Consider the following 57267-nt stretch of genomic DNA (forward strand, 5'->3'; position numbering starts at 1 on the left):
TCGCGCCCCTTTCGCGACACAAGGCCGCTCCCACAAAAAAGCAGACCGCAACTGGGTTGAAATCTCCGCAAAAAAAAACCGCCACTGTTGTCAGCGGCGGTTTTGAGTATCGCAATGCCCTTAGAACGGCATCTTGAAGCCCGGCGGCAGCTGCATGCCGGCGGTCATGCCGCCCATCTTTTCCTGGCTGCTCTGCTCGACCTTGCGCACTGCGTCGTTCAGCGCAGCGGCAATGAGGTCCTCCAGTACTTCCTTGTCGTCTTCATCAGTCGACATCAGGCTCTGGTCGATGCTGACGCGCTTGACGTCGTGACGACCGGTCATCACCACGCTCACCAGACCGCCACCGGACTGACCGGTGACTTCGGCGTTGGCCAGTTCTTCCTGCATCTTCTGCATTTTTTCCTGCATCTGCTGGGCCTGCTTCATCAGGCCGGCCATGCCACCTTTCATCATGGGGTATACCTCGATTGGGTCATGTGATGCGGCCCGGCACCGGGCCGGCCGCATGGTTATCCATTACTGGCCCTGACTAGCCAGGGCTTCTACAGGCTCAATAGTATCCTGCCGCACCTTGGCGCCGAACAACTTGATCATCTGCTGGATCAACGGATCCTGCTCGATCGACGCGACGGCGTCCTGCTGGCGCTCGGCTCGCTTGCGTGCCGCCGCCTGAGCCGGGGTTTCCTGCTCTGGCAGGATCAGCTCGATGCGCAGGTTCAGCGTGCGCCCCAGGTGCTGGTTGAGCGCTTCGTTCAGGCGCCGCTGCTGGGTGGCGTTGAACAGCGCCCCCTGGCCAGGGTCCAGGTGCAGCAACCAGTCGTCGCCATCGGCGGCAATCAGCGTACAGTTTGCCGCGATGTTGCCTGTCATCCCGGACACAGGCAACTGTGGGAATAATTCCAGCCATTGCAAGGCCAGGCCGGTGGCCGGTTTGGCTGCCGGCAACGGTTCGGCAGCCGGTTTGGACACGTCTTCCTGAACATGTTCGGCCAATTCGTCCAGGTAGCTGAAACCTGCCGGATCGCTTTCGCCACCGTAATAGTCTTCGTCAAGCGGCGGCTCATCGTCGCGCTCCATCCCCACGGCGGCGTAGGCAGACGGGTCGAAAGGCGGCTCGTCGTGTGCCGGGGCGGCCTGTGTGGGCGCCACCGGGGCAACAGGCTCGGGCGCAGGTGCCGGTTCAGGCGCAGGTTCAGCCGCTAACGGCGCGGGTGCAACGGCAGGCTCTTCCCACGGCAGGTCGACCACTTCGGCGACCGGCTCAGGTACGGAGATGGCCTCGGCTTCGGCCTTCAGCTCAACATCTGCCTCGGCCTCCGGCTCATGATCAGCCGTCGCGGGTGCTGGCACCTCCAGCTGCGGGGCTTGCGCAACAGGCTCCGCCGGCACAGCCGCGACAGGCGGTGAAAGCGCGACCGGCGCCGCAGCTGCCACCTGCCCTGCAGGATCAGCTGTGGCCTGGCTGATCCCCGTTGGCTTTAGCACCGGCTTCGGTGCGTCGTCCGTGTCTGCCGGGCGGAACGCCAGCATACGCAGCAGCACCATCTCGAAGCCACCGCGCGGGTCCGGCGCAAGGGGCAGATCACGGCGGCCAATCAGGCCCATCTGATAATAGAACTGCACATCCTCGGCCGGCAGCGCCGAAGCCAGCGCCAATACCCGCTCGCGATCACCCTGGCCGTTGTCTACCGCTTCGGGCAGCGCCTGGGCAATGGCTACACGGTGCAGCACATTGAGCATTTCGGCCAGAACGCCCGACCAGTCCGGCCCTTGCTCGGCCAGATTACGCACGGCCTCCAGCAAAGCCCTGGCATCGCCTTCGAGCAGTGCCTGCAAGACCCCATACACCTGGCCATGGTCGAGGCTACCCAACATGGCACGTACATCGGCGGCCAGTACCTTGCCTTCACCGAAGGCGATGGCCTGGTCGGTCAGGCTCATGGCATCACGCATGGAGCCGTCGGCCGCCCGCCCCAGCAGCCACAGGGCATCTTCCTCGAACGGCACGTTCTCGGCGGCAAGTACGTGGCTGAGGTGCTCCACCACCCGCTCCGGGCTCATGTTCTTCAACGAGAACTGCAGGCAGCGCGACAGGATGGTGGCCGGCAGCTTCTGCGGGTCGGTGGTGGCGAGGATGAACTTGACGTAGGGCGGCGGCTCTTCCAGCGTCTTGAGCAAGGCGTTGAATGAGTGGGTCGAGAGCATGTGCACTTCGTCGATCAGGTAGACCTTGAAGCGCCCACGGCTAGGGGCGTACTGCACGTTATCGAGCAGTTCGCGAGTGTCCTCTACCTTGGTACGGCTGGCGGCGTCGATCTCGATCAGGTCGACGAAACGGCCTTCGTCGATTTCCCGGCACACCGAACAGGTGCCACAGGGCGTGGAGGTGATGCCGGTTTCACAGTTCAGGCACTTGGCGATAATACGGGCGATGGTCGTCTTGCCCACCCCGCGGGTACCGGTGAACAGGTAGGCATGGTGCAGGCGCTGGTTGTCCAAGGCATTGATCAAGGCCTTGAGCACATGGGTCTGGCCGACCATTTCGCGGAACGAGCGCGGACGCCATTTTCGTGCAAGAACCTGATAACTCATCGAAAAACCATCGTAGCCTGATCGAGCGGAAGATCGCTAATGCTAGCGGAGCGGGGGCAAAATTGCACCCTGCGCAACTCGTCTAAGCTTGGAATGGCGCATTGTCCAGGGAGGATTGCCTTTGCGAAGACTGCTGGCCCTGTTACTGCTGTGGTCTACAAACAGCCTGGCTGACCAGCCGGTGCTGCGCTTCTCCGTAGCCGAGAGCTGGAGCATGCCCCTGGTACGCATCGAAGGCGATCAGCCAGTGGAGGGATTGCTTTACGACCTGATGCAAGCCGTTGCCAGGCAAGTGGGCGCTCGCCCCGAGTTCCACGTCATGGCCCGCCTGCGCCTGGAGGAGGCCATGAGCAGCGGCGATATTGATGTGCGTTGCTACGTCAGTACCCAGTGGCTCAACGACCGTCCAAGGGATTTTGTGTGGAGTATCCCGCTGATTCATCAGCGCGACGTACTGGTTGGCCGCCCCGGCGACAGCACCCCGATGCCCCCGGAGCAACTGCCACGCCAGGCGATCGGCACGGTGCTGGGCTACACCTATTCAACCCTGCAACCACTGCTGGACAACGGCCAGCTGCACCGTGAGGACAGCCGCAACCAGTTGCTGGTGCTGCAAAAGCTGCAGGCCGGCCGGTACCGCCATGCGGTGAGCAACCAGTTGTCGTTGCAGTGGTTCAACCAAGGGTTGCCAGCGGAGCAGCAATTGCAAGCGCTGGCGGTGCTGGACGAACAGGATTTGGGGTGCATGGTGCGCAACGATCCGGCGATACCGACACAAGGGCTGTTGCGGGCGTTGGTAAGGATGAAGCAGTCGGGGGAGATAGAGCGGATTTTGCAGCGGTATGAAGCGACGGGCGAGCCGGACAGTATGTCGTGGCCCGCCCCGAAATACCCAGCAAAATGCCGGCACACAGCCAGCGCAACTAATGACCCTGCTCATTTCGCGACCGCTTGCGCAACTGTCTTGCTCAATTTCTAAAAGCTGGCGCGATCCCTGTGGGAGCGGGCTTGCCCGCGAACACGGGCGAAGCCCGTGCCATCCACCGCGCTATATTCTTCGCGGGCACACCCGCTCCCACAGCGTTGTGCGGCACACTCACAATCTCTATCACAAACTCAACGTCACCGGCCTTTACGTTCAAACGCCACGCTGACAGCATCCGCCTGCCCCCAGGTAATCTGCATGGCCCGCAACCCATGCTCCAATAACTGCCTGGTTTCTTCGTCCTGAATACGCTCAAGCGCCCGCCGGCTATCGCTGTAGGCGAACATCAGGTAGTGGGAAACATTCATCAACGCGAACTCCATCGGGACGATGCCTTCGCTGATCGCGCGGGAAAGGGATTTGCCTTGGGGAAGATCGAAGACGTGGGGCGGATCGGGGACCAGTTTTTTCATGAGTTCACCATACCGGGCTGATAGCACCCTTTCGCTTCCACACTTAGGGTGACAGTTGTACGCGGGGTGGAAGACCAGGGGTATGGCAAACCCGGCAGGCCCGAAGGCCTCCCACGCACAACCGTCATATCGACAGCCGCCAAACCACCCAGGCTTCCACACCCGATCGCTGAACTGACCGCGACCGAAAAAGCCTAGTGGGCGAGGTTGACCGGGACAATCAGACGGGAGTCGACGGAGATCGTAGGATAATTCGCTATACCTACCTGACATGTAGGAGCTTTCTTCGATTGATATCAGATCCGTCTAAAATTACTCCGACGTGACATACATGACGATCTTGATCGCAATTGGACTACAACACTCACTGGAAGACGGCGGTTTCGCGACCGAACCAAACCGCACACAATCAAGCCCGCCCCCCGGCACCTTCGCCGCAACAGAATAGACAGCCCGATGCATCAGGATGATCGTGAACATCTCGAACTTGAGAAGTTACAAAATGAAGGCCGAAAGTTAAGGGCCGAGGCACAGAAATTTGTAGCGGAAGCGCGTAAGCTCCGGCAGGAGGCGTTCTGGTACCCAATCGCAACGGGTTCAGCAGTTGTCACGACCATAGTTGGCGTAATGGCACTGGCCAGCAAGCTCTGAGCTTCGATTAATCCAGCCACAAGGAGTAACAAATGCACCGCGCCGCCCAGGATCACACCAGAACAGCACTGAATGAAGCAGAAGCGTTCGCCGAAGAAATGCGCAACCTTCGAGCGTCTTCGCCATGGACGGGTGTGCTCCTTTTTTACATCGGCGCAATCTCTACAGGGGTACTGCTGTTAGCAGGCATGCTGATTTTGCGCTCGCTCTGACCCAACTCCCTGCCGTCACACTAAAGCAAGTAAACCCGCACTCAAGAACAACCCCACACCAAACACAAAATGCGTGGCCAGGCTCTTCAGGCAGTTACGCGCAGGCGTCGGCGTCCTGGACGAAAAGAACCCTGCCCCCATCGCTGGCTGCATGAAGCACAGCGGCGCCACGGCTGTACCCACACCCACAACTACTGCAGGTAAAAGAGTAGGCGACCGCAACCAGCCCTCCCCTACGATCACAACCAGCAGCATCGCGAAAAGCACGCCGGTGGCGTAGTGAATCACCCATCCCCACGCCAACTCATTTTGCACCGGTTCCGCTTTGGCAATCGCCTGATGAGAAACACGCCCGCCTAGCAGGTGCCCCGCCCAACGTCCGACCATGGCGAAATTCAGCGTTGCGATACCTAACCGCCTCAGCAGCAACCCCCACAGGTCCATCACTACAGTGGCACCAATGCCAATCGGCAATGCAGCTAGAAACATCGCAGTAAACGTCATTTGAACAAGCCCTCGAAGGTTGACGGTCATTACCATGCCGCGCAGCATAGAAGTTGAAGTCAACTTCAAGTCAAGGGCCCGAAATGGACATTGCCGACGTCGCCAAACGCACTGGCGTACCTGCATCGACACTGCGTTACTACGAGAAGAAAGGCTTGCTCAAGTCCTTGGCCGGGCGCGGCCAGCGTCGACAGTTTGCAGCCGATGTGGCAGACCGGTTGGCGCTGATCGCCCTGGGGCAGGCTGCGGGGTTTTCGCTGGATGAAGTGGGGGCGATGCTGGTGGACCTGCAGGTCGACCGGCAGATGCTGATGGCCAAGGCGGACGAGCTGGATGCGCGGATCAAGCGGTTGCAGGCGATGAGCAAGGGGTTGCGGCATGCCGCGCAATGCCCTGAGAAAGATCATCTGGCATGCCCGAAATTCCAGCAGCTGATGAAGCTGTCGGCGGCGGGAGCATTGGGCGAAAAGCAGGCAAGAACGAAGGCGTTCGTTACAGATTGAGGTTTTCCGACCCCAGAAATGGAGGCGGCCCCACCAGCCACACCCCGGCACTCGATGTTCCCGCTATGGCTGCTCCCTTCCGGGCCTGACCAGGTTAACGGGTAATCAATGCGGAGGGACCGATGGGGCCACCACTACATGTCTCGCTGAGCAGCGAGTGGCGCCATTGTACCGGTCTTGGGCGCAGATACAACCTCTAGGTTGGAAAAAATCATCATTTCTCAATGACTTGTCCTGTCCGAGGTGTTCGCACACACCTTTACGGCTCCGACAGACCGGCTACCGGGATTGAAAGCAAATCGGTGGTGATCTTACGACTGCCTGACATTCAAACCACGGACCTGGTGAATCAAGGCATGTTCCGTAACTCCACGATTGTAGAATCCCCATTTTGGCGTATTGCCTGTGGTATCCAGGGTACGGCACTTGAAGATGTACCCAGGGTCTGGCGCCTCATCCTGATCAATGGCGAAGGCCTGTGGGTAGCCATTAAAATTCAAAAGCAAATAACCTAGCTCCCGATCCGTTGAAAGCTGGACGGCCAGTTGAATGCGCTGCCAAACATCAGCCTGGACAGGAGTCGACCATATGAACAACCACTTTTTCTCGACATTGGTCGGATCATCACCTGGTGTGGCATGGATAAGTTCCAGCCGACCATTATTCACCCTCAGGAGAAAAGGGTAGTTCTGATGACCACCGCTGAAAGATTTCCATTGAAAAATGACGAAAGGCCTGCCTGCTACGTTATCCACGGAGGAGAACTTGCTCGACCACGAAAAAGTGTAACGCTCCCCATCAAAAAAATTATGCCTGGCCCCATTGCTCACCACTCCATTGGCCTCACAACGATAGTCATCTGGGTCTGATGGTGTAGACGGCTTGTCGAATCGCCATACCAGCCCCTCGCCAAGGTCGACGGCGCTCAGACTTCCGGACATAGTTTCAAATGAATAGAACTTATCATCTGGAGACTGCCCAACCCTCTCAGGCCCAGCACACCAGGCAAACAATTGACTTGTGTTGGCATTCATATAAGCACACCCACCTAGCATTGAAAAAACAGCGCCTTGGATCAAAGCACAAGTGGACGTTAGCACTGCGCTGAAGCACCTCACAACTAGCAGAATTACCAGGACCGACACGACAGCTAGATTCCATATAGCCCAGCCCTGGCGCGAATCGCCACTAGCCCCCTACGTACAATCCAAACTCAGAAAACAACGCTTCAGGTAATTTTGGCGAAAGCGGATACCAGGACAGATACCCATAGATTTGCAAGGGCCGCGCAAACAGATAATACGCATCCACACTCTCTAATTACGTAAACGCAGCAATTCAAGAGCGGTTAAACCATGCCTTTTCAAATATCCGAGGCAGACAGCAGTAAGTATTTGACTGACAGGCAGGTGAACTGTGCCACGGTCAGGCCGCCAAGGGGCCACGGCAATGTAGGTGGTGACGCTGAAATTCAGGGGCCGCTTTGCAGCCCTTGTCGACACGAGGGACGCGCGCAGGGCTCTAGACAGTGATGCCCTGCCCGGCCAGGAATGTGACAAAGGCATCTTCGTCCAGCACCTTCACACCCAACTCGGCCGCCTTGGCCAGCTTCGAGCCTGCCCCAGGCCCAGCCACCACGCAATGGGTCTTGCCAGACACCGAGCCGGCAACCTTGGCCCCAAGGCTTTCCAGCTTGTCCTTGGCAATGTCGCGGCTCATGCGCTCCAGCGTACCGGTCAGCACCCAGGTCTGGCCGGCCAGCGGCAAGCCTTCGGCCACCTTCTTCTCGCTGCTCCAGTGCATGCCGAACGCCAGCAGCTGGGCTTCGATGTCCCGGGCCAGTTTCTGGTTCGCTTCATCCTTGAAGAACTCACGCACTGCGTCGGCCTGCTTGGCCGCCAGGGCCTGGCGCAGGTCAATGCCGTCGGCGGCGATGATCTTGTCCAGGCTGTCGAGCCTGGCCACCAACTTCTCGGCACCGGTCGGGCCGACGGAGGCAATGTCGAGCTTGGCGATCATCCCGGCCAAGGTGGTGCTGGCGGCAAATTCGGCAGCCAGCTCACCTTCGTCCTGCAACTGCATACCGCTGTCGAGCAGCTGCTGGATAACCTTCTGGTTGTGCTCGTCTTCAAAGAAATTGTGGATCTCGTAGGCCACTTCGAGACCGATGTCCGGCAAATAGGTCAGCACCTGCGGCAATGCCTGCTGCACGCGCGCCAGGCTGCCCAGCGAGCGGGCCAGCACCTTGGCGGTCTCCTCGCCGACATCCGGGATGCCCAGCGCGTAGATGAAGCGCGCCAGGCTCGGGCGCTTGCTGGCTTCAATGGCATCCAGCAGCTTCTGGGTAGACACCTCGGCGAAGCCTTCCAGGCCGACGACCTGCTCGAACTGCAGCTTGTACAAATCAGCCGGCGAGCCGATCAGGCCTTCATCCACCAACTGCTCGACGCTCTTCTCACCCAGACCGTCGATGTCCATGGCACGGCGCGACACATAATGAATGATCGCCTGCTTGAGCTGGGCGCCACAGGCCAGGCGGCCGACACAGCGGTACACCGCACCTTCGCTGGTGGTTTCCTTGCCCTTGCTGCGCTTTACCAGCCGGGTACGCTCGACCTGCGAGCCACAGACCGGGCATGCGCTTGGCACCTCTACCGGGCGGGCGCCTTGCGGACGACGCTCCAGCACCACCTGCATCACCTGCGGGATCACGTCGCCGGCCCTGCGAATGATCACCGTGTCGCCGATACGCAGGCCCAGGCGGGCGATTTCGTCCATGTTGTGCAGGGTGGCGTTGGACACCGTCACACCGGCCACCTTGACCGGCTTCAGCCGCGCCACAGGCGTTACTGCACCCGTACGGCCAACCTGGAACTCGACATCCAGCACCTCGGTCAGCTCTTCCATGGCCGGGAACTTGTGGGCAATCGCCCAGCGCGGCTCACGGGCGCGGAAGCCCAGCTCGCGCTGGGCGGCCAGGCTGTTGACCTTGAACACTACCCCGTCGATCTCATACGGCAGGCTGTTACGCCGCTCGCCAATCTCGCGATAGTAGGCCAGGCACTCTTCGATGCCCGCCGCATGTTTGAGCTCGCGGCTGATCGGCAGGCCCCAGGCCTTGAGTTGTTCGAGGATGCCGATGTGGCTGTCGCCGATACTCTCGGACACCTGGCCAACGCCATAGCAGCAGAACTCCAGCGGGCGGCTGGCGGTAATTTTCGAATCCAGCTGGCGCAGGCTGCCAGCGGCAGCGTTGCGCGGGTTGGCGAAGGTCTTGCCACCGGCCTCGGCCTGGGCGGCATTGAGCCGGTCGAAGCCGGCCTTGCTCATGTACACCTCGCCGCGCACCTCCAGCACTGCCGGCCAGCCCTTACCCTGCAACTTGAGCGGGATGTTGCGCACGGTGCGTACGTTGGCGCTGATGTCTTCGCCAGTGGTGCCGTCGCCACGGGTGGCGCCCTGCACCAGCTGGCCGTCGCGGTACAGCAGGCTCACGGCCAGGCCATCGAGCTTGGGTTCGCAGCTGTAGTCGACCGCGCCCGGCTGATCGAGGCCTTCTACCACGCGACGGCCGAACTCACGCAGGTCGGCTTCTTCGAAGGCGTTGCCCAGGCTGAGCATGGGCACTTCGTGGCGTACCTGGCTGAACGCCGCCAAGGCAGCTCCACCCACACGCTGGGTGGGCGAGTCGGGGGTTACCAGGTGCGGGTGTTCAGCTTCCAGCGCCTTGAGCTCGTTGAACAGGCGGTCGTATTCGGCATCAGGCACGCTGGGCTCGTCGAGCACGTAGTAGCGATAATTGTGCTGATCGAGCTCGGCACGCAGTTCGAGGATACGGGTTTCGGCGGTCATGGGATTTGTCTTCTCTTGCAAAGCAAAAGAGCAGCTTGGGGTGGTGCGTGGGGTTCCAGGTGTCTGTTGACTGTGCCAGCCTCTTCGCGGGTAAACCCGCTCCCACAAGGGCGTCACATGCCCTAGGGCGGTGATGTACCTGTAGGAGCGGGTTTACCCGCGAAGAGGCCGGCACAGGCAACGACGATACCCGAACCGGCCAGCACGCCCTCAGGCTGCTCTTTCGTCTGGATCTGTCAGCGCTTCTGGGTTAGCGCACGGCGCTCGAACTCGACGATACGCTGGCGGTAGTGCTCGATGGTCTGGGCGGTCAGCACGCTGCGCTGGTCGTCCTTGAGCTCACCGTTCAGTTCGTGGGCCAGCTTGCGTGCCGCGGCAACCATCACGTCGAAAGCCTGCTTCGGATGACGTGGGCCCGGCAAGCCGAGGAAGAAGCTCACAGCGCGAGTGCTGAAGTGATCGATGTCGTCCAGGTCGAACACGCCAGGCTTGACTGCGTTGGCCATCGAGAACAGCACCTCGCCGTGACCAGCCATGCTCTCGTGGCGGTGGAAGATGTCCATTTCGCCGAAGCGCAAGCCGCTTTCCAGGATGTTCTGCAGCAGCGCCGGGCCCTTGAAGCCACCCTCGTCGCGCGAGATCACGCTGATGACCAGCACCTCTTCGGCAGGCGGCAACTCCTTGACGCTGTTGCTGGCAGGCGCTGCGCCGCTGCTACGGTTGTTGTCGGCGGCAAAGTCGTCATCGCTGTCGGCAAACAGGTCGGGCTCGCGCGGCTCGGCGCTCAGGTTCAGGTCACCCTGGTGCACATCGGCAGCCGCACTGGCACGCTTGCCGCGCTTGCTGGCCTTGACCGGCTTGGGCTCACGCTCGCGATCACGCGCAGACGCGCTGAGCGACGGCAGGTCGCTTTCGTCCAGCTCAGGCTCCTTGTGGGTATCGAGCACTCGCGACGGGCCGAGCACTTCGGCACTGCCACCCTCTTCGTCCGGCAGGTTGGAATAACTGCGATCCAGACGGAATTTCAACTTGCCTTTCCCGCCGCGCATGCGGCGCCAGCCGTCGAAAAGAATCCCGGCGATAACAATGATGCCGATGAGGATCAGCCACTCGCGCAGACCGATTTCCATGTAATCCCGTGCCTCTATAAAAATATGCTTGAAAACAAAGGGTTCAAAGCCCTTTAACACGTGGCGCCAACTCTATGTTCTGACAGGCGTTTTACCCACGCAAAAAACGAGTGACATTAAGCTAGCACGACCAAAGACAACTTTACACCGTCTGTCGCACACGGCGGGGCATTTCGCTGCAGAATGTGCCCCTATCGTCGTGCATCAAGCGTCGACCATGGCCATGGCCGCCTCCACATCAACCGCAACAAGGCGTGAACAACCTGGTTCATGCATGGTCACCCCCATCAATTGGTCCGCCATCTCCATGGCAATCTTGTTATGGGTGATGTAGATGAACTGCACGCTTTCACTCATTTCCTTGACCAGACGCGCGTAGCGCCCGACGTTGGCATCGTCCAGCGGCGCATCGACCTCGTCGAGCATGCAGAACGGTGCGGGGTTCAACTTGAAGATGGCAAACACCAGCGCCAAGGCGGTCAGTGCCTTCTCGCCGCCGGACAGCAAATGGATGGTGCTGTTCTTCTTGCCCGGTGGGCGCGCCATGATCGTCACCCCTGTATCGAGTAAATCTTCGCCCGTCAGTTCCAGATAAGCGCTGCCACCCCCGAAAACTTTTGGGAAAAGTGCCTGTAATCCGGCATTTATCTGATCAAAGGTATCCTTGAAGCGGTTGCGGGTTTCCTTGTCGATCTTGCGGATGACGTTTTCGAGGGTCTCCAGCGCTTCGACCAGGTCGGCGTCCTGGGCGTCCAGGTAACGTTTCCGCTCGGACTGCTGCTCGTATTCTTCGATGGCCGCCAGGTTGATCGCCCCCAGGCGCTGGATGCGCGCTTCAAGCTGTTCCAGCTCCTGCTCGGTGCCCTGCTCGCTGGCCTCGGCTTCCAGGGTGGCGAGCACGCCTTGCAGGTCATAGCCGTCGGCCAGCAACTGTTCCTGCAAGGTCTTGCGCCGCACATCCAGGCCTTGGCACTCCAGGCGCAGCTGCTCCAGTTGACCACGCAGCAGCTGGGCCTGCTGCTCGGCCTGGGTGCGGCGTTTTTCGGCATCGCGCAGTTCGCGGTCAGCTTCGTCCATGTGCAGGCGAGCCAGGCGCATTTCCTCGTCGACGCTCATGCGCCGCTCCAGCAGCTCCTCCAGCTTCAGACGCAGTTCTTCCTGCGGGGCTTCACCCTCCTCCAGGTTCAGGCTCAGTTGTTCCTGGCGTTCGGTCAGGCGCGCAGCTTGCTGCTCCAGACGCTCCAGCGCCTGGCGGGTAGAGTCGTGCTGGGCACGCAGCGACCCCAGGCGCACCGCCAGCTGGTGAGCGTGGTCCTTGTGCTGGCGGGCCTCCTGACGCACCCGGTCAAGGCTTTCGCGCAAGGTATCGCGGCGGGCCATCAACTGTTCGCGCTGCTCGGTGTCCTGGGCCATGAGCTCCAAAGCCTCTTGCAGCAGCAGGCGCGCTTCGCCCAGTTGCTCGTGTTCCAGAGCGCGCTGTTCTTCCAGCTCGCTCAGCTCTTCCTGCAGGCGGCGGCGGCGCAGCTCGACCTGCTCGGCGCGCGCGCGGCTGGCCGAAAGACTGGCCTTCAGTTCGCCGTGCAGGCGGTTTTCATCCTGGGTGCGGCGGCGCAACTGTTCGCGCTGCTCCTCCAGGTCCAGTTGCTGCTCGCGCAGGGCCTGCAACTGTTGATCGAGTTGCTCCAGCGCCGCTTCCTGTTCCAGTTGTTCCTGGCCCAGGCGTTCGATTTCCTGGCCGCGCGCCAGCACGCCGCCTTCGGCCTCGCCACCCCGGCGTACCCGCAGGAAGTGCCGGCCGACCCAGTAGCCATCGCGACTGACCAGGCTCTGCCCTTCGCCGAGCGATCCGCGCTGCTCCAGTGCCTGAGCCAGGTCTTCCACAGGCCTGACCTGGCCCAGCCAGGGCGCCAGGTCGATACGGCCCTCGACCTTCTCCAGCAAGCTGCCGGGCAACGTCGCCCCCGCGCCGACGGCCAGCAACAAGCGCAGCTCACCCTGTTCCAGGCCGGCAAAATCGAGGTCGTTGAAATCGTCCACCAGCACAGCCTGCAGATCGGCGCCAAGCACCGTCTCTACCGCCAGCTCCCAACCCGGCTCCACCCGCAAGCCTTCGGCCAGCCGCGGCTGTTGCTCCAGCCCTTGGCCGTGCAGCCATTGCGCAGCACCTGCGCCCGGCTCCAGGGCGGCCTGCTGCAAGGCTTCAAGCGAGGCCAGGCGCCCACCCAGGCGCTGCAGGTCGCCCTGTGCCTGCTGTTGCGCCTGGGTGGCCTGCTGCAGTTGCTCGCGCGCGCTTTCCAGGCGCTCGATCACCTGCTCTTCGCAGAGCTGCAGTTCTTCCAGCAGCATTTCGCTGCTGGCCAGTTGCTCGGCCAGTTCGAGCATGGCGGCATCCTGCGGGTCGCTGCCCAGTTGCTCGCGCTCCTCGACCAACTTGCGCTGGCGCTCGGCCTGGCGCTCAAGGCTGGTTTCCAGCTGCTGCAGGCGCGCCTGCTGCACTTCGGCCTGGCGGCGCGGTTCGGCGGAGCGGCTGTTGAAGCTGTCCCACTGTTCCTGCCAGCCGTGCATGCCCAGCTCGGCCTCTTCAAGCGCGGCAGCGGCTTCCTCGGCAGCAGCCAGGGTCATTTCCTGCTCGGGTTCGAGCATGGCCAGCTCTTCGCCCAAAGTCGCCAGCAGGGTGCGGTCGTGCCCCAGGTGCGATTCGGTTTCCAGGCGTGTGCGCTCGGCTTCCTTGAAGTCGTCCTGCAACTGCCGCAGGCGCTGCTGGCCGTGCTGAATGCTCTGCTCGACCCGGGCGATGTCACCGGCCACCGAGTAGAAACGGCCCTGCACCTGGTTGAAGCGTTCGGACAGTTCGTGATGACCGTCGCGCAGGCGTTCGATACTGGCATCGGCATTGCGCTGCTCGGCCACCAGTGCCTCGTGAGAAACGCCCTGATCACCGATCACCGATTCGCGCTGGCGTACTTGTTCGTCCAGGTCTCGCCAGCGCAAGGCAGACAGGCGCGCTTTCATCTGCCGCTCCTGAGCCTTGTACTCACGGTACTTTTCGGCTGCCTGGGCCTGGCGATGCAGACGCTCCAGCTGGCGCTCGAGCTCTTCGCGCAGGTCGGTCAGGCGCGCCAGGTTTTCCTGGGTGCGGCGGATGCGGTTCTCGGTTTCGCGGCGGCGCTCCTTGTATTTGGAAATGCCAGCCGCTTCCTCGATGAAATTGCGCAGCTCCTCGGGCTTGGCCTCGATCAGCTTGGAGATCATGCCCTGCTCGATGATCGAGTAGCTGCGCGGCCCCAGACCCGTCCCAAGGAAAATATCCGTGATGTCACGCCGGCGGCACTTGGTGCCGTTGAGGTAATAGCTGTTCTGCCCGTCGCGGGTAACCTTGCGGCGGATCGAAATCTCGGCGTAGGCGGCATACTCGCCGACCAGGGTGGTTTCGCTGTTGTCGAACACCAGCTCGATACTGGCCTGGCTGACCGGCTTGCGGCCACTGGAGCCGTTGAAGATGACGTCGGTCATCGACTCGCCGCGCAGGTTCTTCGCCGAACTCTCGCCCATCACCCAACGCACCGCGTCGATGATATTGGACTTGCCGCAGCCGTTTGGGCCGACCACGGCCGCCATGTTGCTGGGGAAGTTGACCGTGGTCGGGTCGACGAACGACTTGAACCCGGCCAGGCGAATGCACTTCAGGCGCATCGGTCAGCCTCTGGCCAGTGCCGCCAGCACCAGTTCGCAGCTGCGCTGGCCATAGGCGGTGAGCACCTCGCGAATGCGCGGCAGGTCACGCGAGACCACGGCTTCGAGCAAGCGGGCGAACAGGTCGAGATAGTCGATCATGTTGGCCTGGCGCTGGTCCAGCGACAGGTAATAGGCACGGCTCATGGCCGGCTGCAGGTTTTCCACGGTTTCCTGCAGGAACGGGTTGTCGGCGAACGGATAGGCCGCACGCATGACCGCAAAACTGTCGGCGACGAAGGTCTTGATGTCGAGCTGGTCATGGGCACGCTGCAGCCGCTGCTGGATTTCCAGAAACGGGCGCAGGTCGGCTTCGGTGCGCCATTTTTGCGCAACCGCATTGCCCAGCAGGATGTAAAACTCGCCCATCAGTGAGCACAGGCTGCGAACGCTGCGTTCGTCCAGCTGGGTCACATGGGCGCCCCGGCGCGGCAGGATCGCCACCAGATGGCGGCGCTCGAGGATCAGCAGTGCTTCGCGCACCGAGCCGCGGCTGACGTTGAGCGCCTGGGTAACTTTCTGCTCCTGGATACGTTCGCCTGGCGCCAGCTCGCCGCGGATGATGCGTTCGGCCAGGTAATCGGCAATCTGCTCGGAGAGGCTGTCCGGGGCCTTGAACGTCATGGTTTTCCTTCAAAATCATTGAACTGGGCACAAGGGGCGAATTGTAGCGTACTTGGGCGGTAATCGCGCAGAGGGGCCAGGTGGTTTATTTGACCTGTCAGACAGCCGCGCGCCCGGCGCGATCTATGCTTGTAATAGAGGCAGTGTGTGCGGCTGGGCATGGACATGTGCATTTTCTTGACCCTTGAGTCAGAAAAATATTGACCTGCTAGACAGGTCTTGCTTAGAGTCCGCCCAACAACAATAAAACCATTGCGAGGCCTTCCCCGTGATCCAGTTTCTCGTCAACCAGGAGCTGCGTAGTGAGCACGCCCTGGACCCTAACATGACGGTGCTGCAGTACCTGCGCGAGCACCTGGGCAAAACCGGCACCAAGGAGGGCTGCGCCAGTGGAGACTGCGGCGCTTGCACCGTGGTGGTCGGCGAACTGATCCAGGACGACCAGGGTAACGACAGCCTGCGCTACCGCAGCCTCAATTCGTGCCTGACCTTTGTGTCGTCGCTGCACGGCAAGCAACTGATCAGCGTCGAGGGGCTCAAACAACAGGGTCAACTGCACAGCGTTCAGCAAGCGATGGCGGACTGCCACGGATCGCAATGCGGCTTCTGCACGCCCGGCTTCGTCATGTCACTGTTTGCCCTGCAAAAGAACAGCAGCGGCCCCGACCTGCATCAGGCCCAGGAAGCCCTGGCTGGCAACCTGTGCCGCTGCACCGGTTACCGACCGATCCTCGACGCCGCCGAGCAGAGCTGCCGCCAGCCCTGCCGCGACCAGTTCGATACCCAGCAGGCGCAAACCATCAGCCGCCTCAAGGCCATTGCCCCGACCCAGACCGGCGAGCTGAACAGCGGCGACAAGCGCTGCCTGGTGCCGCTGACCGTGGCGGATCTGGCCGACCTGTACAGCTCGCACCCCGAAGCGCGACTGCTGGCCGGTGGTACCGACCTGGCGCTGGAAGTTACCCAGTTCCACAAGACCTTGCCGGTGATGATCTACGTTGGCCATGTGGCAGAACTCAAGCGCATCGAGAAAACCGCCAGCCACCTGGAGATCGGCGCCGCCACGCCACTGACTGACTGCTACGCCGCGCTGAACGAGGAGTACCCTGACTTCGGGGCACTGCTGCACCGCTTCGCCTCGCTGCAGATCCGCAACCAGGGCACCCTCGGCGGCAACATCGGGAACGCCTCGCCAATCGGCGACTCGCCACCCCTGCTGATCGCCCTGGACGCGCAGGTGGTGCTGCGCCAGGGTGAACGCCAACGGGTGATGCCGCTGGAAGACTACTTCATCGACTACCGCATCACGGCTCGCCAGGACAGCGAGTTCATCGAGAAGATCATCGTACCGCGCGCCTCCAGTGACTGGGCGTTCCGCGCCTATAAAGTGTCCAAGCGCCTGGACGATGACATCTCCGCCGTGTGCGCAGCCTTCAACCTGAGCATCGAAGACGGTGTGGTCAGCGGTGTGCGTATCGCCTTCGGCGGCATGGCGGCGATTCCCAAGCGCGCCCGCGCCTGTGAGGCGGCGCTGCGCGGCAAGCCGTGGGACCAGGCTGCCATCGAGCGCGCCTGCCAGGCCCTGGCCGAGGACTTCACCCCGCTCAGCGACTTCCGCGCCAGCAAGGAATACCGCCTGCTGACCGCGCAGAACCTGCTGCGCAAGTATTTCATCGAACAGCAAACACCGTACATCGAAACCCGGGTGACCGCTTATGTCTAACCATCACGTAGCCAAGAGCCAGGCCGAGATGGCCGAACTGTTCAGCCAGGACCTGACCACCGGGGTCGGCCGCAGCGTCAAGCACGACAGCGCCGACAAGCATGTATCGGGGGAGGCGCTGTACATTGACGATCGCCTGGAATTCCCTAACCAGTTGCATGTGTATGCACGTACCGCCGACCGCGCCCATGCGCGCATCCTGCGCATCGACACCACGCCGTGCTATGCCTTCGAGGGTGTGCGTATCGCCATCACCCACGAAGACATCCCCGGCCTGAAGGACATCGGCCCGGTGGTGGCCGGCGACCCGCTGCTGGCCATCGACAAGGTCGAGTTCTTCGGCCAGCCGGTGCTCGCTGTCGCTGCCCGCGATCTTGAAACCGCACGCAAAGCGGCCATGGCCGCCATCGTCGAGTACGAAGACCTGGAACCGGTGCTGGACGTGGTCGAGGCGCTGCGCAAGAAGCACTTCGTGCTCGATAGCCACACCCATCAGCGCGGCGATTCGGCTGCCGCCCTGGCCAGCGCCCCGCATCGCATTCAGGGCACCCTGCACATCGGCGGCCAGGAGCACTTCTACCTGGAAACGCAGATTTCCTCGGTCATGCCTACCGAAGACGGCGGCATGATCGTCTACTGCTCCACCCAGAACCCCACCGAAGTGCAGAAACTGGTCGCCGAAGTACTCGACGTGCCGATGAACAAGGTGGTGCTGGACATGCGCCGCATGGGCGGCGGTTTTGGCGGCAAGGAAACCCAGGCCGCCAGCCCGGCATGCTTGTGCGCGGTAATTGCGCGCCTGACCGGCCAGCCAACCAAGATGCGCCTGCCGCGGGTCGAAGACATGACCATGACCGGCAAGCGCCACCCGTTCTACGTCGAGTATGACGTGGGCTTCGACGACAACGGCCGGCTGCACGGTATCAATTTCGACCTGGCTGGCAACTGTGGCTATTCGCCCGACCTGTCCGGTTCGATCGTCGACCGTGCCATGTTCCACTCCGACAACGCTTACTACCTGGGCGATGCCACCGTCCATGGCCACCGCTGCAAGACCAACACCGCCTCCAACACCGCCTACCGCGGCTTTGGCGGCCCACAGGGCATGGTCGCCATCGAGCAGGTGATGGACCATATCGCCCGTCATCTGGGCCGCGACCCGCTGGCCGTGCGCAAGGCCAACTATTACGGCAAGACCGAACGCAACGTCACCCACTACTACCAGACCGTCGAGCACAACATGCTCGAAGAGATGACCGCCGAGCTGGAGGCCAGCAGCGACTACGCCGAGCGACGCGAGTCGATCCGCCGCTTCAACGCCAACAGCCCGATCCTGAAGAAAGGCCTGGCACTGACACCGGTCAAGTTCGGCATTTCGTTCACCGCCACCTTCCTCAACCAGGCCGGTGCACTGATCCATATCTACACCGACGGCAGCATTCACCTGAACCACGGCGGCACCGAAATGGGCCAGGGCCTGAACACCAAGGTGGCCCAGGTGGTGGCGCAGATCTTCCAGGTGGATTTCAGCCGCATCCAGATCACCGCTACCAACACCGACAAGGTGCCTAACACCTCGCCTACGGCTGCTTCCAGCGGCGCCGACCTGAACGGCAAGGCGGCGCAGAACGCCGCCGAAATCCTCAAGAAACGCCTGACCGAGTTTGCCGCACGGCACTATCAGGTGACCGAGGAAGACGTCGAGTTCCGCAACGGCCATGTGCGGGTGCGCGACCAGATCGTCAGCTTCGAGCAACTGGTGCAGCAGGCCTACTTCGCCCAGGTGTCGCTGTCCAGCACCGGGTTCTACCGCACGCCGAAGATCTTCTACGACCGCAGCCAGGCCCGCGGCCGGCCGTTCTACTACTTCGCCTTTGGCGCTGCCTGCGTGGAAGTGATCGTCGATACGCTGACCGGCGAATACAAGATGTTGCGCGCCGACATCCTGCACGACGTGGGCGATTCGCTGAACCCTGCGATCGACATCGGCCAGGTGGAGGGTGGTTTCATCCAGGGCATGGGCTGGCTGACCACCGAAGAGCTGGTGTGGAACGCCAAAGGCAAGCTGATGACCAACGGCCCGGCCAGCTACAAGATCCCGGCCGTGGCCGACATGCCACTGGACTTGCGGGTGAAGCTGGTGGAGAACCGCAAGAACCCGGAAGACACCGTGTTCCACTCCAAGGCCGTGGGCGAGCCCCCGTTCATGCTCGGCATTGCTGCCTGGTGTGCAATCAAGGATGCCGTGGCCAGCCTGGCTGATTACCGCGTGCAGCCGCAGGTGGATGCGCCGGCAACGCCGGAGCGGGTGCTGTGGGGCTGCGAGCAGATGCGCAAGGCAGTGGCTGAAACACAGTCGCGCGAACGGGAACTGGAAACCATCACCCCCTGACAACGCAAGGCCCTTGTAGGAGCGGGTTTACCCGCGAATGCGATATCAGCTCCAACGCTACATTCGCGGGTAAACCCGCTCCTACCAGGGTCGGCAGCATGGCTTAGAGAGGTTGCATCATGCACCAATGGATCAACGCCCTCGCCGACCACCAGTCCCGTGGCGAAGCTTGCGTGCTGGTGACCATCATCGAAGAGCGCGGCTCTACCCCGCGCAACGCAGGCTCGAAGATGGTGGTCAGCGCCAGCGGCCTGTTCGACACCATCGGCGGCGGCCACCTGGAATACAAGGCGCTGCACATCGCCCGGCAAATGCTCGAAGAGCAGCGCACCACCCCGCACCTGGAGCGCTTCAGCCTCGGTGCCAGCCTGGGCCAGTGTTGCGGCGGCGCCACCGTGCTGCTGTTCGAGCCGATGGCCGCGGTGCAGGCGCAGATCGCCGTGTTCGGCGCGGGCCATGTCGGCAGGGCTCTGGTACCCTTGCTCGCCGCGCTCCCCTGCCGGGTGCGCTGGATCGACTCGCGTGAACAGGAATTCCCCGAACTCATCCCCAATGGGGTGACCAAGGTCGTCAGTGAGGAACCGGTCGACGAAGTCGCGGACCTGCCGCCCGGCAGCTACTGCATCGTCATGACCCACAACCACCAGCTCGACCTGGAACTGACTGCCGCCATTCTCAAGCGCAACGATTTCACCTGGTTCGGCCTGATCGGCTCGAAGACCAAACGGGTCAAGTTCGAGCACCGCCTGCGCGAACGAGGCTTTGACGAGGCCGTGATGGCCCGCATGCGCTGCCCGATGGGCCTGGCCGAGGTCAAAGGCAAGCTGCCCATCGAGATCGCCGTGTCCATCGCCGGTGAAATCATTGCCACTTACAACGCCTGCTTCGGCCAGCACGACGCTGCCGCCAATGCCGGCCCCATTGCCCAGTTGCTGCCGCCCTCCCGGCGCAGCCAAGCCATTTGACGAGTGTGTTATGACCGTTACCCGCAAAGCCTACCGTGCCGCCATCCTGCACAGCATTGCCGACCCGGCCGAGGTGGGCCTGGAGGCTTCCCATGAATACTACGAAGACGGCCTGCTGGTGGTCGACGATGGCCGCATCAGCGCCGTGGGGCACGCCAGTGAACTGCTGCCGACGCTGGATGCCGGCATCCCGGTCGAGCACTACCAGGACGCGCTGATCACCCCGGGCTTCATCGATACCCACATCCACTTCCCGCAGACCGGCATGATCGGTTCCTACGGCGAGCAGCTGCTGGATTGGCTCAATACCTACACCTTCCCCTGCGAAAAACAGTTCGCCGACAAAGGCCACGCCGACCAGGTGGCGAAGATCTTCCTCAAGGAACTGCTGCGCAACGGCACCACCACTGCGCTGGTATTCGGCAGCGTGCACCCAGAGTCGGTGAATGCCCTGTTCGAAGAGGCTGAACGCCTGGACCTGCGCCTGATCGCCGGCAAGGTAATGATGGATCGCAACGCGCCGGACTACCTGACCGACACCGCCGAATCGGGCTATGCCGAAAGCAAGGCACTGATCGAGCGCTGGCATGGCAAGGGCCGCCTGCACTATGCAGTCACCCCGCGCTTCGCCCCAACCAGCACACCGGAACAATTGACCCTGGCCGGCCAATTGCTCAAGGAACACCCCGGCGTGTACATGCACACGCACCTGTCGGAAAACCTCAAGGAAATCGACTGGGTCAAGTCGCTGTTCCCCGAGCAGAAGGGTTATCTGGACGTCTACGATCACTTCGAGCTGCTGGGCGAGCGCTCGGTGTTTGCCCACGGCGTACACCTGTGCGACGAAGAGTGCCAACGCCTGGCCGAAACCGGCTCGGCCGTGGCCTTCTGCCCCACCTCCAACCTGTTCCTCGGCAGCGGCCTGTTCAACCTGCCCCAGGCCGAGCGGTTCGGGGTCAACGTGGGCCTGGGTACCGACGTTGGCGCCGGCACCAGCTTTTCTCTGCTGAACACCCTGAACGAGGCATACAAGGTGATGCAGCTGCAAGGCGCGCGCCTGCATCCGTACAAATCGCTGTACCTGGCCACCCTCGGCGGCGCCCGCGCACTACGCCTGGACGACCGTATCGGTAGCCTGCGCCCGGGCAACGATGCCGACTTCGTGGTGCTGGACTACAAGGCCACGCCACTGCTGGACTACCGCATCCAGCAGTCCAACAGCATCGAAGAAACCTTGTTCGTGCTCACCACCCTGGGCGATGACCGTACCGTCCGTGAAACCTACGCCGCCGGGCGCTGCGTGCACCAGCGTTAAGGTTCTTTCGCCAGGCCCCGATACAGCGCGCCGCCGATAGCAGCACCGATCAGCGGCGCCACCCAGAACAGCCACAGCTGCTGCAGGGCCCAGCCACCGACGAACAAGGCCGGCCCCGTGCTACGCGCGGGGTTGACCGAGGTATTGGTCACCGGGATCGAGATCAGGTGGATCAGGGTCAGGGCCAGGCCGATGGCGATGGGTGCAAAACCTGCCGGCGCGCGGGCGTCGGTCGCCCCCATGATGACCACCAGGAACATCGCCGTCATCACCACTTCACTGACAAAGCCCGCACCCAGCGTATAGCCACCGGGCGAGTGGTCGGCGTAGCCGTTTGAAGCCAACCCCGCAGACAGCTCGAAACCGGCCTTGCCGCTGGCGATGAGGTAGATCACACCGGCCGCCAGGATGGCACCGATCACCTGGGCGATCACATAAGGCAGCAGCTCTTTTGCCGGGAAGCGCCCGCCCACCACCAGCCCAAACGACACGGCAGGGTTTAGATGGCAACCAGAAATATGGCCGATGGCGAAGGCCATGGTCAGTACGGTGAGGCCGAAGGCGAAGGCGACACCGAGCACACCGATGCCGAGAGGGGAACTGGCTGCGAGTACCGCACTGCCACAGCCACCAAGGACCAGCCAGAAGGTGCCGATCAGTTCGGCCCCCATGCGTTTACCCAGGGACATGCTCATGAATCCATTCCTCAAGAAGTTGAACGCAACGAATGCGCAAGCCCAACTGCTTGATGAAGGTTTGCTCACAAGAATTTAGCAGACCTTTGGGTTATGGCCAGTAGTGGCTGGAAGGGCTGCCTTGCAGCCCCTCGATCACGCAGGCAAACGATCAACCCTTGATGGAAACCTTGGTTTTTTTCAACAGATGCGAGAACACGGCATGCAAATCGTCCGAGGCGCTCTCCTCGTCCAGATTCAGCTTGCTGTCGATGTGGTCCATGTGATGCATCATCAGGCTCACCGCCTGCTCGGCATCGCGTGCCTCGATGGCATCGATGAGCTGCATGTGTTCATCGTAAGAGCAGTGGGAGCGGTTGCCGCTTTCGTACTGGGCAATGATCAGCGAAGTCTGCGAGACCAGGCTGCGCTGGAAACTCACCAGCGGCGCATTGCCCGCCGCTTCGGCCAGCTTGAGGTGGAACTCACCGGAAAGGCGGATACCGGCACCCCGGTCACCGCGCGAGAAGCTGTCGCGCTCTTCGCGCACCATCTGCCGCAGCTCGTTGAGCTGCTCGGGGGTGGCATGCTGCACCGCCAGCTCGGTGATGGCGCGTTCGACCATGCGCCGCGAGAAGAACACCTGGCGCGCCTCTTCGACGGTCGGGCTGGCCACCACCGCACCGCGGTTCGGTCGCAGCAGCACCACGCTTTCGTGGGCCAGGCGCGACAAGGCGCGGCGGATGATGGTGCGGCTGACGCCAAAGATCTCGCCCAGCGCTTCCTCGCTCAACTTGGTGCCCGGAGCCAGACGCTGCTCGAGGATCGCCTCGAAAATATGCGCGTAGACGATGTCGTCCTGGGTACCGCTGCGGCCGGCCTTGCCGACTCGTGCAGGTTTCTTCAGAGGTTGCAGCTGTTCGTTCATGGGCTCTCGAGGCACGAAGAGAAAGTATGGCGCCATTGTACACAGGCTGAGGCGATTCCGCAGGGGGCGTTTTACCTATATAGCCGTTGTACGACACATTGCGCACACAAAACATAAAACATTATTTGCTTTATTTGTACACAAAAGCATAATCCACCGAGCAACTTCTTGACCCATAAGTCAACAAACGGTCAGACGTCTGCCTTCCCGCGGAGCCGCCAAGTGCATCGCTCAGGAAACTGGCTCCATAACAACAAGAACGACTTGAGGAGTACTCGCTGTGGAAAGCCGCAAATCCGAAGCCCCTACGCTGGATCTTGCCCCACCGCTCGAAACGAGCTGGCTGGAGCGGATTTTCAAACTCAAGCAACACGGCAGCACCGTCAGAACCGAAATGATCGCTGGGGTGACCACCTTCATCACCATGGCCTACATCATCTTCGTCAACCCCAACATCATGGCCGACGCCGGCATCGACCATGGTGCCGCTTTTGTCGCCACCTGCATCGCCGCCGCGCTGGGCTGCCTGCTGATGGGCCTGTACGCCAACTGGCCGGTGGGCCTGGCGCCGGGCATGGGGCTCAATGCCTTCTTTACCTACACCGTGGTCGGCACCATGGGCTACAACTGGGAAACGGCGCTGGGGGCGGTATTCGTCTCGGGCGTGTTGTTCATGTTCCTGACCTTGTCGAAAGTGCGCGAATGGCTGCTCAACAGCATTCCGGTCAGCCTGCGCCATGCCATGGGGGCCGGCGTCGGATTGTTTCTCGGGCTGATCGGCCTGAAGACTGCAGGCATCATCGTCGACAGCCCCGCCACCCTGATCAAGCTGGGCTCGCTGCATGAGCCGGGGCCGCTGCTGGCGGCCGTGTGCTTCCTGCTGATCGCCATCCTCAGCTACAAGCGGGTATTCGGCGCGATCCTGATCAGCATCATGGGTGTCACCCTGGCCGGCTGGGGCCTGGGCCTGGTCAAGTTTGGCGGGGTGATGTCGATGCCGCCGAGCCTGGCGCCCACCTGGATGGCCATGGACGTGGCTGGCGTGTTCAACGTCAGCATGATCAGCGTGGTGCTGGCGTTCTTGTTCGTGCACATGTTCGACACTGCCGGCACCCTGATGGGCGTCGCGCAACGGGCCAACCTGGTGGCGCCGGACGGGCGGATCGAGAACCTGTCGAAGGCGTTGAAGGCTGACAGTGCCTCGAGTGTGTTCGGCGCGGTGGTCGGTGTACCGCCGGTGACCAGCTATGTGGAGAGTGCTGCGGGGGTTGCCGCAGGTGGCCGAACTGGCCTGACGGCTGTGGTGGTAGGCCTGCTGTTCATCGCCGCGATGTTCTTCGCGCCGCTGGCCGGGATGATTCCGGCCTATGCGACAGCAGGTGCACTGATCTACGTTGCGATGCTGATGATGGGCAGCATGGCGCACATCCATTGGGATGAGGCCACCGACAGCATTCCGGCGATCGTCACAGTGATCATGATGCCGCTGACGTTCTCGGTCGCCGATGGTATTGCCCTGGGCTTCATCAGCTATGTGGCATTGAAGGCGGGTACCGGCAAGTACAAGGAAATCTCGGCCAGCCTGTGGGTGCTGTGCGCGATCTTCATTGCCAAGTTCGTGTTCCTCTGACCGAGGGCGCTTCTACCCCGGGGGTGGACAGTTGGATACAGCCCGTCGTAGGAGCGGGTTCACCCGCGAAAGGGCCGGCCCTGCTGACCAATCCCCACCCGCCGTTCACCGTTGCTGCCGCCACCGTATTCGCGGGTAAACCCGCTCCTACCACGGGGTGGACAGTTGGACACAGCCCGTCGTAGGAGCGGGTTCACCCGCGAAGAGGCCGGCACAGGCAACGCAAAAAACAGCAGACGAAAAAAAGCCCGCCAGTGTGAGAGCGGGCCAAAGGACCTACGAAGATTCTTCTAGCGACCAACTAGCTTCCACGATAGGTCGAATAGCTGTACGGCGAAATCAGCAGCGGCACGTGGTAGTGCTCCTGCGACTCGTCGATGCCAAAGCGCAGCACGACAACATCCAGAAACGCCTGGGCCGGCAATTGCACGCCACGGGCGCGGTAGTAATCCCCAGCGCTGAACTGCAACTGGTAAACGCCAGTGCGGTAATCGTCCCCCTGCAGCAGCGGCGCGTCGACACGGCCATCGCTGTTGGTCAGGGCGGTGTTCACCAGTTCCAGCTGCTGGCCTTCGACGCGGTACAGCTCGACCTTGATCGAGCTACCCGGGCAGCCATGCGCGGCATCCAGTACGTGTGTGGTCAAACGTCCCATTGCGTGTCGCCTCTTGTTCAATCTGTGGGCAAAAAATACTCAGCCATCGCACCAGCTTAGCGCCTGCGGCAGGCGGGAATGACGTTATTAAGACATTCCATCCAAGGATTGTACACAATTTTTTGATCCCTTCTGTCACACCCTCCATTTGCTGCCCATAAACGACCCATCGGTCGCAAATACACGCACCATAACGATGCCAACCTCATTAGCTGACCAAACAGGCAGGTTTCTTGCACTGTATTTCCAGGTCGCTGCGAGGCGACAAAAGGGAAGAAATGCGGAAAAACAGGCTTACAAAAGATTTCAGAAGTTGTATACAATCATCCCATCCGGTGGTGCGACATACCGACGCGGCCCGCCCACCCCCCGCACTAACGCACAAGAAGGAAGACTGCAGTGAGCGCTGATTACCCTCGCGACCTGATCGGTTACGGCAACAACCCTCCTCACCCGCAATGGCCGGGCAACGCCCGCATCGCGCTGTCTTTCGTCCTCAATTACGAGGAAGGTGGCGAACGCAACATCCTGCACGGTGACAAGGAATCCGAAGCCTTCCTGTCCGAGATGGTCGCTGCCCAACCCCTGCAGGGCCAGCGCAACATGAGCATGGAGTCGCTGTATGAATACGGCAGCCGTGCCGGTGTATGGCGCCTGCTGAAGCTGTTCAAGGACAGCGGCGTGCCACTCACCATCTTCGCCGTGGCCATGGCCGCCCAGCGCCACCCCGACGTGATCCGCGCCATGGTCGAAGCCGGCCACGAGATCTGCAGCCATGGCTACCGCTGGATCGACTACCAGAACATGGACGAGGCCCAGGAGCGCGAGCACATGCTCGAAGCCATCCGTATCCTCACCGAACTCACCGGCGAGCGCCCGCTGGGCTGGTACACCGGCCGTACCGGCCCGAACACCCGCCGCCTGGTGATGGAGGAAGGTGGCTTCCTCTATGACAGCGACACCTACGACGACGACCTGCCCTACTGGGAGCCGAACAACCCCACCGGCAAGCCGCACCTGGTGATCCCCTACACCCTGGACACCAACGACATGCGCTTCACCCAGGTACAGGGCTTCAACTGCGGCGAGCAGTTCTTCCAGTACCTGAAAGACGCCTTTGATGTGCTGTACGCCGAAGGCGCCGACGCACCGAAAATGCTTTCCATCGGCCTGCACTGCCGCCTGGTCGGCCGCCCGGCACGCCTGGCTGCACTCAAGCGCTTCGTCGATTACGCAAAAAGTCATGACCAGGTCTGGTTCGCCCGTCGCGTGGATATCGCCCGCCACTGGCACGCCACCCACCCGTACAAGAATGAGAACGCCTGATGACCGCCTTCAATACCCTCAAACCATCCACCCTGGACCGTGACGCCTTCGTCAAGGCCTTCGCCGACATCTACGAGCACTCGCCGTGGGTTGCCGAAAAAGCCTACGACCTGGGCCAACTGGGCGAGCTGGACGAGATCGAGGCGCTGCACCAGCGCATGAGCGACATCCTGCTCAGCGCCAACCACGCCGACCAGCTGGCGCTGATCAACGCTCACCCGGACCTGGCCGGCAAGGCAGCCATCCAGGGCGAGCTGACCGAATCGAGCACCAACGAACAGGCCGGCGCCGGCATTCACCAGTGCACCGCCGAGGAGTTCGCCCGTTTCACCGAGCTGAACGATGCCTATAAAGCCAAGTTTCAGTTCCCGTTCATCATGGCGGTGAAGGGCAGCAACCGGCACCAGATTCTCGCCGCCTTTGAAAAGCGCATCCACAACGATGCCGATGCCGAGTTCAAGGAAGCCCTGGCACAGATCAACCTGATCGCCCTGTTCCGCTTGCTGCAGCTGTAAGCAACAGCCGAACCTTATTCAGAAAACGAACAATAGAAGAGATAACCGCATGCGCACCCTGATGATCGAGCCCTTGACCAAAGAAGCCTTCGCCCAGTTCGGAGACGTGATCGAAACCGACGGCAGCGACCACTTCATGATCAACAACGGCTCGACCATGCGCTTTCACAAGCTCGCCACGGTCGAAACCGCCGAGCCTGAAGACAAGGCGATCATCAGCATCTTCCGCGCCGACGCGCAGGACATGCCGCTGACCGTGCGCATGCTGGAACGCCATCCGCTGGGCAGCCAGGCTTTCATCCCGCTGCTCGGCAACCCCTTTCTGATCGTGGTCGCGCCCGTTGGCGATGCACCTGTATCAGGCTTGGTCCGAGCCTTCCGCAGTAATGGCAGGCAGGGCGTTAATTACCATCGCGGCGTCTGGCACCACCCGGTGCTGACGATCGAAAAGCGGGATGATTTCCTGGTGGTTGATCGCAGTGGTTCTGGCAACAACTGCGATGAGCATTACTTCACCGAGGAACAGATGCTGATCCTCAATCCCCACCAATAAGAAAAGGTCAGTCATCTTCTCGGTGACTGGCAGAGGTACATACTGTGGAAGCACACCTTCACGAATGGCTGAACCTGAGCATTCGCTGGGTTCACATGATCACCGGCGTCGCCTGGATCGGTGCATCGTTCTACTTCGTCTGGCTGGAGAACCACCTGAACCGAAGCAACCCGCGCGATGGGTTGTCAGGTGATCTCTGGGCGATTCACGGCGGTGGTATCTACCACCTGGAGAAATACAAGCTCGCCCCCCCGAAAATGCCCGAGAACCTGCACTGGTTCAAATGGGAAGCCTACTTCACCTGGATGTCCGGTATCGCCCTGCTGTGCGTGGTGTTCTACTGGAACCCGACCCTGTACCTGCTGGCACCTGGCAGCACCCTGAGCGGTGCCGAAGGCGTGGCCATCGGTATCGGTTCGCTGATCGCGGGATGGTTCATCTACGACTTCCTGTGCGACTCGCCCCTGGGCAAGAAGCCAGCGCTGCTCGGTGCTGTGCTGTTCGTGCTGATCATCGCTGCCTGCTGGGGCTTCAGCCTGGTGTTCAGCGGCCGTGGCGCCTACCTGCACACCGGCGCGATCATCGGCACCATCATGGTCGGTAACGTGTTCCGCATCATCATGCCGGCCCAACGCCAGCTGGTGGCGGCGATCGAGAACAACCAGACGCCCGACCCGGTCCTGCCGGCCAAGGGCCTGCTGCGCTCGCGTCACAACAACTACTTCACCCTGCCGGTGCTGTTCATCATGATCAGCAACCATTTCCCGAGCACCTACGGTAGCCAGTACAACTGGCTGATCCTGGCCGGTATCGCAGTAGCCGCGGTTCTGATCCGCCACTACTTCAACACCCGCCACGACAGCAACAAGTACGCCTGGACCCTGCCCGTCGGCGCTCTGGCGATGATCTGCCTGGCTTACGTTACCGGCCCGAAACCGATTGCCGTAAGCCCTGAGCAAGCCGCAGCGAAGATCGAGTACCAGCCGCTGCCGGCAACTGCGGTAGGCGGCAAGACGGCTGCCGAGCAGCGTGCCGAGGACGCCGCCAAGGCTGCCGAAGCACCCGCCGCACCTGCGCAAGCACCGGCCCAGGCCGCTGCCCAGGCCGCTGCCCAGGCCGGAGGTGGCGAATTCGACAAGATCCACAATGTCATCCAGGAACGCTGCACTGTGTGCCACTCGTCCAAGCCGACCAGCCCACTGTTCAGCACCGCCCCTGCCGGCGTGATGTTCGACACTCCACAGCAGATCCAGGCCCAGGCCGCGCGCATTCAGGCGCAAGCGGTTGCCAGCCAGATCATGCCGCTGGGCAACATCACCCAGATGACCACCGAAGAGCGCAAGCTCGTCGGCGACTGGATCGCCAAAGGCGCCCAGGTCAACTGACAGCACCTCGCCAGGCAACCCGCCCCCCAAGGGAATCACCTTCCCCTGCAGGAGCGGGCTTGCCCGCGAAGAGGCCGATAGCCCCAGCCTCAAGCTCCATGTGTTACGCAACAAGCAAGCATCGAGCGCGCAGGCATGAAGCCTGCCGCTTGGATCCGAGAATAAAAACAAAACTCGAGGTGCTGCATGTCCGAGTCACGCAAGGCGTATATCCCCATTGCGCCGCCGCGCGAACCCTTGCCCCTGTTCCAACTGATCCTGGTTGGCCTGCAACACGTTCTGCTGATGTACGGTGGCGCGATCGCCGTGCCGTTGATCATTGGCCAGGCCGCCGGGTTGTCCCGTGAAGAAGTCGCTTTCCTGATCAACGCCGACCTGCTTGTCGCTGGCGTCGCTACCATCATCCAGTCGTTCGGTATCGGCCCGGTGGGCATCCGCATGCCGGTGATGATGGGTGCCAGTTTCGCTGCCGTCGGCAGCATGGTGGCCATGGCCGGCATGCCCGGCGTGGGCCTGCAGGGGATCTTCGGCGCGACCATCGCTGCCGGGTTCTTCGGCATGCTGATCGCGCCGTTCATGTCCAAGGTTGTCCGCTTCTTCCCACCGCTGGTCACCGGTACGGTGATCACCTCGATTGGCCTGTCGCTGTTCCCGGTGGCTGTCAACTGGGCCGGTGGCGGCCATGAAGCAGAAACGTTCGGCTCGCCGATCTACCTGCTGGTGGCCGGCCTGGTACTGGCCGTGATCCTGCTGATCAACCGCTTCATGCGCGGTTTCTGGGTAAACGTGTCGGTACTGGTGGGCATGGGCCTTGGCTACATCCTGGCCGGTTCCATCGGTATGGTCGACCTGTCGGGCCTGAATGAAGCACCGTGGTTGCAGGTGGTCACCCCACTGCACTTCGGCATGCCGACCTTCAGCCTGGCGCCGATTCTGTCCATGTGCCTGGTAGTGGTGATCATCTTCGTCGAGTCCACCGGCATGTTCCTGGCCCTGGGCAAGGTGACTGATCGTGAAGTAACCCCTGGCATGCTGCGTCGCGGCCTGCTGTGCGATGCCGGTGCGTCGTTCATTGCGGGCTTCTTCAACACCTTCACCCACTCCTCGTTCGCCCAGAACATCGGCCTGGTGCAGATGACCGGGGTGCGCTGCCGCTATGTCACCATCGTGGCCGGTGCACTGCTGATCCTGCTCAGCCTGCTGCCCAAGGCGGCCTTCCTGATTGCCTCGATCCCGCCCGCAGTACTGGGCGGCGCGTCCATCGCCATGTTCGGCATGGTCACCGCCACCGGGATCAAGATTCTTCAGGAGGCGGACATCGGCGACCGCCGCAACCAGCTGTTGGTTGCCGTGAGCGTCGGCTTCGGGTTGATCCCCGTGGTGCGTCCGGAGTTCTTTGCCCAGATGCCACAGTGGATGGAGCCCATCACCCACAGCGGTATCGCCATGGCCACGGTCTGTGCCCTGGTGTTGAACGTACTGTTCAACATCCTTGGCGGTGCCGACCGCGCAATGCACAACGACGTCTGTCACCAGCATTGAGCCAAGGGGGGCGGTGCATGGCTGCCCCTCGTTCACCTCTGCAGTAACCGCTACGCCGTCGACCCGCCGGAATGGGTCGCCCGGGGCGCCTGCGCGCCAAAAAAACGCCAACAAAAACAATAAGTCCGGGAATCACAACATGAAGCGCATCACCACGTCCCTGTTGTTGGGCAGCAGCCTGCTGGCCACCCTACCCTCGCACGCAGGCGAATGGCTGCAATGGCACGGCGAAAGCCTGACCTACCTGTACGGCAAGGACTTCAAGGTCAACCCTGATATCCAGCAGACCATCACCTTCGAGCACGCCAACAAATGGAAGTACGGCGACACCTTCATGTTCGTCGACAAGATCTTCTACAACGGCAAGGCCGACCCCGGCAAAGGTGTGACCACCTACTACGGCGAGTTCAGCCCACGCCTGTCATTGGGCAAGATCTTCGACCGCAAGCTTGCCTTCGGTCCGATCAAGGACGTGCTGCTGGCCATGACCTACGAGCGCGGTGAAGGCGACAACGAGGCCTACCTGATCGGCCCCGGCTTCGACTTGAACATCCCCGGCTTCAACTATTTCACCCTCAATTTCTACGTGCGTAACACCGAAGGCAGCCGCCCCGGTGACAACGTCTGGCAGATTACCCCCGGCTGGTCGTACACCCTCCCTGTAGGCCGGTCAGACATTCTGATCGACGGTTACATGGACTGGGTTACCGACAACGACCAAACCCGCCGTGGCACCTATCACGCCAACCTGCACTTCAACCCGCAGGTCAAATACGACCTGGGCAAGGCGCTGAACCTGGGCGCCAAGCAGCTCTACGTCGGCTTTGAATACAGCTACTGGAAAGACAAGTACGGCATTGACAGCCGTGGCAACCTGGACAGCAACCAAAGCGTCGCCAGTGCGCTGATCAAGGTGCACTTCTAGGAAGTTGACCAAACGCACAAGTTTGAATCACCCCGCTCCAGGACGGAGCACTTGAGGCGCGGCGCGCAAGCCAGTAATCTGCGCGCCCCCTCGATCAGGGCAGAACGGATTCTGCCTGCGTTTACTGACCGCTCAGTCAATGAATTCGGGCGGTTGGCCAACGTGTTGCCAGCCTGAAATACCCTTTTCATCCGTTCAGAACGAAGTCGAGCAGGAAGGTTTTGCCAACCCGGAAAAGTTGGCCCAACCCTTGCCAAACAGCTGTGGCCTATCGAAAAAAGCTGACTCAAAAGACAAAAAAAGCGCCGACACCGAGCGCTGACAACAGATCAATCAAGGGAGCGACACTCGCAATGCGTACTATCAAGAGCCTGATCCTCGCCGGCGGCCTGCTGGCCTGCGGCACCACCTTCGGCGGCGACCTGCTGCAATGGCAGAACAACAGCCTGACCTACCTGTGGGGCAAGAACTTCAAGGTCAACCCGGCGATTCAGCAAACCGTCACCTTCGAGCACGCCGATGGCTGGAAGTATGGCGACAACTTCATTTTCGTCGACAAGATCTTCTACCAGGGCCAGAAAGACGCCGGCAACGGCCCGAACACCTACTACGGTGAGATCAGCCCACGCCTGTCGTTCGGCAAGATTTTCGACCAGAAGATCGAGTTTGGCCCGGTCAAGGACGTGCTGCTGGCAATGACCTACGAGTTTGGCGAGGGTGACACCGAGTCCTACCTGATCGGCCCGGGCTTCGACCTGGCCATCCCGGGCTTCGACTACTTCCAGCTGAACTTCTACAACCGCACCACCGACGGCAGCCGCGCCGGTGACAACGTGTGGCAGATCACCCCGGTGTGGTCGTACACCATTCCGGTCGGCGATTCCGACGTGCTGATCGACGGTTTCATGGACTGGGTGGTGGACAACGACGAGAACCGCCGCGGCACCTACCAGGCCAACCTGCACTTCAACCCGCAGATCAAGTACGACCTGGGCAAGGCATTGCACCTGGGTGAGAAACAGCTGTACGTGGGTGTGGAGTATGACTACTGGAAGAACAAGTACGGCATCAAGGACAGCGATGCCTTCACTACCGACCAGAACACCATGAGCTTCTTGGTCAAGGTTCACTTCTGACCTGAGTTAGCGGGGCCGCTTTGCGGCCCATTCGCGGGTAAACCCGCTCCTACAGGGGACGCGCCGGGTGCGAGGCAAACGCGGTACCTGGTAGGAGCGGGTTCACGCGCGAACCGGGGCAAAGCGCCTCAATTGGCCGGCCGAACCGCCCGCCACAATTTCCCCGCAACGCTTACCACCGCCAGCACCACAGCACCTGCGAGGACTCCGACCCCGCCGTTGAGCAACGCACTGGTCAGCGCCCCACCACGCCCTTCGCTGAACGCCTCGATGGCATGATGCAGCGGCTCGATGCCATGCACCAGGATCCCACCGCCAACCAGGAACATCGCCGCAGTACCAATCACCGACAGGCTTTTCATCATGTACGGCGCCGCCCGCAGGATGCCGTTACCCACTGCCTGAGTCAGCCTTGAGGTTTTGCGGGCCATCCACAGCCCAAGGTCGTCGAGCTTGACGATCCCGCCTACCAACCCATACACACCAATGGTCATCACCACCGCAATGCCGGAAAGCACGATGATCTGCTGGGTCAGCGGCGAGTCAGCCACGATACCCAAGGTAATGGCGATGATTTCCGCCGACAATATATTTTAACCACCCCTATCCTGCACAATACGGCGATTCACTGGGCCTAGCTGCCCAATGTAGGCTTGTGCATCGCCTGATTCTGCACAACACAAGCCCATTCCATCTAGAAAAAACACCCGACGGCGGTGGGGAAATCCCCGTCAGGGTCACCGCAATGGGAGATTTTCTGTAAATTGACGAAGGTGCTATACGACAGCCTGTGACATTCAATTTCTCTTGGCTGTCTCCACGCCCCACGAAAGCGCCCGCATCGCAACTGCAGCGACCATCCCAGCTAAAGCCCCAACCACACCATATGCTCCTATCTTCACAACAGGCGCCCATCCTTCAAAGGAGCTCGTGGTAGCTTCAATGAGGTGCTCGATTGGGTGAATACCTTCTGCCACAAAGGTGCCGCCAACAAGGAACATCGCGACAGTCCCAATCCACGACAGTGCCTTCATAAGAACTGGGGCTGACGCCACCAATACACCGCCAACTTTCCTCAAAACTGCTCCGGTGGCACCGTCAGATTTAGAATTGAGCAAAGCAAGACCAGCGTCATCCAACCTGACAATTCCCGCAACCAGCCCATACACGCCAACAGTCATAGCCAATGAAATTACAATCAGCGTCACAATCTGTTGTAGCAAAGGGGCAGACGACACAACATTCAAAGTTATAACTGTAATTTCCGCGCTCAATATAAAGTCCGTCCGGATAGCCCCCTTAACTTTACGCCTTTCGTAAGCTGCCAGCTCCTCCTTAGTTTTAGGCGCAGACTTGGCCTCGCTTGCACCGGACTCGTGACCACTTTGAAATAGCTTCTCCTTAATAGCTTCGAACCCTTCATAGCAAAGGTATACTCCTCCTGCCATTAGCAGCCACTTCACTGACCAAGGGAGGAACGCGCTAAGCAATAGCGCACAAGGCACCAAAATCGCCTTATTAAGGAGTGATCCTTTAAACACAGCCCAGACCACTGGGAGCTCACGATCTGCTTTGACGCCTGTAACTTGCTCAGCATTGACTGCTAAGTCATCACTCAGCACGCTGGCCGACTTCTTGGCCGCGACCTTACTCATCAAAGAGATATCATCTAGCAGAGCCGCGATATCATCCAACAAAGCAAAAAAACTGCTGCCAGCCATTCCATTCACCCTTAGTAGATTCTTACAAACCCATCGTCCATAAGCGCCTGACCTCCCAGACTTGCTCGCAGGACTATCACGATGGCAAACAAGATGGCATACAGACCTGCTGGTGGCAAAACAGTTCTGCCTTGGCCACCCACCTCTCTTCGACGGCGGCCATCTCGCATCACCTGTTGCACTGAAACTCATAGCTGCCGAGCCCACCGGGTGGTAGCCTGCCGACAGCAAATGACAGACGGGCTCCTTCATGTTTTTAAGACAAATCACTCAGTGGCTCTTCCCTGACAAACGGACACAGCGAGAGAAGGATCAGGAGCGAGAGTTCATTGAGGCAATTAACAACCTCAAGACTTTGTCGGTGAACGAACGCAGCATGTCAATCGACCCTAAAGAAATTCGCGATATCGTCATAGCCTCCCGCGAAAAACTGAAGCACTTGGTCAGTAAACAGCACAAAGTAACAACCGCACCAATTGCTAGCCCACTCGAAAACTTTCACCACAATCTTCATGACGGCCTAGATGCTATCCAACATGTAAGCTGGCGGCGATTAGCTGACGGTTCTTCAGTGCAGTATGTATGCCTGCAGTCCCTCACCACTGGCTTGTATTCAGTTGCGTTTGCGAGCTTATTCAGTGTTGATAGCGAGAACCTGCCACCCTGGCTTGACGCAAACATAAGTAAGCAAGTCGCTACTGCGCTGAAGACGTCCAAGCTTTACTGGTATGGAAACCTCAAGGAAGCAATGGATGCCTGGGATCGAGAGCTGTAGAGCTCGGCATGTTCAACAGATTTTGGCAGCTTGAAGCACGAATTTAAGGCATCATGCATTCCAAAAAAATCATTCATTTGATCGGTTGGATATCGCAGCAATGTGTGCTTCTAGATGCTGAACCTCAGCAGCCCACTCAAGCAAAAAATTCTTCCAGTCATTGGCGTAGAACCCTTCCACCAGTCGAGTTGATCCTGAGCTCGCTTGGATAAAACGTTCACGCCAAGGCTGTTGAATGTCAGACTCACGGACTATTTCTTTGCCGGAGGAACTGCGTCGAGTAGGCACGCTGAGGCTAACAATATCAAGCGTCAGTGCTGGTTCAAATACAGCGTCGTTATGTTCCTCGATAGAAATGCGTTCGAGAATCGCCACCAAAGGAACTGCTTCAGGATGGCCAGGTTTAAGTGAAGCGAGCTTCCAGAGCGCTTGACGCCTTGTTAATTCTCGGGCGCGGACTTTTTCCTCACTCATCTCATTTTCCCTAGGCCATCAATGGTACGTGTACAAGTAGTGCAGCGTACCACCGAGGCGAACCTCTGTCGTAGAGCGGGCCGCGCTTTGCGAGTCACAGCCCTGCATGCGTCCATCTCCCCGCATGACCACACCTCCGCCTACGACGCCCACCAGCTTATCCCTAAACCACCTCCCCCCGACGTCGCAGCATATCCGAGCCCGGAGGCAACTTTTGAGTATGTTCTCTGCATACCGTTTATATGTGCTGGACAACCCCCACTTTCATCGTGCTAGCATTGGCAAATCGGTCAGCCTGGATCGAGCGGTCGGCGCGCGTAGATAACTCACAGGTCATTCACCTGCATTTCGCAGTTCATCTGACATAAGTCCTTGCGGACAGCCGACACCGCTTCGAACCATGGAGGATGACCATGCAAATTTCCCTGTTCGCTGCTGACTTCGTATCGGGCAAAGGTATTTTACGGTTAGCCAGATGTCTCCAACGCGACTGGCCAGGCAACAAAAAAATTAAGCTTTCCGCTGCCCAAAATTTGATGAGCCGATGCCTTGGCTACGTAGACCTTCATGACTCCCGTAAGAGCATCGATAAAGATGATCTTCAGTTTGTATCATTAGAAGAAATCAAAGCGCAAAGCCTTCGCGTCATTGATGCTATGCTCAACAACACGTGCCCCGGTCAGAATATCGACTATGCGGCACTGAATGATCAGATCGAAAAATGGCCCTTTAAGCATCTTGCAATTTACAAGATACTTGACGCACAACCTCCCACCGAAGCATGTAAAAAAACTATTCAAAGTAAGGCTTTTGAGCTTACGACCCTATACATCAACAACTACGACAGCGTTATCTCTCGAGTCCAGAAAGCATTAGGGTGAATCGCCCCTGGTTTCCTAGACACTCTCCAAGCTCAGGAAATAGCGTTTCTCATACTTTACTGGAGACAGCTGCATAGCACTGCTGTGTCGACGTTTTGGGTTATAGAACATCTCGATGTAATCGAAAATATCACTCCGGGCTTCGTCACGTGTCGCGTAGGTCTTTCGTCGAACCCGTTCCCGCTTCAAAAGCTGGAAAAAGCTCTCGGCTACGGCATTGTCGTGGCAGTTTCCCCGTCGGCTCATGCTGCTGACCACATTGTTGGCCTTAAGGAAGCTTTGCCAATCTGAGCTACTGAACTGACTGCCTTGGTCTGAGTGAATCATCACTTGCTGCTGTGGCTTGCGTCGCCAAACGGCCATCAGCATCGCGTCGATAGCAAGGTCGCTGCACATCCTTGGCTTCATTGACCAACCAATTACTTGGCGTGAGAAGAGATCCAGCACTACCGCCAGATAAAGCCATCCTTCATAGGTGCGGATGTAAGTGATATCGGTCACCCAGACCCTGTTCGGCTCGCTGACCTTGAACTGCCGGGCAAGGTGGTTGGGCGAGGCCACGGTTGGTTTTCCGCCATAAAACCCAGGACGACGGCGATAACCCGTTTGCGAACGCAACCCCTCTGCTTGCATCAAACGACCGACTCGATTTCGCCCGCATGTCTCTCCCAGCTCACGCAGGTCACCATGAATTTTGCGATAGCCGTACACACCTCCGCTTTCGAGCCAAGCATGTTTGATCAAACCAAGCAGACGATGATCTTCTTTTGCTCGGGCAGATTGAGGCTCCGCCAACCAAGCGTAGTAGCCGCTGGGATGCACCTTGAGGGTTTGGCAAAGGCGCCGCACCGGGTAATCCGTCGAGTGCTTCTTGATGAAGGCGTACTTCAGCCGCACTCCTTGGCAAAGTACGCGGCGGCCTTCTTTAAGATGTCTCGCTCTTCCGTCACGCGCTTGAGTTCAGCGCGCAGCTTGCGCAGTTCAGCCTGCTGATCATTGTCTTGCTGACGCTGCTCTTGGGGCTTGCTGTAGACCTTGATCCAGGCGTAAAGGCTGTGCACGGACATGCCCAGGCGCTGGGCGACCTCAGCGACAGGCTTGCCTTTCTCGGTCACTTGCTTGACCGCTTCGATCTTGAATTCTTCAGGGTAACGCTGACGACTCATGGCACCTCCTATTTGGGCCTCATTATGAGGCTTGGAGGTGTCTACGAAACCAGGGGCGATTCAGGGCATATTCCAGTTGAGACAACAAATTATTACATGAAGCACGCTATTGGGCATTCTCGGAACGACCTTAGCCCTGATCGAGTCGAAATCCCTATCGAAACCGGTGAGTGTCTGACATGTGGGCATAGCACCATCAGCACACCTCAGAAGCCGTAGCGTTTCAGGCAAGTAAGCGCGCTCCGCTCAGCCTCAAGGCAGCTCTCCCGCCGAGCAGCAGCGCGCCCGAATGATCAGGGGGGGAAACGGCCTCTTCCCTTCTGTTGCCGGGAGTGAACATGACAATAGAGGATGTGAAGCAGATCCTGCCCCTTGTCATCACCGCAGTCGAGCGTGCTGGGATTCTATTAGCGCAGGAATATGTCCGACCGGACGGTCGACGCGGCTCAGGGAGCAAAGCAGATGTCGATGCTGAAATAGAAAAGGTGCTGCGCTCGGAGCTTTTGAACATCTTGCCCTGCGACTTTTGGGGCGAAGAAACTGGCCATGTGCTCTCCGGTCATCGCTTCTGCTGGGTCGTCGATCCCAATGATGGAACCAGCGATTTCCTGATAGGGCTGAACGGATCAGCGCTGTCGGTTGGCTTACTAGAGGCAAAGGTGCCTGTACTCGGAGTAGTACACGCTCCAGTCACTCCGGAAGGAATATCGGATTGCATCGCTTGGGCGAGGGGTATGGATCATTTGCTCCGAAATGGATTACCTGTGCGCCTGGATCTTTCCATTCAACAGCTTTCCAAATCTAGTCAGGTGATGGTCAGCTCCTCAGCTGGAAAAAAACCTCAAACCAATGCAGCTCTATGTGCTCCTGGTGGTTTTCATCCGATGCCCTCCATTGCCTACAGACTGGCCAGAGTGGCAGTTGGGGACGGGGTCTGCGGAGTATCGCTTTACCCCGTTTCAGCTCACGACGTCGTAGCCGGTCATGCGTTGCTGTTTGGTGCCAATGGTGTACTCGTTGATGAGCATGGGGCTCAGATCAGCTACACGGACGAAGCAGAAATGCATCAAGTATCTAACCGGTGTTTTGGTGGAGCGCCCAGTGCTTGCGCTGCGCTTGCAGAGAGAGATTGGGAGAGAGTCTTCGCGGATGATTCTGGCTGATCACCACTTTCATTTCATGGCGTGTCCCAGGGGAACGGCTGTCGTAAACCGAGCCCCTTCAGGTCTCGGCCCGCTGGGCTTCCATCCTCACGCCTCCGCCATCCTGGCTGCGCGCTCCGCTTGCTTCTTGCCCGACATTACGGCCCCGACAAGAATTGTCCTTCGTGCGAGCTTTGAACATGACCCAAAACATAACGTCCGTGCCCGTGCTTGATATCGAACAATTCAGGGCCCGGTATCCGCGACTTTTCTCTGATCCTGGTGTGGATGACATCTACTGCAGCCCCGGATGGCGCGATATCCTCTATGCCCTGTGCCACACGCTCCAAGCCCATCTGGATCGGCATCCAGAGGTGCCGCAGGTAGTTGTGGCCCAGGTGAAATCGAAGTTCGGTGAGCTGCATTTTTTCTACGACGGTGGCGACGCTTACTGCCAAGGTGCCGTGGCTGTAGCTGAGGAGCTGTCACTGAAGACGTGCGAGCAGTGTGGCGCGCCGGGGCAGCAAGTGAGCGGACGCTGGGTTCACACGCTCTGCCCACGACATGCTGGCAGCGGAAATCCAGGAGCTGCGTAGATGGTGACCGTCATCCCGATGAGCCAAGCCCGCAGGCGCCTGAGGCGAATCGTTGCACTTGTTGCCAAAGGCCACTTGTTTGTTGTGACCAAGAACGGCAAACCATGCGTGATGATAGAGGAGGCAGAAAAACAAAAACAGAAACTGGGGCATTCGGACGCGCCAAAGAGCAATGAATAAGGCGCCCCGGGCGGGAGCACATCCGCACTCCCGACGCACTCAATCAGGTGAAAACTTAAGGCTAGCTTACCTCATGAGGTGGTTGCGATATCGTTTTCGTGCAGAGCCTTTAGAAACTACACCTCTCAGGATTCAAAAAACAACATCTAAAGTTTACTCCTCCTCGCTAAAATCGCGACATCCAAAAAAGCAGACAAATAAATAATTAACCACGTTTAATTTATGCATCAGCCTAAACAAGCATATTACATCGCCATTAAACTCAAGCATATTTTTGGAAAGTGTATTTTCAGCACTAGCTTCTTCATCAACATTCTTGCTAAACCTAAAGGTAACCTCTTGTGTTAATTCGTCGTACCCCCAGTTATTGTGGGCGATGGAGTTCCTAATTTTGTTCGACAATTGGGCCAACTCATCGAAATAGAGGCACCCCTCCATGAATTTTGGCTTCACTCCCAGGTCAAGCGATGAAAAGTCGGCCATGCTATTTATATTAATAGACCTCCTCCCCATTCTTACTGTTTTCTTATTAAACACATCGTAGCTTTTATTATCCTTGATATTCCTGAGACCTACGATGACAATGTATTGCTTTGCTATCACCTCAACCAAATCTTTATAAATATTTAGAATCGTACTAACTTTTTCACTAACCAATCGTAGCGGGGACTTTTTGTCTTTACTCGCCATCTCGCTGTAGTCAGCAAGGAAGATAGACGGTCTAAAAAACTCTTCATTCGAGAAAATATTAGAATAGATATTATTTATTGTCTCTGCGGAGCTTTTTAAGTAGCCATTATTTAAAAGATATGAGTGAAAATCATAAAGCCTTTCTGCGTCCAGGCTCGAAAAATATGATGAGAGATTCTTGATTTCATGATCAGGGTATTCGCCCTTATTCAAGACTACTGACACCCCCATTAGCGTCTTATAGAAAATGACATCTAACTCCCTAGGGGTGATGTCATCCAAGACTCCCATTTTACTGGTGTAACCGGGATCACCATCTATGACACCAAAGTCTTCTCGGAGTAAGATTTCCGAGGCAAGATATAGCTGTTTAGCTTTGCCATTCTTATGAAAATTGAAAATACTCTGCAAGGTTAAAATGTTTTTACTGTAGAAATTTAATTCGCTAGTTACGACCTTGAAGTGCTCTATACGTGCCCCCTCCCTCAGCATCAGAGTTGCAATTGAAAAAGGAGAAAAAGGGATCCAGCCATTTGTTACCACGGCTGGAAAATCCAAATGAAGCCTTACTGATTTTAGGTCAAAGAGACCTTTCTCGGGTCGTTCAACACGCTTGACGTTGATCAGCTTGTAATCTGCATGCTTGATTGGATCAATCTCTACCGAGAGAATTCCGCTGCAGTGGTGGCAGCAGAAACTAAAGACCTGGACTGTTTCTTTATTAGACAATCCGATACTGCAATTAAATTGAGCATTGCAGAAATGGCATTCCAACTGCCCTAGATTCCAATTCATATGCTTATATCCTTTCAAGTAGGGCTTGCTTGGGTTTTATTGCAAATATTGTAGTTTTATTCGGATGGCGACAATTTGAACAATCCTAAGCTCTCACGTTAATTGAATATGATCTCGGCGAGTGAGGCTAGCGCCTGGTAAGGGTACGGATGGGTATCCGGGCATCTGGGTTCCGACCTGCCTGGGCTATCGAGGCCAGGTAAGGATCCAACTCAGCAGCCACCTCAGTTATTTACGGTCTATCGCTGAATCTCTACCTGTAGCATAAATGGCGCTCACAAACTCTCTCACATATATCAGAACCTCGGGCTTCAGACGATCGTAATGGATATCTAATTTCTCCATTCTTTCGCCCAACTTCCAGGAACGGTAACCTCGCGCCAATTGACGTGTGACCTTGGAGTCTTCGTGCTTAACGCAATTATTTATCAATCTCAGCTCATTCGCCGCATGATAACCAAGTAGTTTCTTAGGTTTGACCAGATTTGTTTCACCAGCTATCACAGCAGCCCTTTTTTTCTCCCCCATACTCGGGTGATTCGCAAGTATCGCTTTAGTCAGCTGCGTTTCAACAAGCCGATAAAGACCCACGATAGCAAGTGAATCCCCTAGGTATTTTATCTGGTCTAGCTGCCATGCCTCGTCACTGAGAGCGCCTTCGAAATGCTCACGATGTTCAGGACACTCAAACTCGTCATCAACAAGACTGCTGTATCTCTCCTGCAAAGCGGTTTCGCTACTCGCTAGCGATTTTTTTAAGTGAGATCTAAATTCATCCAACGCCTCCGCACCAACTCTAAGCGAAAAATTTCTCAAAACGCTTTCGAAACTCGAACCACACATCATTCATATCTCCAATCGTTGGTGTAACCTTGGGGATCAAGGTTGCAATAGTAAATCGCCAGCACCTAACATGCATCAACAACGGCTTCGCCATCGTGGCTCGAACCTGAGAAACCACCTAGTTGCCCTGCTTTCCAGTCGCGGAGCTTCCTCCCATCCAGCGCTCATGCCATAGGCCATGACCAACTGACGAACCTACTGATCGTAGATGGCAACGTGAAGAATTAGCTCGTTGATATGCGGTTCCCTTGATCCTGAAAGCCATCCTGATGAGGTAAAATCTCAGGGCCGTCAGCCTGATATTTGGAGCGTTTCCAGCCCATGCCTTATCTGCTAAAACTCCTTCAAAATCGGGCTGGCCGCGACTTCATTGTCGGTGACATCCATTTCAAAACACGAGAGCTCCATAGAGGCCTTAAGGCGCTCGCCTTCGACCAATCCGTCGACCGGCTGATAGCAGTTGGAGATCTCATCGACCGTGGCCCAGGCATGCTCGATGGACTGAAACTATTGGGCGAACCATGGTTCTTTACAGTGAAGGGCAATCACGAGCAGATGCTCATCGACGCCTATCGAGCTAGCCCTCACCTACCCTACTCCGCTCATGGAGCGCGCTGGTGGCTCACGATTGATGACGAATCCAAGCCCATGATCGTCGACAAGCTGGATAGCTTGCCGATGGCTATCGAGGTGGAGACAGCTCAAGGCGTGGTAGGTGTGGTTCACGCTGACGTGCCCGTGGGATTGGCCTGGGATGATTTCACCCTGAGTCTCGCAAACCCACAGATTCAGGATGTGGCCTTGTGGGGCCGCGAGCGGATCAAAAAGCATCATCGAAGTGGTGTGCGGGGTGCATGGCGTGTCTGTGTCGGGCACACATGGATTCCGAATGCCCTACGTCTGGGCAATGTCCTTGCCTTGGACGTAACCGGCGGTGGTGAGGGTTCCTTGGCAATCTATTCGGTGCAGGAAGACACCATCTATGTCGATGGCGAGCCGGCCAATCTTGACCAGGCCGCTCGCCTCGGTGAACAGCTAAACGAGCTCGAGCAGTCCCTGACCTCACTCAAAACCTTGGTGCATGCGAACAAGCTTATTGAGTCGCAGATCGCCAGCCGCGAGGCCGAAGGCAAGGTGAAGCTGATCAGTTCAGCCTGTCTGAACATGGCTGACGAGATCTCAGCTACTCAGCAGTTCATGAATGCGCTACATGGACTCAGCCTTCTATCCAACGAATACCGGCTGCCAAGCTAGAGGAGCTGCAGGCCCGATACGCTGGCACACCCACAGGCGAGCTGCTCCGTCGTCTGTTTGGCACCGAGAACTAGCTGATTTCGTCGCCGGGTTAAATCCGCAAAAAAATCCGAAAAAATCGGACGTACTTCCCTCTGAAGCCCTGGAATCGCAAAGGCTGTGAGACTTTAGAAAATCCGCAAAAAGGTGGCCCTTGCCCTGAGTGTCCCCCCCGCTGCCCACCGAACCACACACACCTGTACCGGCTAATGACCTTTCTCAGCGGGGCCACCCAATGCCAGAAGCTGGTAATCAGTAACCGCTTGAAACCGGTGTTCAGCCATCAGCCTGAGACGCTCCAGCTCTGGCCCTGGTATCCCCTCCGATTGTGCATGGTGGTATCGCTTCATAGCTTCAACCGCATCCGTGTACATGGGATGATCCGGAGGAAGCAATTTGCTCAGGTCTCTGTCCACTGCCCCACCTCAAGCTCAATGATCAATACGGTGCTCTGGTTGCCCAGATGCAAGGAAGCAGGCTAATGATAGAACCCCATGACAAGGACGATAGGTGATGAAACGTGTACGGCTGATTCGGCACGGCCAGAGTGCTGCAAACGCGGGGCAAGCCAGTCGAGATCATGCAAGCATTCCTCTCACGTCTTTGGGCCTGGAACAAGCTCGGATGATCGCCGGATCATTTTCCGTGGCACCTGACCTGATCGTCGCATCTTCCTTCGCACGAGCGCAGGCCACCGCCCAGGCAACTGCAGCAACCTTCCCCGGGACACCGTTTGAGACATGGGCTATCGAAGAGTTTACGTACCTTGCACCCGAGCGCTGTGTCGATACGACTGTGGCCCAGAGGAAGAGCTGGGTCGATGCATACTGGCTGAAGTCCGACCCCGCCTATCGCGACGGCGCCGGCGCGGAGTCATTCCATGATTTTGTTGCTCGAGCCCAGGCATTTTTGGATCGGCTTGAGCAGCATCCAGCCGGTGATATCGCCGTGTTTGCCCATGGGCAATATTTGAACGCCGTCGCCTGGCTGCTGGAGAGCAAGCCTCGAGTTCTGGATGGCCAAGCGATGGCTGATTGGCGTGCCTACGAGATCGAAAACCACATCCAGAATGCTAAAGGCTTCTCTCTATCACGAAGCGCTGGCGATACAGTATGGGCGCTCGGTACACGCGATTACTGAAGCACTATATTATCTTTCATTTCGCTCACGTTGGAATTGGCAGGCTGCAGTCGACGCCGACGACTTGATGCTTTTCGGCACTAGAGTCATCGGGTTCAACGCCCCCTATACGGCCTTAGATTACAGTCGTACACTTCAATCGAAGCAGCGAATACGCCACAAGCAGATGTCCGACTGAATAAAACAACCCACTAACTCAGCGCAAAAAGGTAATAAATGCAACAGCTAGAAGATATGATCGATGAGCTTTTTGATGAAAACCCCATCCTAAAGCTCCCATTTCCATACATTTATAACCAATTCTGCCAAATTGTTACGCACAGCCTTCTCGATACCAAGGAAGTGCCATTTAGCACCCTAATACCCTACGCCTTTATATTCAACAAAGTCACCAACTTCACCAATCACACCCTAGAGTCATGCACCGAGTCAATTTATGAAATCGAGCAGAAAGACTTCAACCATCTTTTTGCCTGCGCCAACTTAAACATAGTATTCCCTTTTATTCGACATAAAATTTATAGCCTCACACAAAAAAGCGAAACCGAATCATTCATTGACTATACCAGCAAGGACGCTGAAACCCACGAGCTTAACGACATAATAGTTACCCAGCTATCACTGCCGGCAATCCCCCCACTCGAGCGCAGCCCAAAAACCCTGGCGGAGAGCATTAAACGACGGCTAGTCAGAGGAGAATCGGTGGAGCCACTAGCTTACCGTGGATACATAGCCGATATGTACACCAACCCGAAAAACACCTTTATCGAAGCAGACATCGTTCCGGACGAGTTCTATACACACATCGGTTTTTCATCAGCAGAAGCATTCAAAAAAATTAGAAACGCTTTCATGTGCATTGGCCAAACCTACATCGACGTGTCGATCATGGTCAACATGTACCTAGCAGCAAACGAGATCTACGACAGCCCTCTAGGCAATAAGCTATGGCAAGGCCTAGCTATGGCCAAGCTCAAAAACTCCGTACTAAAAGAGCATATCCAGCATGTAACAAAGTCAACCGATGAGGATTATGAGAAATTTGCCGAATTCTTCTTTTGTGGCGCAGGCGAAAACACCGAGCTACAAAACAAATTTATACCACCTTTCTGGCGAATTGAAGAAGACGTCTATTTCTGCCCTTCCATTGTGCCGACCCTATTGGGCGCAAGAAACCTTATTATTTCCATTCAAAACAACGAAGCCCAAAAGGAGAAATACAAATACGACAGCATGATCTCCAATCTTTTTGAGCCAGAGCTGCTAAGAAGAGCAAAATCCCACTTTGAAGCGCACGGTTTTGAAACATATCTTGAGAAGGATTTCAAAGGCGGGGAGATTGACCTCCTAGTGTACTGTAAGAAGTCGCACTCCATCATTACGATTCAAGCAAAGGCCACACTTTATGCCGAATCAGCCCGCATGGCCAGAAGACTGGATGGCAGAGTATCGGAAGGGATTGAACAAACAATTCGCTTCGACAAACTAGATCAAAAATCTAAACATGCACTTTATAAGGCAGCATTCCCTGAAATTGAAAAACCAGAGGAGGTTAATCACCTTCGCGCTATTCTCACCAACTCCGGCTTTGGAACAACCGTTAGCTGGAATAAACTTGAGAAGCACAACATCATCCCAATAAACTGCAATATTCTCAGAAACATTCTCCCGCACTGCGAATCTCTACCTGATCTCCCTCAGAAGGTAAGTAATTTCATCCAAAAGGCCAAGGCTGAAATTGATTTTGATGAAACCACAAAGATATTCGACCTGCCTGGACACACCATCAAACAAAGACATGTTGAGCCATTAGGTATGAAAAAACTGTTCGATGCTCAGTATTGGGGCGAATAGTTAGAAACGACATCATCGAGGCCTTATACAGAGGCCTCATCTCGCTGGTACTTCTCACGTTCGTGCTGTGCATGCTAGCACTGGAAGCAGATAGCGATTGCCACTAAGCCACCTACCGAGGCTAGTAAAGCAATGATCAGAGGCCGAATGACTTCTTCACCCTACCGAAGATAGATGGGGCTGGATCTCTCCGTCAGGAGCAGAGGCTATAGGTCGAACCTCTTCGTAGAGACTCTTTGCAGACTGCAGCCGAGTTTAGTATCTGCATCGCGTCGGCGCCCGGCATCAATGGCCTCAGCGGCCTTCATGAGGCGGACATCGAGGGGGCTGATGGAGCACCAGTGATGATGCCCGGCGCTTCGCCTGCTACGAACAAGCCTACCACGCTCCTACCAGACAGACCCAGTCGATCCTGAACTTCGAAGAAATGGATCTTCGCCCTGTGTCTAATAGCTATCGTGCGAAAAATGATGATGAGCTTTTGGAAGAGCTAGATGGCCGGCCAGGTTGGTCTAAGTATCGATAGTTCGTCAACATGTGGGCGGTATAGTGGCAGACCGGCTCGGATATCCCGCAGCCACCCAATAGAGAATGGCTCAATCGAGAGTTTAACACCCTAAACTATCGCATCACTTGCCTACCATTCAACTCAGTTTAGGATTCTAATAATCACCTCTAAATAGAGAGCCTTCGGCAAATAGACAGCAATACCTCAGCGAAACTTTTTTCTTAGCCCATAAAAATCTATCCCATCTTTTTTCACAGCAGGCAGCAATCCCGACTCTCTAGATATAGCCCTGCTAAGTATTTTATCGCCAAATACCAGAAGATCACCTCCCTTATCATCAAGCCTATTAGCTACACCATGCACAATTTTTGATCTACTTTGATATAGCTCTCTACAATTATCAATGATAGAGGCTCTCTCATCATGAGTGAGTGCTAGAGAATAGGCGCAGCGATCAGCTAATGACCTAGTCAGCCCAGAATCGTTGTTCTGGTCACCAAAAATCGACTCAAGCCCTATGCATACTTTGACTAACCGCATGGCGTCGGAAGGATCAGAAAGAGAATCTAAGCGCCACTCACTAGCAGTCCGGATCGATTTCGCAGTATCATTATCGTTGTAACATATTTTTAAAAATGACTCTAGTAATTGGCGGTATCCATTTTCATCAGAAGCGCTAACTATGCCAAAAGTAACCCTTCGTACAACTGATGCAAAATCCTGCGGAAGAGCTTTTGAAAACCGTCTCTCAACCCTATCAGCGTCATCATACTGATGCACATAAATTACGCCACTTGAACCGGAAGGGTGCATCCACATTTCCATCCGCTCCTTGAATCGCAATACGCCCGCACACAACCCTCTTTCAAGGAATAGCTTAGCTGCGCCATGAGCTTCCTGCTCTGCAGCTGTGCTTAATATGCCACTTCGCGAATCGTTTTTTTCTGAAATATAACCGCTTACTTCCACCGAGTAAAAATAGGATCGTCCATTTTTGTGCTCACGAAGTCCGAGGCCCGCCTCGCCCTTTACAGTAAACAATTCATGAGAGGCCAATTCCATTCCATTATCAAGCTTAAAGCTGAATTCCTGGCTAGAGCTAATCATATCAAGCTGAAAATACACTCTATACCGGCAAGGAACCTGCAACACCCGCTGCAATATCAAATGAACCGCATCATCTAAATCTATGCGATCTGACAGCCTACCACCCTTGAAGTCTAAATACTCTGGACAAACATCCTCGAGAGCTTCAAGAACTAACGCACAGACCGATCTCGACGTTAGCCATGTAGACTTAGACTTTAGAATTTCAGTCTCAAGCTTCTTATTAGGAGAACTCCAACCTTCACCCAAATCATCTTTTGTTGGAAGAACAATACTCAAAAGCCAATTCTTAATTTGCCTTTGTATTGCCTCAACTGCCTTCTCGTTCATTATACACCCATCTACTTTATATCACGTAATTCACTAAACACTATCGGCACTCTTACGACAAGCAGCCCGCCCAGAGATTTCAACCATTAAAGCTAAGGAACAATGGCAATGGTGCTGATCATATTATATGGGCTACAGATCATCATCCTGAGCATTAAGATGCGCAGCAAGCACATCACCATGGCACGCAGCAGGCTTGCAATGGCATAAGATGACCTTTCTCCGAATTATGCCTAGGTCGTGCTCGCGGTTTTCAGAAGCCTTCAGGAAGCCGCAACCGATAGGCCACCTCAATTCTTGATACCACCAGAGGAGCATCAGGTCGACACGGGCGGTGTAGTACCCCAGCCATGAGCTTCTCCCAAACCAGCAAGGCGCTCGCTGTGTGGGGCATTTACGCCCCACCTCTCTGCGTACAAAGACAGAACCGCCTCCTAGCCTCGCTTGCATCAGATAACTACGGACTAATAGACTCCGACCGTGACCAGCGTCTCGTGCGGTAAGCGACCAAGCAAGCTCCCCCTAGAACGCCAACTCCGGATGCACCGTCTTGAACAGCGCGAAGCCTAAGAACACCGGATCCCCCGGTACTATCTCTGCGGAGCTCATAATAGAAGCCACTGCATTCATATGAGAGCCCGATGTCACCACATCGTCTAGGATGACGACATAATCGACGTCTTCATCAAATTCCGAATCTGGAAGTAGTCCTAGAGTGGGGAGTTGATCATCCATATGTCGCGGGCCAGGCGTATCATGGGATGGGTGTTTTGGAACAATCCGTCGCACCACGTCAAACGCACTCATTTCAATGTCTTCTGATTCATCCGTGACCCACTCGCTCCACCACTCAGATATCAATCCAATTGGAGAGCTTAGGTTGCACTCATGAGGGACAGAAGGCGGTACTGGCACGATCAGAACACGCCCCTCGACACCTTGCTCGTCTAACCAGGTCATGAACGCGCGCTTATAAATACCAGCCAGCGCCCTTAATGAATGCTGCGTATTAAATACTCCTCCAGAGCCATACAGCTGCATAACCCGATTAGACTGGTGATGCTCGGCGCCATAATTTTTCGCGGGTTTTACAATCCAATGCAGATCTTTAGAGGCCCACCTGTCACTTTCCCCTCTGTAGTGCTCCTGATTTGAAACGTACTCCTTAACATAACCTATCTCTTCGAGCTCCACGCGCTCGACGTCTTCCGGATCCAAAAATTCAAAATCCTGATAGAAGTCATGGTATTCGAAATCTAACTCACCATCTAAGAACTCCCTGACACATGCCGAAAGCTGGGTGTGATTGTGAGCTACGCGCGTAGGCATAGATTGCAGAGCGAGATCGACATCATGGCGTGTGCCCCAAGCGGCAAAGACTGACGGAGCTTGGATTCTATGAGCAAAATAGATGTCTTTTGGGCTGTCTCCCACCACGAGAAACTCCATTTCATCAGCATCTACTTCAAGCACGTGTTCTAGAGCATCGACGACCACTTCAAAGTCAACCATAGGTTTACCTTGAGCGCCGAAAACATACCGATCATCGATATCATAGCCACATTCAGCCAAGACCTTAATGCAATAAGGTCTAGGTGAATCGGAAACAATCACAGCGCAAATTTCGTCCGTAAAAGATCTATTAAAGCTTGTGACCAGTCTAGGGTCATAAGCCTCAACCGAGATCTCGCCTGCGTCAATGGCAGCTACGACGCGCCCGCGCCCACCATTGGAAGTTAGATATGGGAGGCACTCTTCGGTATTGGCCAGCGTAAAATCCAAATCAAATATTAGCACCCGCATCGAAATTCTCCCTAATAACTTTTATCCTATCCTTGTTCTTTACAACCCATGTATATGACGACTCTCGGATATTGTTCTCCAAGACATACACAGGCTTATTCTGCTCTAAGCAAATTCGAATTGCATGCTGAGTGCCGCTCTTGTCGCCAGCTCGCGCCACAACAATTCCACCGGAGGACAGGGCAACCGTTGTTCTATTCCTATTCGCAAAGAAAGACCCAAACGAACCGATGCCGACCGGATACTCTGTAACGACTAGATGCTTGGCAGCAATCTCATCCTGCAGCGCAGCATTACTCTTTGGGTAGTGCATGTTCAACGGAGTACCCAAAACTGCAATGGTTCGCCCACCGTTTTGGATGGCAGTCTCGTGGCCTAATGTGTCTGAACCTTCAGCTAATCCACTGACCACAACCTCAAAGCCAGATGTGGCCAGGCGGCGCACGACCCGTCGCCCGTGGTCACGGTGAGCTTCATCGAATAGTTCCCGAGTACCCACAAAACCAATAGTTTTTTCTACAGAGGCCAGTGCAAGATCGCCCTGGAAATACAGAATCGGTGGAGTACCAGGATAATTCAGTAAGACTTTTGGATAGCGTTCATCCAAGCAAGTTACGACATCGTAAGCTGCTGTGAATTTCTTGATTTTCTCAAAAACTTTAAGGCCAACGTCCTCCTCCACCGGAATCATGGTGAAGTGATCGTTATATATATTCTCGAGCGACCCGGCCTGCAACAATGACCTTCTCAGATCATCATTGGCTTTGGCACTCCCAATGCCTATTTTTTTCGACAACACCAGTACCGCATGCATCCACGCGAGACGTTGGTGATCGTGGGTCAATTGATCCAAAAGCACAGGTGGAATCCTCTCCAATGCAGGCTGAATGACTATTCCCTTGCCTCCGCAGAAAGCGGAGCGCCTGCCTTCGATAGTGGCAAATTACCATTGCTCTTGCGGCAAGGGAAGCATGAAAGGTAGTCACGCTACCGGAGCGAGCACAGAATGCAATGTCCTCATGACATCAGCCTCTCAAGCTGTCGCTCAGGTCGGTACCTTGTTTGTTAGGGAACGGTCATATCCCAAGCTGGTTGGAGAGCCGAGCCGCCCGCATGGTCTGGGTAAGCTTGGTGGCAGGCATCTTCTCCAGCAGGCCATCAACCAGGTGCTGGGCGTGCCGGCTGTACAGCGTTACGCGGTTTGAGGAGTCCCCTCTGAAAGGAACGACACCGTCCGCTTCCTCCTGGGCAATTTTCAGTAAATTAATCACCTCAGGGCCTACATCATGCTCATGCAGATATTCGACCGTTGGCCTTGCGGGAGGCCCTGCTCCTTGCCACAGTTCGACGACGACCTGGTACAGCTCAGATTGCCCGAAATGATCCAGAGCCGCCCTCCAGAGGAGGCCCTCTTGTGAAATGTCGATGCGGTTGCCACTCATGCGAAAGGAATCACTGTCTTGAAGCTCTACCTTGATTGCGAATTCACCCAGCTCTCGCCGGCAGCGAAGCTGATCTCGCTCGCCTTGGTTGCTGAAGACGGGAGCGAATTCTACGTCGAATTGCTCGACACATGGAGCAATCAGGATTGCAGTGACTTCGTAATCGAGATTGTGCTCCCACAGCTCTGGCATGGGAGCTATGCGATGCCCGTTCTGACTGCACGTGACGCGCTCCGGGGCTTCCTGGAAGGTTTCCCGGAGATGCTAGAGATTGTGACCGACGCACCGCAGTACGATTGGGAGCTGTTTTGCGAGCTGGCTTATGCCAACGGACGCTGGCCGAGCAACGTGCTGAACAGGCCCACTGACGCTACGACTCTGGACGCTTGCAACGATGGAGCCCCGTTGCCGCATCATGCTCTCTTGGACGCTCGAATCATCGCAGGCATGTTCACTCGTTAAATGGCGAAACCTGTGCCACTAGATGTGCCCACTGACCAGCACCCTGAAAGCATGGATCAGTCGATGATACGTGATCCCTGATCACGTCATCCGCTCCACTCGGCTCTCAGGTGACCCGCGCCCACTACGCTGCAATTCCTCGCTGTTTCATGCGCTCCAGGAGAGCCTCAGGGTGAACACGGTAAACCCCAGGGCTAACACGGAGTGTCATTTTGCGATAGGTCGGACTATGTGTAGCACTGGAGATTTCCGAGTTCGACAGAAAACACCCGGTGGTCGTCTCGGGATCTTCAGGGAAAAAGCTAATCAGTTCTTGGCGGGTGATAACCAGGCCGCTTCCCAGATGACCATCAATTACCGCATCAAGGAATCGATCAGCAAACGCGAGGTCTGTCATTGTGCACTTCCTTACTTGAGAGAACGACGGTATACGGCTTTATTGCCGCTGTTACGTGAGACCCATTCTGCTAGACCAGCTAGGTCGACCTGCTTTCGAAACGCCTTTCCAAACGACTTCCTGTCACCAGTGGTCATCAAATGCCAAAGGTCATTTGGGATCACATCCTCAACGAGGAAGGTGTCTCCAAAAGGCACCTTCTCCACCGCTTTCAGGGTCACCTGAACGGCGTGCACCAAATCAACAGCCTCTGCCTCAGGTTGATCCAAAGCAACCGCTAGAAGGTTGTTAAGAACCTCATCTGCAGTGCTTCCCGAGCTACTGCTGAGACCCAGCACAGCAGCCATCAGGTCATCGCGAATCTCAACCAAAACCTTCATGAGCCTACTCCTTTTCTCTCCTTTCCTGGCCAAGCATAGCGATGCCTAACGAAAACCTCAAACCTTTTTACAGGAGTGGAAAGGTTTCTCGCTATCAACCATCATTAACACTGAAACCTGAGGCCTAGAGCGTAGGTTTCGACTTCCGCCCCTAGGTTGGAAAAGGTTAAGCTAAGCTGGCTATGTGCCAGCCAGCAGCAGGGACAAAGGAAAAGTTGGGTGATCAGGGACAGATATGAATGGATCTTCGTCTACAACCTTTCAGTTCGACTAGCATGGGTCACGGATCTCAGAAAAGAGATAGTGGGTACTCGCGCCTTTACATACCACTCTCGCAGCTAAAGCATGGCTCATGCCTTATTTATTTGCTGGCGATGTCTCGCTATTCATGCAAAAAACTATCTCTGACTCAGAACAAACTTGGCAGCAAGTATGTGTTTCACCTGGAGCAATGAAACGACATGAAACTAAATGAAGTTGACCTCCGGGAGCAGGCAGGCAGGGATACGATAAACCGATTTCGTGCTCAGTTCCGAGCGGCACTAATCGAAAGCCTAGCGATCCTAGAAGAAAGCGAAATTGAGCGCATATATTGCGATTACCATGAAGACTACGTCGTAAAATATGTTATTGATGGTGAAACTCGATATCGCTTTGTCCAAGTTAAAACCAAGACGAAGCTTAACGACCAGTACACGATACTTGATATCTTCGGGATCAAAAAACGCCGTAACACGGAGCACAATTTACCCGACAGCTTTGCTGGAAAGCTGTTACCCCACATCAAGAATTTTGGAAAATCATGTCACTCGGTAGAAATCCGAACCAACATTAACTTTGAAGACGAAGTGGAGCAAATCCTCGAGGAAGTAAGAGGAAAGCGCCCAGTAGGTGCGCACACAAAGACATTGATAGCAGAAACTCAAAAACTGATACCTAGCCTAGCCTTTGAATCCGAAGATGTGCATCTTCATTTTCTTTCGCACCTCTGCCTGGAACCAAGGCAACAGATTCTGAGTGAGCAAGACGATCTTTTCGTCTCAATGGCGTCCAATCAAATATATAAATTTAGCGAAGTCCACTTAAAGCCTGACGAAGTTCAAAAAATAATAGTCCGACTTCTTTCAACAATTGAATCTAAATCCGCCGAAATCTTAATTAAAGATATTTCCGCAGCCGAGTTAGATCGAAAGGCCAGTATTGGCATGAAAGATGTCTTGGATGTGCTCTCCATCTCTACATCAACTTATGAGATTTTACGAGACGGCGGTGATGAAAAAGCCATCAAGTCGGCATCAATTCTTCAGCGAACCTTGAAACGCTCGGGATTCTCTTCCAACACCATTGACGCGTTTGCGGGCTATAAGTGCCAATGGGAAGCTTGGCACAGAAAGTATCGCCATGACATACCAGACTTCCTGATGACCATAGCCATTGAGCTCGTAGTTGAAAGCGCTAGAAAACTGGCTTTAGGTGCCATTAAGACAGCAGAAATCACTACCGAAGTAACTACACTACAAACCAAGCTTTGCAACCAATTGATGCGAACTGACATAACCCTTGAACTGACCTTTGGCGCAGTCCTCTCGGAACTGGTAAGAGGCGAAGCAACATGAAACTCGTTGAAGCTATAGAAATCGCCTCCACTGAAGCCCCCTTGATCATTACTCGAAGCGCTCCGCGCTCTCGAAGGGATGCACTTCAGAACGAAAGCTTGTTCCATATGCCACTTATTGCACTTTCGATATTGAGCCTAGCCAAAGGTAGATCGAAACCTAAAGCCGATGAAATTGGCAAGCTCATAGGCCAATGCTTTGAACATAGTCTCGCAACATTCAGCGGCTCGAGCCAAGAACTAGGCTGGTCGGCCAACCTTCGAATCCGAACGGTGAAGGCCCTAACCTTTTTAGAGTCGACTAATTTAATCACCATAAATAAAAATACTTCCAGACTTGAGGCAACCTCGACTGGCAAAAAAATCGTCGATGGAGCAATCGAGTCGGAAGGTGAGCTTTGCGTTTTCCTCCTAACCATCCAACGGGAATACAGGAACATTTGCAAGGAACGCGCAGTAGAGGAAAAACTATGAGATTCGAATCCTTAGAGATTGTCGCCAATGGCCCTAATGGCTGGGGATCAGGCCTGCTTGAGTTCGGCAGTGATATAACTCAACTATTTGCAGAGAATGAAAGCGGAAAAACACCGCTCATAATGTCCACCCTATTCTGCTTGGGAATGGATGTAAAATTTCGTGCAGACATCACTAGAAATTGCAAGTCAGCAATATTACAAATCGCGATAAATGATAAAAAGATAACTCTCGAGCGCTCCATCGGAGAAAAGTTTGACCTAACTGTCCACGAAAGCTCGAAAACCATCAATCGCTTTTATAATGACGAGGATTTTTCGCGATTCTTTTTAAACCTCATAAATATCAAAACCAATAAACTAATCACCACTAGCGGCACACCTACCCTCCCATATTTTTCAAGCTTAATACCGCTTTTTTACTTAGATCAAGATCATGGATATTTGGAGTTTTACGCAGCACGTCAGTCTTTCGTCAAAGACCAATACTCCGAAATGGTTAGATTGTTGGTAGGCCTCCCACCTTTCAATTTATATGACAAGAAACGCACTGGTATAGAACTAAAAAAAGAGGCTGACTATCTCGATACATCTATCGTCTCGAGCCGAAAACTTTTGGAACGTCTACAGCAAGACTTGACAGCTCCTATCCGCACAATTGATACGCTAGAGAAAAAACTAGAACGTTCCAAAACACGACTGGAAGAGCTGAAAAACACTAAAAATGTTAAGAGCGAAGCTCTGTCTGGTCTTGACGATTTGATAGCAGAGCAACGAGTACGATACCGCGAACTTAGCAATGAATCCATACAGCTCGAGTCAAAGATATCCAGTGCCAAGCTAATTCGAGACGAAATAGAAAGCGAAATTCAAACACTAAACTTGAATGAGGACGCTCGAAGAGCCTTCATATCTTTCTCCGAGCTATGCACCACGCCGAACTGCGGCATGTTCATGGCCAGTGCCGAGTCATATGGCAAGAGCCTTCTCTATTTGAGAGACCAGATAAAGGATTTAGAGATTTCTACTGCCGCAAACATTCAAGCCGCAGAAAGATTGGAGATCGCGAAATCGCTAACCAATCGCCATATCGAATCCTTTATACACAAGCGTTCAATCGCCGAGCGCGAGGCTGGAATAGATGCATTCATTGAGGCAATTAGCACCACGACATCAGATATCTTCGAGCTTCAACTTGAGCTGGGCAAGCTAAAAAAGGTAGAAGCTCAGAAAACCAACCACGCCAATTTGCTGGCTCGTCGCGACAAGACGCTGTCACTCTTAGAGGCGGCCCAAAAACCAAGCGAACAATCTGCTGAGGTAATTACATTCCGTCTACGGCTGTCGCAGGCCATGACCAAATGGCTGGATACTTTGCATGCGCGCAATGTATCGAATCAAATCAAAATCGACTCCAACCTAAAACCAATGATGGGAGATGAGAAGCTTGAAATATTCAAAGGCAGCTCAAAGACCCGTACAGTTCTTGCATTCCACGCCGCACTATTCGAAATATGTCTAGAAGACAAAAACTCTCCTTTCAGGATATTAATCCTGGACACCCCAAAGCAGCAGGACATTCCCGACATTCATCTGTCTGATTACATAGAAGAACTTAAGTCGCTCGCCTCGAAAAATAATGCCCAAGTTATATTCTCAACCTCGAGCTATAGATATCAAATCGACCCAGCAACTGACAAAGAATGGCTTCCAAAATTTGGCAATGGAGAGGATGCTATGTACCTAGGCATTCCAAACCAATAGTACCTTAGCAATTGCCAGATGTATACTGGCAACCATCATGGCGTGGTCGCAATACCTGCGTACCACGCCGATAGCTTAGCAATTAGGCAAGCCAAGACTCGACTTCATCAGCACCATATTGAGCTTTCCACTCTTTCAGGAGCTTGTGATTGCCGCCTTTGGTTTCGATTATTTCACCGTTGTGCGGGTTCTTGTACTGCTTCACCTGACGCTCACGGCGCGGCGCTTTTTCGACACCAGCAGGAGCGGCAACACGTCGGCCCGCCTGGGGATCTAGGATGTTGATGATGTCGCGCAGGCTGTAGCCATACTGGCCAAGCAAATCACGCAATTTGGTCTCAAATTCAATTTCTTTCTGCAGCTCAGAGCTGCCTTTCAGGGCCTCAAGCTCTGCGAGTTGTGCAGCGAGCTGCTGCTCCAGTTGACGAAATTCTGCCAAACGGGACATAGGGAATCCTTGGTGCGGTTAGTAGAAGTAAGGCTCACATCGTAAACCATCGAGATCTATTTGTTGCTACAGGATATGGGCGCTCTAGGGGGTTCTTTTGTATCGAAGGAGGCCTGGTTGCAA

At 56.4% G+C, this 57267-nt stretch carries 52 protein-coding genes, 1 other RNA gene and 1 pseudogene; 27 read left to right on the forward strand and 27 right to left on the reverse strand.

Annotated elements, in window-relative coordinates; genetic code table 11:
- Nucleotides 1-120: 120 nt before the first annotated feature.
- The gene (locus tag ACF8O8_RS21760) at nucleotides 121-456 is read right to left on the reverse strand and encodes a YbaB/EbfC family nucleoid-associated protein (RefSeq protein ID WP_003254305.1); all 336 of its coding nucleotides are present in this window, start codon (nucleotides 454-456) and stop codon (nucleotides 121-123) included.
- 63 nt (nucleotides 457-519) lie between these two features.
- Nucleotides 520-2595, reverse strand: a complete 2076-nt coding sequence (gene dnaX, locus ACF8O8_RS21765; RefSeq protein WP_010955014.1) for a DNA polymerase III subunit gamma/tau — start codon at nucleotides 2593-2595, stop codon at nucleotides 520-522.
- 121 nt (nucleotides 2596-2716) lie between these two features.
- Between dnaX and ACF8O8_RS21770 the strand changes: the two genes are divergently transcribed.
- Nucleotides 2717-3574, forward strand: a complete 858-nt coding sequence (locus ACF8O8_RS21770) for a substrate-binding periplasmic protein (protein ID WP_392510452.1) — start codon at nucleotides 2717-2719, stop codon at nucleotides 3572-3574.
- Nucleotides 3575-3717: 143 nt separating this feature from the next.
- On the opposite strand, the gene ACF8O8_RS21775 is transcribed toward ACF8O8_RS21770, so the two are convergent.
- Nucleotides 3718-3993, reverse strand: a complete 276-nt coding sequence (locus ACF8O8_RS21775; protein WP_392510453.1) for a hypothetical protein — start codon at nucleotides 3991-3993, stop codon at nucleotides 3718-3720.
- 456 nt (nucleotides 3994-4449) lie between these two features.
- Here ACF8O8_RS21775 and ACF8O8_RS21780 point away from each other — a divergent pair, with 456 nt between their 5' ends.
- Nucleotides 4450-4644, forward strand: coding sequence for a hypothetical protein (locus ACF8O8_RS21780; RefSeq protein WP_020193510.1), 195 nt, complete (start codon nucleotides 4450-4452; stop codon nucleotides 4642-4644).
- Between the two features lie 32 nt (nucleotides 4645-4676).
- Nucleotides 4677-4856, forward strand: coding sequence for a hypothetical protein (locus ACF8O8_RS21785; RefSeq protein WP_010955016.1), 180 nt, complete (start codon nucleotides 4677-4679; stop codon nucleotides 4854-4856).
- 15 nt (nucleotides 4857-4871) lie between these two features.
- Here the strand turns inward: ACF8O8_RS21785 and ACF8O8_RS21790 are convergent, their stop codons facing one another.
- Complete coding sequence (locus ACF8O8_RS21790) at nucleotides 4872-5360, reverse strand: DUF2938 domain-containing protein (protein WP_049588270.1); 489 nt, start codon at nucleotides 5358-5360, stop codon at nucleotides 4872-4874.
- A gap of 83 nt (nucleotides 5361-5443) precedes the next feature.
- Here ACF8O8_RS21790 and ACF8O8_RS21795 point away from each other — a divergent pair, with 83 nt between their 5' ends.
- Nucleotides 5444-5863 carry a helix-turn-helix domain-containing protein gene (locus tag ACF8O8_RS21795; RefSeq protein WP_010955018.1) on the forward strand — a complete coding sequence of 140 codons (420 nt, stop codon included), beginning with the start codon at nucleotides 5444-5446 and terminating at the stop codon, nucleotides 5861-5863.
- Between the two features lie 28 nt (nucleotides 5864-5891).
- Here ACF8O8_RS21795 and ffs read toward each other — a convergent pair.
- From ffs to ACF8O8_RS21825, 6 genes are all read right to left on the reverse strand, one after another.
- Nucleotides 5892-5988, reverse strand: an RNA gene (gene ffs / locus ACF8O8_RS21800) — signal recognition particle sRNA small type.
- A gap of 186 nt (nucleotides 5989-6174) precedes the next feature.
- A complete protein-coding gene (locus ACF8O8_RS21805; RefSeq protein ID WP_392510454.1) occupies nucleotides 6175-6897 on the reverse strand; it encodes a heparin lyase I family protein in 723 nt (240 codons plus the stop codon).
- Nucleotides 6898-7384: 487 nt separating this feature from the next.
- The gene (gene ligA, locus ACF8O8_RS21810) at nucleotides 7385-9715 is read right to left on the reverse strand and encodes an NAD-dependent DNA ligase LigA (RefSeq protein WP_392510455.1); all 2331 of its coding nucleotides are present in this window, start codon (nucleotides 9713-9715) and stop codon (nucleotides 7385-7387) included.
- 236 nt (nucleotides 9716-9951) lie between these two features.
- Entirely contained in the window at nucleotides 9952-10845 is an 894-nt protein-coding gene (zipA, locus tag ACF8O8_RS21815; RefSeq protein WP_392510456.1) for a cell division protein ZipA, read from the reverse strand.
- A gap of 204 nt (nucleotides 10846-11049) precedes the next feature.
- Complete coding sequence (smc, locus tag ACF8O8_RS21820; RefSeq protein WP_350298133.1) at nucleotides 11050-14538, reverse strand: chromosome segregation protein SMC; 3489 nt, start codon at nucleotides 14536-14538, stop codon at nucleotides 11050-11052.
- Between the two features lie 3 nt (nucleotides 14539-14541).
- The gene (locus tag ACF8O8_RS21825) at nucleotides 14542-15201 is read right to left on the reverse strand and encodes a GntR family transcriptional regulator (RefSeq protein WP_010955022.1); all 660 of its coding nucleotides are present in this window, start codon (nucleotides 15199-15201) and stop codon (nucleotides 14542-14544) included.
- Nucleotides 15202-15469: 268 nt separating this feature from the next.
- Between ACF8O8_RS21825 and xdhA the strand changes: the two genes are divergently transcribed.
- The 4 genes from xdhA to guaD all read left to right on the forward strand — a co-directional run bounded on the left by xdhA (nucleotide 15470) and on the right by guaD (nucleotide 21596).
- Complete coding sequence (gene xdhA / locus ACF8O8_RS21830; RefSeq protein ID WP_392510457.1) at nucleotides 15470-16924, forward strand: xanthine dehydrogenase small subunit; 1455 nt, start codon at nucleotides 15470-15472, stop codon at nucleotides 16922-16924.
- Nucleotides 16917-19316 (forward strand): xanthine dehydrogenase molybdopterin binding subunit, encoded by a 2400-nt coding sequence (xdhB, locus tag ACF8O8_RS21835; protein ID WP_064493457.1) that lies wholly within the window; start codon nucleotides 16917-16919, stop codon nucleotides 19314-19316. The genes xdhA and xdhB overlap by 8 nt, the downstream gene beginning before the upstream one ends.
- 119 nt (nucleotides 19317-19435) lie before the next feature.
- On the forward strand, nucleotides 19436-20281 hold the full coding sequence (xdhC, locus tag ACF8O8_RS21840) for a xanthine dehydrogenase accessory protein XdhC (protein ID WP_010955025.1): 846 nt from the start codon (nucleotides 19436-19438) through the stop codon (nucleotides 20279-20281).
- Nucleotides 20282-20291: 10 nt separating this feature from the next.
- Nucleotides 20292-21596, forward strand: a complete 1305-nt coding sequence (guaD, locus tag ACF8O8_RS21845) for a guanine deaminase (RefSeq protein WP_010955026.1) — start codon at nucleotides 20292-20294, stop codon at nucleotides 21594-21596.
- Here the strand turns inward: guaD and aqpZ are convergent.
- Entirely contained in the window at nucleotides 21593-22291 is a 699-nt protein-coding gene (gene aqpZ, locus ACF8O8_RS21850) for an aquaporin Z (protein WP_014590205.1), read from the reverse strand. The two genes, guaD and aqpZ, sit on opposite strands and share 4 nt — an antisense overlap.
- Nucleotides 22292-22442: 151 nt before the next feature.
- Nucleotides 22443-23198: a GntR family transcriptional regulator gene (locus tag ACF8O8_RS21855; RefSeq protein ID WP_392510458.1), complete on the reverse strand. Its 756-nt coding sequence runs from the start codon at nucleotides 23196-23198 to the stop codon at nucleotides 22443-22445.
- 280 nt (nucleotides 23199-23478) lie between these two features.
- Here ACF8O8_RS21855 and ACF8O8_RS21860 point away from each other — a divergent pair, with 280 nt between their 5' ends.
- On the forward strand, nucleotides 23479-24828 hold the full coding sequence (locus ACF8O8_RS21860; protein WP_010955029.1) for an NCS2 family permease: 1350 nt from the start codon (nucleotides 23479-23481) through the stop codon (nucleotides 24826-24828).
- A 301-nt stretch (nucleotides 24829-25129) separates the two neighbouring features.
- Here ACF8O8_RS21860 and uraH read toward each other — a convergent pair whose 3' ends face one another.
- Complete coding sequence (uraH, locus tag ACF8O8_RS21865) at nucleotides 25130-25483, reverse strand: hydroxyisourate hydrolase (RefSeq protein WP_003254328.1); 354 nt, start codon at nucleotides 25481-25483, stop codon at nucleotides 25130-25132.
- Nucleotides 25484-25882: 399 nt separating this feature from the next.
- On the opposite strand from uraH, the gene puuE reads away from it, so the two are divergent.
- The 7 genes from puuE to ACF8O8_RS21900 all read left to right on the forward strand — a co-directional run bounded on the left by puuE (nucleotide 25883) and on the right by ACF8O8_RS21900 (nucleotide 32865).
- Nucleotides 25883-26809 carry an allantoinase PuuE gene (puuE, locus tag ACF8O8_RS21870; RefSeq protein ID WP_010955030.1) on the forward strand — a complete coding sequence of 309 codons (927 nt, stop codon included), beginning with the start codon at nucleotides 25883-25885 and terminating at the stop codon, nucleotides 26807-26809.
- Nucleotides 26809-27324, forward strand: coding sequence for a 2-oxo-4-hydroxy-4-carboxy-5-ureidoimidazoline decarboxylase (uraD, locus tag ACF8O8_RS21875; protein WP_010955031.1), 516 nt, complete (start codon nucleotides 26809-26811; stop codon nucleotides 27322-27324). The genes puuE and uraD overlap by 1 nt, the downstream gene beginning before the upstream one ends.
- 49 nt (nucleotides 27325-27373) lie before the next feature.
- Entirely contained in the window at nucleotides 27374-27877 is a 504-nt protein-coding gene (locus tag ACF8O8_RS21880; protein WP_003254333.1) for an ureidoglycolate lyase, read from the forward strand.
- A 44-nt stretch (nucleotides 27878-27921) separates the two neighbouring features.
- Nucleotides 27922-29262: a urate hydroxylase PuuD gene (locus ACF8O8_RS21885; protein WP_010955032.1), complete on the forward strand. Its 1341-nt coding sequence runs from the start codon at nucleotides 27922-27924 to the stop codon at nucleotides 29260-29262.
- Between the two features lie 186 nt (nucleotides 29263-29448).
- Nucleotides 29449-30804 (forward strand): nucleobase:cation symporter-2 family protein, encoded by a 1356-nt coding sequence (locus tag ACF8O8_RS21890; protein WP_010955033.1) that lies wholly within the window; start codon nucleotides 29449-29451, stop codon nucleotides 30802-30804.
- Nucleotides 30805-30943: 139 nt separating this feature from the next.
- Nucleotides 30944-31729, forward strand: a complete 786-nt coding sequence (locus ACF8O8_RS21895; RefSeq protein WP_003254337.1) for an outer membrane protein OmpK — start codon at nucleotides 30944-30946, stop codon at nucleotides 31727-31729.
- Between the two features lie 353 nt (nucleotides 31730-32082).
- Entirely contained in the window at nucleotides 32083-32865 is a 783-nt protein-coding gene (locus ACF8O8_RS21900; RefSeq protein ID WP_003254339.1) for an outer membrane protein OmpK, read from the forward strand.
- Nucleotides 32866-32993: 128 nt separating this feature from the next.
- Here the strand turns inward: ACF8O8_RS21900 and ACF8O8_RS21905 are convergent.
- Together ACF8O8_RS21905 and ACF8O8_RS21910 are read right to left on the reverse strand one after the other, a co-directional pair.
- Nucleotides 32994-33455: pseudogene (locus tag ACF8O8_RS21905) on the reverse strand (DUF808 family protein); the annotation flags it as partial.
- Nucleotides 33456-33662: 207 nt separating this feature from the next.
- Nucleotides 33663-34586, reverse strand: a complete 924-nt coding sequence (locus tag ACF8O8_RS21910) for a DUF808 domain-containing protein (RefSeq protein WP_392510459.1) — start codon at nucleotides 34584-34586, stop codon at nucleotides 33663-33665.
- Between the two features lie 361 nt (nucleotides 34587-34947).
- On the opposite strand from ACF8O8_RS21910, the gene ACF8O8_RS21915 reads away from it, so the two are divergent.
- A complete protein-coding gene (locus ACF8O8_RS21915; protein ID WP_392510460.1) occupies nucleotides 34948-35361 on the forward strand; it encodes a hypothetical protein in 414 nt (137 codons plus the stop codon).
- Nucleotides 35362-35430: 69 nt separating this feature from the next.
- Here the strand turns inward: ACF8O8_RS21915 and ACF8O8_RS21920 are convergent, their stop codons facing one another.
- Complete coding sequence (locus tag ACF8O8_RS21920) at nucleotides 35431-35835, reverse strand: hypothetical protein (protein ID WP_392510461.1); 405 nt, start codon at nucleotides 35833-35835, stop codon at nucleotides 35431-35433.
- Between the two features lie 413 nt (nucleotides 35836-36248).
- Here ACF8O8_RS21920 and ACF8O8_RS21925 point away from each other — a divergent pair, with 413 nt between their 5' ends.
- Nucleotides 36249-36716, forward strand: a complete 468-nt coding sequence (locus tag ACF8O8_RS21925; protein WP_392510462.1) for a hypothetical protein — start codon at nucleotides 36249-36251, stop codon at nucleotides 36714-36716.
- A gap of 15 nt (nucleotides 36717-36731) precedes the next feature.
- On the opposite strand, the gene ACF8O8_RS21930 is transcribed toward ACF8O8_RS21925, so the two are convergent.
- A protein-coding gene (locus ACF8O8_RS21930; RefSeq protein ID WP_392510463.1) for an IS3 family transposase occupies nucleotides 36732-37882 on the reverse strand; the annotation gives its coding sequence in 2 pieces (ribosomal slippage) (nucleotides 36732-37639 and nucleotides 37639-37882; 1152 coding nt in all).
- A 338-nt stretch (nucleotides 37883-38220) separates the two neighbouring features.
- Between ACF8O8_RS21930 and ACF8O8_RS21935 the strand changes: the two genes are divergently transcribed.
- A complete protein-coding gene (locus ACF8O8_RS21935) occupies nucleotides 38221-39045 on the forward strand; it encodes an inositol monophosphatase family protein (protein ID WP_392510464.1) in 825 nt (274 codons plus the stop codon).
- 575 nt (nucleotides 39046-39620) lie between these two features.
- Nucleotides 39621-39800 carry a type II toxin-antitoxin system Phd/YefM family antitoxin gene (locus tag ACF8O8_RS21940; protein ID WP_392510465.1) on the forward strand — a complete coding sequence of 60 codons (180 nt, stop codon included), beginning with the start codon at nucleotides 39621-39623 and terminating at the stop codon, nucleotides 39798-39800.
- 153 nt (nucleotides 39801-39953) lie between these two features.
- Here ACF8O8_RS21940 and ACF8O8_RS21945 read toward each other — a convergent pair whose 3' ends face one another.
- Both ACF8O8_RS21945 and ACF8O8_RS21950 read right to left on the reverse strand, forming a co-directional pair.
- On the reverse strand, nucleotides 39954-41285 hold the full coding sequence (locus tag ACF8O8_RS21945; protein ID WP_392510466.1) for a hypothetical protein: 1332 nt from the start codon (nucleotides 41283-41285) through the stop codon (nucleotides 39954-39956).
- Between the two features lie 228 nt (nucleotides 41286-41513).
- Nucleotides 41514-42131: a hypothetical protein gene (locus ACF8O8_RS21950; RefSeq protein ID WP_392510467.1), complete on the reverse strand. Its 618-nt coding sequence runs from the start codon at nucleotides 42129-42131 to the stop codon at nucleotides 41514-41516.
- Between the two features lie 318 nt (nucleotides 42132-42449).
- On the opposite strand from ACF8O8_RS21950, the gene ACF8O8_RS21955 reads away from it, so the two are divergent.
- The 3 genes from ACF8O8_RS21955 (at nucleotide 42450) to ACF8O8_RS21965 (ending at nucleotide 46415) form a co-directional block, all read left to right on the forward strand.
- The gene (locus ACF8O8_RS21955; protein ID WP_392510468.1) at nucleotides 42450-43382 is read left to right on the forward strand and encodes a metallophosphoesterase; all 933 of its coding nucleotides are present in this window, start codon (nucleotides 42450-42452) and stop codon (nucleotides 43380-43382) included.
- 552 nt (nucleotides 43383-43934) lie between these two features.
- A complete protein-coding gene (locus tag ACF8O8_RS21960) occupies nucleotides 43935-44561 on the forward strand; it encodes a histidine phosphatase family protein (protein ID WP_392510469.1) in 627 nt (208 codons plus the stop codon).
- A 216-nt stretch (nucleotides 44562-44777) separates the two neighbouring features.
- On the forward strand, nucleotides 44778-46415 hold the full coding sequence (locus ACF8O8_RS21965; protein WP_392510470.1) for a hypothetical protein: 1638 nt from the start codon (nucleotides 44778-44780) through the stop codon (nucleotides 46413-46415).
- A 712-nt stretch (nucleotides 46416-47127) separates the two neighbouring features.
- Here ACF8O8_RS21965 and ACF8O8_RS21970 read toward each other — a convergent pair.
- The 5 genes from ACF8O8_RS21970 to ACF8O8_RS21990 all read right to left on the reverse strand — a co-directional run bounded on the left by ACF8O8_RS21970 (nucleotide 47128) and on the right by ACF8O8_RS21990 (nucleotide 51605).
- On the reverse strand, nucleotides 47128-48360 hold the full coding sequence (locus ACF8O8_RS21970) for a hypothetical protein (protein WP_392510471.1): 1233 nt from the start codon (nucleotides 48358-48360) through the stop codon (nucleotides 47128-47130).
- 132 nt (nucleotides 48361-48492) lie between these two features.
- The gene (locus ACF8O8_RS21975) at nucleotides 48493-48810 is read right to left on the reverse strand and encodes a DUF4326 domain-containing protein (protein WP_392510472.1); all 318 of its coding nucleotides are present in this window, start codon (nucleotides 48808-48810) and stop codon (nucleotides 48493-48495) included.
- Nucleotides 48811-48882: 72 nt separating this feature from the next.
- Nucleotides 48883-50163 (reverse strand): HAD family hydrolase, encoded by a 1281-nt coding sequence (locus ACF8O8_RS21980; protein WP_392510473.1) that lies wholly within the window; start codon nucleotides 50161-50163, stop codon nucleotides 48883-48885.
- Nucleotides 50144-51022 (reverse strand): DNA-processing protein DprA, encoded by an 879-nt coding sequence (locus tag ACF8O8_RS21985; RefSeq protein ID WP_392510474.1) that lies wholly within the window; start codon nucleotides 51020-51022, stop codon nucleotides 50144-50146. The genes ACF8O8_RS21980 and ACF8O8_RS21985 overlap by 20 nt, the downstream gene beginning before the upstream one ends.
- A 217-nt stretch (nucleotides 51023-51239) precedes the next feature.
- Nucleotides 51240-51605, reverse strand: a complete 366-nt coding sequence (locus tag ACF8O8_RS21990) for a hypothetical protein (protein ID WP_392510475.1) — start codon at nucleotides 51603-51605, stop codon at nucleotides 51240-51242.
- Nucleotides 51606-51623: 18 nt separating this feature from the next.
- On the opposite strand from ACF8O8_RS21990, the gene ACF8O8_RS21995 reads away from it, so the two are divergent.
- Complete coding sequence (locus ACF8O8_RS21995) at nucleotides 51624-52067, forward strand: hypothetical protein (RefSeq protein WP_392510476.1); 444 nt, start codon at nucleotides 51624-51626, stop codon at nucleotides 52065-52067.
- Between the two features lie 124 nt (nucleotides 52068-52191).
- On the opposite strand, the gene ACF8O8_RS22000 is transcribed toward ACF8O8_RS21995, so the two are convergent.
- Both ACF8O8_RS22000 and ACF8O8_RS22005 read right to left on the reverse strand, forming a co-directional pair.
- Nucleotides 52192-52464 (reverse strand): hypothetical protein, encoded by a 273-nt coding sequence (locus ACF8O8_RS22000; protein WP_088512367.1) that lies wholly within the window; start codon nucleotides 52462-52464, stop codon nucleotides 52192-52194.
- Nucleotides 52465-52475: 11 nt separating this feature from the next.
- A complete protein-coding gene (locus ACF8O8_RS22005) occupies nucleotides 52476-52844 on the reverse strand; it encodes a DUF1413 domain-containing protein (RefSeq protein WP_088512368.1) in 369 nt (122 codons plus the stop codon).
- Nucleotides 52845-53305: 461 nt separating this feature from the next.
- On the opposite strand from ACF8O8_RS22005, the gene ACF8O8_RS22010 reads away from it, so the two are divergent.
- Genes ACF8O8_RS22010 through ACF8O8_RS22020 form a run of 3 tightly spaced genes read left to right on the forward strand, consistent with a single transcriptional unit; the run spans nucleotide 53306 to nucleotide 56696 of the window.
- Nucleotides 53306-54460, forward strand: a complete 1155-nt coding sequence (locus ACF8O8_RS22010) for a dsDNA nuclease domain-containing protein (protein WP_088512369.1) — start codon at nucleotides 53306-53308, stop codon at nucleotides 54458-54460.
- Nucleotides 54457-54933, forward strand: coding sequence for a hypothetical protein (locus ACF8O8_RS22015; protein WP_088512370.1), 477 nt, complete (start codon nucleotides 54457-54459; stop codon nucleotides 54931-54933). The genes ACF8O8_RS22010 and ACF8O8_RS22015 overlap by 4 nt, the downstream gene beginning before the upstream one ends.
- Nucleotides 54930-56696, forward strand: coding sequence for a hypothetical protein (locus ACF8O8_RS22020; RefSeq protein ID WP_256596041.1), 1767 nt, complete (start codon nucleotides 54930-54932; stop codon nucleotides 56694-56696). The genes ACF8O8_RS22015 and ACF8O8_RS22020 overlap by 4 nt, the downstream gene beginning before the upstream one ends.
- Nucleotides 56697-56778: 82 nt before the next feature.
- Here the strand turns inward: ACF8O8_RS22020 and ACF8O8_RS22025 are convergent, their stop codons facing one another.
- On the reverse strand, nucleotides 56779-57144 hold the full coding sequence (locus ACF8O8_RS22025; RefSeq protein ID WP_301159075.1) for a histone-like nucleoid-structuring protein, MvaT/MvaU family: 366 nt from the start codon (nucleotides 57142-57144) through the stop codon (nucleotides 56779-56781).
- Between the last annotated feature and the right edge of the window lie 123 nt (nucleotides 57145-57267).

Source organism: Pseudomonas sp. TYF_14, assembly GCF_043105275.1.
In the GTDB taxonomy this organism is placed as follows: Bacteria; Pseudomonadota; Gammaproteobacteria; order Pseudomonadales; family Pseudomonadaceae; genus Aquipseudomonas; species Aquipseudomonas alloputida.

Coding starts and splice junctions, on each gene's coding strand:
- uraH (WP_003254328.1), bottom strand. CDS start 25,483: ATGGGACGTTTGACCACACACGTACTGGATGCCGCGCATGGCTGCCCG.
- ACF8O8_RS21790 (WP_049588270.1), bottom strand. CDS start 5,360: ATGACGTTTACTGCGATGTTTCTAGCTGCATTGCCGATTGGCATTGGT.
- ACF8O8_RS21900 (WP_003254339.1), top strand. CDS start 32,083: ATGCGTACTATCAAGAGCCTGATCCTCGCCGGCGGCCTGCTGGCCTGC.
- ACF8O8_RS22005 (WP_088512368.1), bottom strand. CDS start 52,844: ATGAAGGTTTTGGTTGAGATTCGCGATGACCTGATGGCTGCTGTGCTG.
- ACF8O8_RS21890 (WP_010955033.1), top strand. CDS start 29,449: ATGTCCGAGTCACGCAAGGCGTATATCCCCATTGCGCCGCCGCGCGAA.
- ACF8O8_RS21780 (WP_020193510.1), top strand. CDS start 4,450: ATGCATCAGGATGATCGTGAACATCTCGAACTTGAGAAGTTACAAAAT.
- ACF8O8_RS21980 (WP_392510473.1), bottom strand. CDS start 50,163: ATGCGGGTGCTAATATTTGATTTGGATTTTACGCTGGCCAATACCGAA.
- ACF8O8_RS21795 (WP_010955018.1), top strand. CDS start 5,444: ATGGACATTGCCGACGTCGCCAAACGCACTGGCGTACCTGCATCGACA.
- ACF8O8_RS21805 (WP_392510454.1), bottom strand. CDS start 6,897: ATGAATGCCAACACAAGTCAATTGTTTGCCTGGTGTGCTGGGCCTGAG.
- ACF8O8_RS21975 (WP_392510472.1), bottom strand. CDS start 48,810: ATGCAAGCGAGGCTAGGAGGCGGTTCTGTCTTTGTACGCAGAGAGGTG.
- smc (WP_350298133.1), bottom strand. CDS start 14,538: ATGCGCCTGAAGTGCATTCGCCTGGCCGGGTTCAAGTCGTTCGTCGAC.
- ACF8O8_RS21910 (WP_392510459.1), bottom strand. CDS start 34,586: ATGGCTGGCAGCAGTTTTTTTGCTTTGTTGGATGATATCGCGGCTCTG.
- ACF8O8_RS21960 (WP_392510469.1), top strand. CDS start 43,935: ATGAAACGTGTACGGCTGATTCGGCACGGCCAGAGTGCTGCAAACGCG.
- ACF8O8_RS22020 (WP_256596041.1), top strand. CDS start 54,930: ATGAGATTCGAATCCTTAGAGATTGTCGCCAATGGCCCTAATGGCTGG.
- ACF8O8_RS21775 (WP_392510453.1), bottom strand. CDS start 3,993: ATGAAAAAACTGGTCCCCGATCCGCCCCACGTCTTCGATCTTCCCCAA.
- ACF8O8_RS22025 (WP_301159075.1), bottom strand. CDS start 57,144: ATGTCCCGTTTGGCAGAATTTCGTCAACTGGAGCAGCAGCTCGCTGCA.
- ACF8O8_RS21895 (WP_003254337.1), top strand. CDS start 30,944: ATGAAGCGCATCACCACGTCCCTGTTGTTGGGCAGCAGCCTGCTGGCC.
- ACF8O8_RS21970 (WP_392510471.1), bottom strand. CDS start 48,360: ATGAACGAGAAGGCAGTTGAGGCAATACAAAGGCAAATTAAGAATTGG.
- ACF8O8_RS21940 (WP_392510465.1), top strand. CDS start 39,621: ATGGTGACCGTCATCCCGATGAGCCAAGCCCGCAGGCGCCTGAGGCGA.
- ACF8O8_RS22000 (WP_088512367.1), bottom strand. CDS start 52,464: ATGACAGACCTCGCGTTTGCTGATCGATTCCTTGATGCGGTAATTGAT.
- ACF8O8_RS21990 (WP_392510475.1), bottom strand. CDS start 51,605: ATGAGTGGCAACCGCATCGACATTTCACAAGAGGGCCTCCTCTGGAGG.
- guaD (WP_010955026.1), top strand. CDS start 20,292: ATGACCGTTACCCGCAAAGCCTACCGTGCCGCCATCCTGCACAGCATT.
- ACF8O8_RS22015 (WP_088512370.1), top strand. CDS start 54,457: ATGAAACTCGTTGAAGCTATAGAAATCGCCTCCACTGAAGCCCCCTTG.
- ACF8O8_RS21760 (WP_003254305.1), bottom strand. CDS start 456: ATGATGAAAGGTGGCATGGCCGGCCTGATGAAGCAGGCCCAGCAGATG.
- xdhB (WP_064493457.1), top strand. CDS start 16,917: ATGTCTAACCATCACGTAGCCAAGAGCCAGGCCGAGATGGCCGAACTG.
- ligA (WP_392510455.1), bottom strand. CDS start 9,715: ATGACCGCCGAAACCCGTATCCTCGAACTGCGTGCCGAGCTCGATCAG.
- ACF8O8_RS21950 (WP_392510467.1), bottom strand. CDS start 42,131: ATGATGTGTGGTTCGAGTTTCGAAAGCGTTTTGAGAAATTTTTCGCTT.
- ACF8O8_RS21880 (WP_003254333.1), top strand. CDS start 27,374: ATGCGCACCCTGATGATCGAGCCCTTGACCAAAGAAGCCTTCGCCCAG.
- ACF8O8_RS21785 (WP_010955016.1), top strand. CDS start 4,677: ATGCACCGCGCCGCCCAGGATCACACCAGAACAGCACTGAATGAAGCA.
- ACF8O8_RS21935 (WP_392510464.1), top strand. CDS start 38,221: ATGACAATAGAGGATGTGAAGCAGATCCTGCCCCTTGTCATCACCGCA.
- ACF8O8_RS22010 (WP_088512369.1), top strand. CDS start 53,306: ATGAAACTAAATGAAGTTGACCTCCGGGAGCAGGCAGGCAGGGATACG.
- zipA (WP_392510456.1), bottom strand. CDS start 10,845: ATGGAAATCGGTCTGCGCGAGTGGCTGATCCTCATCGGCATCATTGTT.
- uraD (WP_010955031.1), top strand. CDS start 26,809: ATGACCGCCTTCAATACCCTCAAACCATCCACCCTGGACCGTGACGCC.
- xdhC (WP_010955025.1), top strand. CDS start 19,436: ATGCACCAATGGATCAACGCCCTCGCCGACCACCAGTCCCGTGGCGAA.
- ACF8O8_RS21955 (WP_392510468.1), top strand. CDS start 42,450: ATGCCTTATCTGCTAAAACTCCTTCAAAATCGGGCTGGCCGCGACTTC.
- ACF8O8_RS21965 (WP_392510470.1), top strand. CDS start 44,778: ATGCAACAGCTAGAAGATATGATCGATGAGCTTTTTGATGAAAACCCC.
- ACF8O8_RS21825 (WP_010955022.1), bottom strand. CDS start 15,201: ATGACGTTCAAGGCCCCGGACAGCCTCTCCGAGCAGATTGCCGATTAC.
- dnaX (WP_010955014.1), bottom strand. CDS start 2,595: ATGAGTTATCAGGTTCTTGCACGAAAATGGCGTCCGCGCTCGTTCCGC.
- ACF8O8_RS21925 (WP_392510462.1), top strand. CDS start 36,249: ATGCAAATTTCCCTGTTCGCTGCTGACTTCGTATCGGGCAAAGGTATT.
- ACF8O8_RS21855 (WP_392510458.1), bottom strand. CDS start 23,198: ATGAACGAACAGCTGCAACCTCTGAAGAAACCTGCACGAGTCGGCAAG.
- ACF8O8_RS21920 (WP_392510461.1), bottom strand. CDS start 35,835: ATGAGTGAGGAAAAAGTCCGCGCCCGAGAATTAACAAGGCGTCAAGCG.
- aqpZ (WP_014590205.1), bottom strand. CDS start 22,291: ATGAGCATGTCCCTGGGTAAACGCATGGGGGCCGAACTGATCGGCACC.
- ACF8O8_RS21945 (WP_392510466.1), bottom strand. CDS start 41,285: ATGAATTGGAATCTAGGGCAGTTGGAATGCCATTTCTGCAATGCTCAA.